This window comes from Amycolatopsis sp. NBC_00438 (assembly GCF_036026695.1).
Classification (GTDB): Bacteria; Actinomycetota; Actinomycetes; order Mycobacteriales; family Pseudonocardiaceae; genus Amycolatopsis.
On sequence record NZ_CP107923.1, the window covers coordinates 8,544,497 to 8,599,561 of the forward strand.

The following is a 55,065-nucleotide window of genomic DNA, read 5'->3' on the forward strand; positions in this document are numbered from 1 at the left end:
AGGTCAGGCGATCCGGCGGGGACGGTTACGACCGGCCCGCAGACCGGACGTGATCGTGGTTTCGGCTTCGCGGGCGGTGAAGTGCCTGGTGCCGATGTGGCGGCCGGCCGCGGTCATCAGCGCCGCGCGCACCTCGTCTTCGGTGAGCGCGTCGCCGGCCACCAGTTGCCCGAGGGCGACCGCGGCGGCGTAGAGGGTGGCGTTGCGGCTGGTGCTGGCGTCGGCGACCTTCCCGGCTTCGGCCCGCACCGCGGCATCGAGGTAGCGGGAGCGCCGGTCACCGGCGGGCCGGATCGGGACCACCGGCGCGGCCGGCAGCGGCGCCGGGGTGAGCCGGTCGACCAGCCACCCGGGCAGGTCTGCCATCTCGCCGTCCCACAGGAACGCGTACCGGCCGGTCGGGGTGGTGGTGCCGGGGCCGACGACGTAGCCACCCCACGCCCGGGTGTCGACCTTCCACCCGAGCCCCTGCCCGCGCTCCCCGCTGGTGTTGCGCAGTGTCGTGTCCCCCGGAACCCGGTAGTACAGGTGCAGCCCTCCTGAGGGTGTCCGGACGATGAGGGTGTCCCCGGGCAACTCGTGCCCGGCTTCGGCCGCGACGACGGCGAGCACGTCTTCCCCGCTCCGTGCGCCGGCCGCGGCCCACCGCTCCGGCACGGCCTCGCCGGGCTTGAGCGTGTCGAGGTCGAGCACGCACAGACCGGACGGGCCGGTGGCCACCCCGATCCCGTACGGGGCCTGCGTCCACGCGGCGCAGATCTTGTCCGGGTCGGTGGTGGCGCGCTGCTCCCAGGTGCGGTGCCCGCCGGCGCACCGGCCGGTGCCGGGGCAGCCGTCTTCGGCGTGCCCGGCCGGGCGCTTGCTACCCGGCCGGAGCGGGAAGACGTGCCACCCGCGGGCCGCCGCGGCCAGTGCCGCGGTGAGCGTGTCCATTGTGGTCATCAGGCGTCCTTTCTGGTGGTGCGGCTGTAGGCGGTGGTGCGGTGGGCGAGCCAGTCGTGGGTGACGAACCGGTCCTGGCCGAAGTCGTCGGCGATCGCGGCAAGGGCAGGCAGGTGTTCCCAGTCGGCAAAGGTCAGCGCCCCCGGCTCGCGATAGACCTGCACGGCCCTATCCGGCAGCCGGCGAGCCGAGATCAGCTCCGCCGACATCCCGGACCACACCCCAAGGTTGTGCAACACGCGCTGCTCGAACTCGGCGAAGGTGCGGACCCGGGCGCCGGGGTTGTAGCCCTCGCGCAGTCCGATCGCGACCAGCACGGCGGACCGGACCATCTGGCCTTGGCTGTGCCAGTTGCCGCCGGCGGCCAGCTGGGTAGCGGCGCGTTCGCAGTCGGCCAGGGCCGGGGTGCCGTGGGTGACGCTGGGGTCGCGCACCAGCAGCAGAGATGAGGAGAAGTCGCTGCCGCCGGTGCGGGCGTAGGCGGTCAGCGGCACCCGGTGCGGCCGGCGAGCGCCGCGATCTCGTCCACCACGTCGGCGACCGGAACGTCCGGCGCGGCGGACAGGAACTGGTGGGCCCACACGCCGGTGGCGTCGGCGGCCCAGCGGTAGGGAGCGAAAGCAGCCATGTCAGGAGTCCTTTCCGGACGGTTGCCTGGGGTGTCGAGTTCCTGCGTTGAGCAGCACGGCTACTTGGCCTGCTGGGCCTGCACGGCGGCGCAGCCGGGGCAGGTCTTGACGAACATCGGGAACCACAGCGTCCTGGCCTCGCCAGGCGGGAAGGTCAGGCCGCACAGGGTCTTGAACTCGCCGGACCACCAGGACTTTCGGCCGATATGCGCGTACTGGGTCGCCATCAGACTTCCTCTCCGTTGGTGACGGTGTGTGCCTGTTTTCGGGTAGGGGGTGCCGACGCGAGCACCCCGGAGCGGTGTCGCGTGGCGGTGAGGCCGGTGGGTTAGGTCGCGGATTTCGGGTTAGGTTTCTAACCCGGCGGGTTAGCGGGCTGGTTGGCCTGCTGGCCTGCGGAAAGTGAGGTGAGTTAGGTGGGTTAGCCCGTCGCCGGCGGCCGGGTTTCCGGCCGGATTTCGTGGTGGGCGCGGGCTGGCGGGCGAGCTAACCCGGGCTAGCTTTCGTCGTCGAGGTCGGCGGTTGCCTGCCCGGCCAGGGCTTCACGGATCGTGACCGGGTCGACCGGGTAGCGGTTCTGCGAGCTGGGCACCTTGACCCCGATCGCGGCGAGATCGGCGCACAGCTGCTTGCCGGTCAAGCCGCTGTAGTCGGTCGCGAGGGCGATCAGCAGCGGCGCGGCCTTCGCGGCCGGCACCGGCTCATCCCCGAGGACCTCGCAGAGGTCTTCGAGCAGGTTCCGCGGCGCCGCCGGCGCCTCCAACCCGTCGTTGTCCCTGGTGAACCACGGAACCCGGCCGCGCTTCGCGATCGCCGCGAGCCCACGTTCGATGATCGGGGTGACCTGGTCGTTGTCCTTCGCCACGTCGAGGAAGTAGACCTGCACGATCTCCGAGCGTTCCCCGGAGAAGCCCTTGACCACCGCGGTTCCCTTGTCGGTACCGGGAATCAGCTCCGTGGCGCGGTGCCCGGCGGAGTACGCGCCCTGCCCGAGCAACGCGTCATTGGCAACGTGGTCCCCGACGGCGAACGCGATCCCGTTGGAGCAGTTACGCGTCACGTCCCGAGGCATGGAGTCCTTGGTCGGGGCCTGGGTGGAGACGATCAGGTGGATGGCACGCTTGCGTCCCAACCGGACGATGTCGACCAGGAGCTGCCCGATGTCCTCGCCGTACTTCTTGTGCTGGATCGCGACGTGGGCCTCTTCCAGCAGGCAGAAGATGGGGTGCAGCCCGGTGTTCTTTGACGCCAGTTCCCGGGTGACTGCTGGGATTTCGTGTTTGACCAGCAGGTCACCGCGGCGTTGAACCTCCGCGTGCAGCTCACGCAGGTCCGCGAGGATCTGGGCGATGTTCTCGTCTTCGGCGCCCATGACGTAGCGGGAGCAGCGCGGCCCGAACACCTCGAAGTCATAGTTCGCGTCCGGGACCCAGATCCGCAGCTCAGCAGTGGGGTCGAGGGCGGCGCCGGCCATGATGACCCGGGCGGCGGACGACTTGCCCTGGCCGGGCATGCCACCGCAGATGGTGTTGCGCTCCAGCAGCGGCGCCATCATCGGCTCCCCGCGCAACGTCCGTCCGAACGGGACACCCTTGAACACATCCACCGCCCCGTCTTCCAGCAGCGGATACGCCCCCGCACCCTCCGAGAGAGCGCCCTTGTCGGCCACCCACAGGTCCAGAATTCCGGCTTCGCTGCCGGTGGTCGGCCACACCTCTTTGGACAGCCGGTGCAGGCCGGTGGCCAGGTCCGCGCGGCGCCGTGCGACCTTTTCCGCGGTGACCCCGGCCGGGAGCCGGACGACGGCGTGGGTGCCGCGCCCGTCCCGTCGAGCCGGGGTCAGGTACTGCATCGGCAGCCCTTCCTTCAGGTAGTTGGTGATCTGCGGAATCCGAAGTGCGGCAAGGGCTTGCGCGATCGTCGTCTCATCGATCGACACATCGGAGTCCTGTGTGGACGTGGCGAGCCAGCCGGGGACCTTGCCGCGCTGCCGGCCCTCGCGCCACGCCGCGAGGACCACGCCGACGCTGATCACGTAGGGCGCGACCAGCGCCAACGGGGTCCAGGCCCACGCGATGGCGGTGAAGATGAACCGCAGGGCGTCCATCACCCCGCCGACGACGCGGGTGAACTCGCCGGCGCCGGACAGCTGCACCAGCAGCCCGATCAGCAGCACGATCACCACCAGCGCCGCCAGGCCCACGACCCCGGCTTTGACCAGCCCGACCAGCAGTTTCGGCAGGTCCATCACCCGGCGATGCCGCGCGTCCTGCACCCGCGCCTTGCGCTCCAGCCATTCCGCGACCAGCGCCTGGTCCCCCATCGCTTCGGCGGCCTTGATCTGCCGCCGGTAGGCGCCCATCGTGCTCGCGTCCCACATCCGGCCCCGCCACGAGTCCAGGCCCTGAATCACCGTCAGGCCGTGATTCAGCGCGGTCTTCGTCGTCTCGTGCGTCGCGGCCTTCTTGGCCGCGGTGGCGGCCAGCACGACGTCCCGCCGGTACCCCTCGTACCGCGCGATGGCGCGAGCTTTCTGGGAGGTGAGGCGCTGGTACTCCTCCTCGGTGACGATCTCACCTTCGATCGCCTCGCCCTGCTCCGCCGTGATGGGCAGGTGGTGGACGGTGGCCAGCTCGCCGGCGGCCGGGTTCGTGTCGGTGCTCATGATTGTGTCCTCCCAGGTCACTTGCGGTTGGGGTTGGCGTGCTCGTCGCGTAACTGGCGGGCGTACTTCGGCGCGCAGTGCAGCGTCTTGCGGATCGACTCCGCCGACTTCGGGTTGATCGCCACGTCGGGGTTGTCGATCGCGGCGGCGAACGCGGCCCGCAGGTCCTCGATCGAGCGGGTCTTCGGGGCACGCGGGGGGCGGGGCTTGCGAGTCGATTTCGGCTGGTCGCCGGGCCGATCGAGGGTGAGGATCGGGGCGTCGACGATCGGGCCGTCGTCGACGCGGCCAGGCTGGTCCTGCCCGGCGAAGAACGCGGCGATCTCGTCGTCGATCACGTTGGCGACGTGCTGGTCCGGGTGGACTACGGCGGCGAGTCGACGGCCGTCGAGGGTGTAGCGGCCCGGGGTGAACACCAGCCGCGCCCGGCCCTCAGCGTCGATTTCGGCGACCGCCGTGCGGACCGCGGCGGCCCGGACCTTCGCGACCTTCCGCAGCGTCTTGCGCTCGATCCGGGCGGCGGCCCGCTCCGCCGCCGACCGCGGCGGGGACGCGACGGCGAGCTGGTGAGCGATGACGCCGGCGACGGACACGATGCCCATCACCACCGCCGCGTCCCACCCACGGCCCAGGCCGTGCAGCACGTTCAGCGCGAACCCGACCCCGGCGAACACCCACACCCCGACCTGCAGCGCCCACACCGGCCGCTGCGGGTGGCGGTGCCGGGTGACCTCCACCGCGAACGCGAACGCCCACATCCCCAGCTCCGACAGCGCCGGCAACGGCGCCCCCGTGGCGTTGCCGTAGACACCCACGCCGTAGCCGGCCATTGCGGGCACAGCCATGCCGGCGGACACCAGGGCGAGCAGGTAGATCGGCAGCCGGACCCGGTTCGCCGACAACCATCCGGCGAGCCGGACGAGCGTCGCGGCTCGGCGCGCCTGCCGTGCCTTCCGCTGCTGGTCGGCCAGCTTCGCCGCGGCCATCGTGTCGGTGCGGCGCTGCTCGGCTGCCATGCTCTGCGCCCGCAGCTTGCGGTCCAGGGCGGCGTTCGCGTCCTGCCGCTGGATCTCCGCTTCCGCTGCGCGGGTGGCGCGGCGCTCGTCTGCCCAGCTCATCGGGTGACCTCCCGGCCCTGGTGGTTGGTCGTCTCGTCGGTGACGGTCGGCGTCGCCGGCAGCTGCTTGCGGTCGGCGGTGCCGGCGCGCAGCCGGGCCTGTTCGCGGTGGTCGCGCACCTCGTGCACCGCCCACCCAGCCGCCACGACCGCGGACACCAGGGCAAACCACGGGGTGAACACCATGGCCAGGACCAGCGGCCCGACCGTGAACGCCAGCTCGCCGAAGTGCCACACCGCCCACTCCATCGCCCGCTCCAGCCGGGTCCGCTGCTCACGCTGCACGTTCATCGGGGCACCTCCTGCCCAGTCGGGAAACCTGCGGGGAAGAACTGATTGACCGGCCGCTGCGGGGGCCGGGACGCCTGCCGGACGGCCGCCCGGTCCAGCCGAACTAGCACCCCGGCCAAGACGCGTTCCGCGATCACCAGCGGGATCCGCAGCAGGTGCAGGACCAGGAACAGGCACACCGTGCCGGCGAACCGGATGAGGGCGAGGGTTCCGCGCTGCTGCAACACCTCGAACGTGTTCACCGCGACGCCTCCTGTGCCTCGCGACGCGCCTTCTCGATCGCTTCCTGTTCGGCCTGCACGCGGCTGTGCCAGGCGCCGGAGTCGTTCTCGCTCACGCGGCCACCTCCACCCGGTCGGCCTGCTCGCCCTCGAAGCAGGTCCAGCACTGGCGGGTGCTGGTCGGCACGCAGTAGTTCTGCACTTCGCCGCAGTCGACGCAGGTGCGGCGAGCTTCCATCGCGTGGTCCAGCTGCCCCGGCACCGGCGGGCGCTTGACCGCGGCCCGCTCCACCGAGAACAGCTCCGCCACGGTCTCCCGGGCGTAGGGGCGGTGGTGGCGGAACACCAGCAGGGCGACCGGGTCCTGTCCGTTGGGCCGCAACCCGACTTCGCGCAGCTGGGTGCGGGTGAGCAGGGTCGAGGGGGCTTCGCCCCACCCGAAGACCGGCAGCCCGTCCCGCTCCCCGCGGCACAGGCACGCGTGGTGCGTGCGGCCGTCGAACACCGTGGTCACCGCCTGCCGGCGGTTGCGCGGGTTCACCGGGCACCCCACGCGATGCCGTCCAGCTCGTCGATGGCCAGCAGCCGCAGCTGCGCGGCGACGTCGAGGTAGACGCGGGCACGGTCCCGCTTGACCGCGGCCGGCACGGTATCGTTGGCCAGCAGAAACGCGGCGTTCGACATCAGCGACATGCCGAGTTCGTGCAAGCGGCCGGAGACTTCGCGGGAGATCACGGCGTTCAGCTCAGCCGGGGTGTAGGCGAAGGTCGCGGCCTCGCGCTCCGGGGCGGTGGTGTCTACCATCTGGGTTTCCTCCGTACGGTTTCGCGACTGCTCGGTGGAACCCGGCGCGGTCGGCACGTTCTTGCCGGAAGGGGCCGCCGCGTCGGGGCTGAAAAACACGCGGGCCGCCATCAAGCGGCCTCGCCGTCGGACGACCAGGTCGCCGGCACCCGGGTCGGCAGCGCCCGCAGGGCCTCGCGGCCGGCACGGCGACGCGCCCGGCTCACCCGGCGCTGGTCGTTGAAGTCGTAGCGGTAGGCCGCCTTCGCGGCGCTCTCGTCCGCGGCCAGCTCGCCGTAGACGTCCTGCAACATCGCCTCGATCGCCGCTTCGTCCAGCCCGTCCGAGTAGACCGCCTCGCCGGCGAACTCGTCGGCGGCCGACACGGTGGCGTCGATACGGCGGCGGTAGACGTTGGTGTCCATCTGTGAAGTCCCTTCAGAGAAAGTTGCTGGTCAGGTGCGCTCAGAACGAGCGGAAGAAGGTCACGAGGCTCTGCACGACGTGCCGAACAAGCGCGGCCGCTTCCACCGGCGACGACACGACGAACGCCAGCACGACGGCCACCACGACCAGGCCAAAGAGCTTCCGGCCGAACCCCGAACCGGTCTTCAAGACCGGGAACCCCTGCTGCTTCGCCATGAGGTCTTCTCCCCTGTTCGATCGGCGGGCGATCTCTCCGCCCGGTCGGTGTGACCCCGACCACCACGAAGCTAACAGTTGAATGGAAGACAGGTCAACTGTTAGGCCTCAAGTTCCCTGAAACTCGTCTCTGACCTGCATAAACAGAACGGTCAGGCGGTACTCATCTGATAGGCGTCTGATATGATCCCGATCAGATGACCCGATCGGGCCGCGTGGCCCGGCTAGGAGTACCGATGAGTCGTCCGCGCTCGGGTGTGGCTCGGCAAGAACCGCTGCACCAGCAGGTGGCCAGGCACATTCGCAACGACATCGCAGCGGGGCGCCTACGCCACGGGCAGCGCCTGCCGTCGTCGCGCGACCTGGCGAAGGAGTGGGACGTCAGCGTCTTCACGATCAACGAAGCGATGGACTTGCTGATCAAGGAGGGACTTGTGACCAGCAAGCCGCGAGCGGCGCGGACCGTGAATGCACCCGACCAGGAAGCCCGCCACGAGCTTCGTTCGACTACCCCCCGAGTGATCATGATCGGGGGATACGCCGGCAGCGGGAAGACCGAGCTGGGCCGGATCATCGCCCGCGAAACCGGATGGCCGATGCTCGACAAGGACACGTTGACGCGGTACGTCGTCGAAGCCGCCCTTGAGCTACAGGGAATTTCGCGAAACGACCGTGAATCAGACGTTTACATGGAAAAGATTCGCCCTGGCGAATACGCCTCGCTACTAGAGGCAATGTCCGAAAACGTGCAGTGCGGGAACAGCACGGTTGTGACCGCGCCGTTCATACGCGAGTTCTCTGATGAGGCATGGCTCACCAAGATTCAGGCGACCTGCAGGAACCTGGGCGCCAATCTCACCGTCGTGTGGGTGTACTGCGATGCGGACACCATGCACTCGTACGTGCGCCATCGAGACGCGGCTCGTGACAGCGTGAAGCTGGCCAACTGGAACGAGTACATGCAGAATGTGGATGTCAATTTCCGACCTAGCGCCCCCCATGTCGTAGTCGACAACTCCGCAAGCGGTGGCTTACTGACCGAGCAGGCGAGAAGCCTGCTTGCGAGCACTACCGAAGTCGAAAGCAGCAAGTGACGGGGGATCCGCGATGCGCATTCTAGTAAGCAAAGAACAGGACGACAGGAAATCCCGGGGGTTACTAGAGACCCTGCCTGGCGTGAACGTTTCATTCTACGATCCGAACTCGGATACACTACCCGAAGAGCTACGTGCGGCCGAAATCCTGATTCCCCCGTATCGGGGAACACATCGCGGCCTACCTCTTATCCCGCAGCTTCCCAACCTCAAGATGGTTCAGCTACCGTCCGCGGGTGTCGACGAATGGATTGCCGAGGTGCCATCGGATGTCGTATTGACGAGCGCGCGGGGTGCGCACGCGCGCCCCGTCTCCGAGTGGGTTCTCTCAGCAATTCTGACGCAGCTGCGCCATTGGCCCACCTTGGTGCGCTTCCAGGATGCGCACACCTGGGCACACCGTAGGTTCAATCCAGACACTCTCTTCGGCATGCGAGCCTTAATTATCGGCGCCGGATCGATCGGCAACGCCGTTGCACGCAGACTGGAGCCTTTCGACGTCACCACGACGCTTGTGGCCGCAAACCCACGTCCGGGCGTTCATGCGGCCGACGAAATACCGAACTTAATCTCAGGCCATGAACTGGTGGTCATTACGGCGCCTATTAACGACAAGACGTTCGGACTCGTTGACAAAGATTTCCTTGCCGCGATGGATGACGGCGCCCTTCTTGTAAATGCCGGTCGCGGGCAGATTGTGGTCACAGACGCGCTTGTGGCGGAACTGCAGTCGGGCCGCCTGCGTGCCGCTCTGGATGTCACCGATCCTGAGCCCCTACCCGATGACCACCCACTATGGGACTGCACAAACGCGATCATCAGCCCGCATGCCGCACGGACGGTTCCAGGAACCAATACCTTGGTGCATCAGATCCAGGCTGATCAGATCGGCGCCTTCATTCGTGGCGAGACGCCATCGAACGCGGTTCTTGCCACAGGAATCCGCACATAGCGCGCCAGCGCCTCCCGAACAACTTTGGCTCCGCTACCGCGCGGTCGGTGCCAGTAACGGCCAACTGAGTTACGCCACGGACGTAATTGCCGTTTCCTAATTCCGACGCTTTGAGTCATGTCTGTTGGTTATATTGCGAGGCGTTGTGGCGCGTACTGTTGGGGTACGCGCTCGTTTGATGGCGTCCACAACTGCCCACACCGTCGAGCCGGGGTTATTGGTCCTCGCGCCAACTGTTGCGCTTCCCGCCCTAAGGGCGCGCGCTTTCGCATCCTCGTGAGCCCCGAACGGAAACACTGGAGGTAAGTCTTTGACGTAGTTCTTGATGTGCACGCGGATCTTCTCGACGAGCTGATCCTTCGTCGCATAAGAGTTATGATCTTGAAAGTGCCACAGGACCCAGATCTCGAAGCACATATTTGATATCGCTAGGCGGACGTTGTTTCGCTTGGCAAGCAGGATGGCGTCCTCTAGGTTTGGATGCTGATCTACATCTACGACGCACCAAACCTGACTGTAGCCTTCCCCCTTCTTCTGCGCCGCTCGATCGCGTTTATCTAGCGCATGCTTTACAACTGATACTGGATCCTGGCCAATGCCTTCGACGTCGCACGAGGTGACATCCACCGAACTGGCTTTGAAGAATGCAGCCAAGCGGTTAAAGTACTGGTCTTCGGTTACTTTGCCCTCGCAAACCACCAGAATTCTAGGCTTCTGACGGCGAAATTCGGTCCGTCGACTGAGGTCCCCACCTCGCTTCTCGGGACTTCTACGGCTCGACATGAACGCCGCCGTGGTCGTGCTCATCTTGCGCAAGATCGTAATCAGGCCAAGCGACACGGGACAGCAAGCGCTTAACTTCGTGCACGTCGATCATCGGCAGTGCACCGTATCGTCCCAGAAGATAGCCTCGTTCAACGTTCTCTCCTCGGCGTGGCTTAAATTCAGCCAGCGAATACAGTGTGGTAGCACCGTTTCGAGCTTTCTCAGTGAACCACACCTCATCGCGGCAGAGCAGGTCATCTTCAAGAAGAGAACCCAAGAAGGAGACGTCATGCGTGGTAAAAATCAACTGGGACCCGCGACGGTTAATTTCCTCATCTTTGAAAATGTGGATGAGGGTTGCACTCAATTTGGGGTGAAGACTCGCGTCAATTTCGTCCACGATTAAGGTTTCACCATAGCGTATCGCAAACAGAATGCGACCCGCCAGTGATAGCCACGAACGAGTTCCTGAGCTTTCCTGCGTTAAGGGAACAGGAAAACTCACATTGGGATCATCCGACTCATGCAACAGCATGATTTGCGAATTTGAAGTGAGTTGGATGTCGCCATTGATTCCACCTAAGAGCTTCTTAAGTGCTTCGACGGCAGACTTCGGAGGTTGAGAGATGCTGTCGCCGAAGTCGACGTCAAACACAACATTCGAAGTTTTGCCAGATCGAGAACCCGGCTTCTTAGTTGCAACTATTTCATTGTCCACTAGTTCGATACCGACCAGGCCGAGGTCTGCGAGGCGCAGCATGTCGCTGACGTCTCGCGAGAACTCTGGATCACGCATCTTGCCGCGTAGCCATCCGAGACGGCTAACCTCGTGATTATGAGAGCTATCCGCATATACCAAAGAACTAGTAAGGTATCTAAATATTTCGGTAAGCTCTTCATGGGAACTGGCAGCAGCAACTGACAAGAAAAGCGCATTAGGTCGTGTTAGCCTCGCAGTGGTGGCGTTTTCGCCGCGAAGTGATCGGCCGAAGTGAAATTCACCGTCAAGCCGATCAAATAAAACCCTTTTCTTTCCGCGCGGATAGGAATAGAGCCACTCGGCTATAACTTCGCTTACGCCCAGCTCGAAACCGTAGTTATAGCGAATGCCGGCCACGGTGAAGTCTAATTCGAATAAGCTTGCTTCTTTTCGAGAAAAATTATCTAGAAGAAAGGGTTGACGGGGGATCTCATCCGTTGGATCCCAAATTCGGTACGATTCTCGTAGGGCGACGATCAAATAGTAGATCGCACTAATGATACTAGTCTTGCCGGATGCATTTGGGCCATAGATCGCCGCGACCCGGACTGCTCGTGGTGCGCCCGCCTCCACCGGCGGCGATGCCTCACCGCGTCGTGGGGCTGCAACCAGTGACAGCTCCTGCTCTTCTCTGATCGATCGGTGGTTGGCTACCCGGAAGCGCAGCAGCATCCCGTAAACTCCCGTCACTCGGGACCTACCATGCAGTTACAGGCTAGGTTCTGGCTAAGACATGTCATAACTTGGGTCCAGATTGCATGATGACCGCTGTGAGCGCGGCTCGTCAAACGAACTTTGATCATGGTGAGGCGCGAGCATAAGGGACTCGTGCTGCTCACCAGCGAGTTTGACTGGAGCAACACAAGCGCCGTTAGCTTTCTGTAACAGTATTGTTACTCTTTGGCTATGGTTTTCTCAGTCGCTGGATCGCAGCTTGATCGCTTGCCGAACTTGGCTACACAGAATCAAGGTGCGCCCGCCGGGTCGTCTGCGCGCTGGTCGTCTTGCGTTGGTGGGCTCCGCGGCCCGGTGCGACACGGACGGTCGCGCGACCGGCTTGTCTGCGCGCTGGTCATCGCGAGAGAGCGGTCAGGGGCGGGGTGTGACAGGCGGACAGTGTCGAAGGTGTCACACCTGTCACTCTGTCCCTATATCTCTTCTGACCTGGCGGTTTAAGTGTGACAGGTGAGGGACACCGCCAGTGACAGTTTCTCTCCCACACTAACGGTATGTCTCAGTAGTCACTGAGAGACGAAAAGAGGCTGAAACAGCGGGGAGTGGAGGCTTTCTCCACCCCCCGCTGCTTCAGCCTCTTTTGGCCACAGGTGTGCAATACGTGTGCATGCCGACGTCTCGACCACCGCAGGGACGTGACAACCCGCAGGTCAGAGCCATGCACCACCCCGCTTCAGCCCATCCCTCCGGAGGCAGGGTCGGAGGTCTGATGCATGTCTCGCTCCGCCCGCGGATAGGCCCGGACGGCCGCAAGCGGCTGCGTCACCCCTGCCCGAACGCGTACATGAAGAAGCCCCGTGCCACGACATGCTTCCTGACACGGGGCTCGTTCGCGGGGTCTACACATTGAACAGGCCATCACCGTCGTCCTGGGTCTGCCCGGTGTTCCGCGTTGCGGTCTTCGCTTCTTTGCGCTTTCGCGCTTTCCGCTCGCGTTCGTACTGCGTCACACGGGCCTGAGGTCCCTCTGCCGGCCAGGCAGGTGCGGGTCCGGTCAGCTCGTATGTCACGTGTGTCACGCCGTCGTCGTCCTTGACCCGGCGTGACTGGATCGGCCATCCCAGCACGTAGCGCAGCTCGCGCAGGCGCTTGAGCGGGTCGCCCTTGTGGGTTTCGCGGGCGACGAGGAACACCAGGGAGACCGGGCATGGGCGGCTGGCCGTGTGGAACGCCTTGAGTAGTTCGCCGATGCGTGTCCAGGGGTCGGCACCTTCCATCGCCTGCCGGACGAGCGGCCCGATGTCGTCGAAGGTGGCGAAGAACGCCTGCTTGCCGTGGTTGTGCTCGGTGCACAGGGGTTCGAGGTTGTCGATGACCGTTTCGCCGCCCCATGTCCGCGGCGTGATGTGGTCGATCTGGAGCTTCACGCCTCCGTCGTCGGGGTGGGGGCCGCGCCCGCACATGGCGCAGAAACGCCCTTTCTGCACGAATACCTCCGCCTGCAGCCGCGGCGAGATGGGCGCGGTGTCCACGGGCTCGTCCTTGGCGGCGATGAGCTTGTACACCCACTCACCGGATCCAGGCTGCTTGAACCGTTCGACCTCGAAGGCGGGGTAGACCTCGCGGAGGCGCCGGCCGGTGTTGGCGTTGGTCTTGCCGAAGATCTCTTGGGACCGCTCCAGCCATCTGGACATGGGCTGCGGGTTGTCGCGGTTCTCCCACAGCCAGCGGTACGCCTCGCGCGCCTCCCTGCCCCTGATCAGGCTCTTGAGCTCATCGCTGTCTGGATGGGGCAGGACGGGAGTCGTATCGGGAGTCTCAGTGGCGGAGCTCACAGTGGACCACGTCCTTCGCGCGGGCAAGACTGCCCAAGTCGGCATGAACACTTCAAGTGTGCGGCATGGCCGCTTTGGCATGCAAGCGAGTTCTACCTGCTGTTTCTCTGAGTGTTGCCGTCGGACGGATTGCCGTCCGACGGCAACGTGCCGTCTAGCTGGCTACCTCGGGGAGCTGGAGCCGACGGCCTGCTGCAGCTGCGTAACTGCAACTTTCTGTCGGTGGGCCGCGTTAGCTTGGCCGGGCAACTGGGTCCCGACGGCGAGGAGCGGTAGCGATGGAGACGAGCGCGGATGAGGTACGTGAGACCTTCCTGGTGACACCGGAAGCCGAGGTCGCCTACTACGGCTGGGAGAACGACACGCGACGGGCTGAGGTCGTGAGAAAGATGCGCGATCACACCACGAGAGCGATCTACGACTGCAGGCTAGAGCACTTCGAGTGGATCAAAAAGAACCACACTCACCCGCTTGGGAAGATCAACAAGGAGAAGATCGAGCACATCACGCTGGCACGCGACTGGTACCCGCGGTTCGCGTTCGTCCACCTGTTCCATGTGCTGCTTGAGAAGCTTGGTCGGCTGCCGCTGTGGGACGAGGTCAATAAGTTTATTACTAACGATCCCGAGGGCATGAGAATGCTCGGGGCCGAGCGTACGGAGCTCAAGGACCGGATCTTCCCCGGGGAGCTAGAAACAGTGATCGCGAAGTATCCGGGCTGCAAGGATCCGGAGAACCGGGCGAATGCCCTCGCAGAGGCCTCGCTGAACTGGCGGATCGGCAACGCCTACTACGGGTTCATGCGGGAGATGTACACCGTCGTCGCACTCCGCGCGCTGGAGGTGCCGGTCAAGGTGCACCCGCTGGCGGATGCCAACTTCCGCACGGATGGCTGGGTGGACGAGAAGATCCTCAGCGTCTTCGTGACCAACCCTACGTACAAGGTCGCTGAAGAGGAGGAGCGCGCGATGCGGCACCATCAGGGCCGGAAGAAGAAGGTTGACAAGCTCTTCCCGAACTCCGAGTTCAGCTTTGTCGAGCTGACCATGGAAAGGGCTGACCACTTCGGCGTGTTCCACTTCCCTAAAGAGGCAGAGATCAAAAGAGTCTCCGAGCTGCTGAAGGGCGGAGGCTGCTAGACCTGCAAGGGGAGCCAGGGAAACTTCCCCCGATAGCGGCCGACGAACCGCGTGGGCGCTACCCACGGATTGCCCACGGACGGCCGCGTACAGCTGCATACCGCCGCACATAACTGCACACACGGAGAAGCCCCGCGCCCGGCATTCGCCGTGGTCACGGGGCTTCTTCGTTGGTGGCGGGTGAGTTCTCGCTTAAGTCGGGTGGGTGGTCAGGTGGGTTTGCGGACGAGGCCGGTGTAGGCGGCGATGGCGAGGGTGGCCAGGCCCCAGAGGAGGGCTTGCAGTGCCCAGAGGATGGCGGTGAAGGTTTGGCCCGCGCCGGTGGTGGTGTCGAGGTCGCAGTGGGCGCGGACGCCGGTGGTGCCGAGGGGGAGGCCGCGGTCGATGCCGAGGCCGATGAGTTCGACGGGGGAGCAGGGTATGCCGGGGTCAGTGAGTTTGGCGGCGGCGGGTGGGACGCGTTCAGCGGCGTGGTGGCCGGGGTGGGTAGTGACGTGCCCGGCGAGCAGGCTGAGCGCGGCGGCGAGGGTGAGGACGACGGTGAGTGCGGTGACGAGGCGGTGGGCGCGGTAGCCGTAGCGGCCGAGCCAACCCCACAAAGCGTGCCGCGCGCGTGCGAGCCGACTACCCAGCGCCTGAGGGGCGCGGCGGCGGAGGTCATGTTGCTGGGTGATCAGCACTTCGCGCGCGTTGTTGTCGTGACCGGCGGCACGCTCGGTCGCGGCGAGTTGCTGAAAGGGCTGGGGCCAGTAGGTGTCGGTGTGGTGGACCAGCAGATGCAGCCATTGACGCCACGAGATCTCCCGCAGAACGGGATAGGTCAATCCCTGGGCTGTGAGGGTGCGGTCGCTGTCAGTGCAGCCACGGCGGCTCATTCCCTCCCGGCCGGCCGGGCATAACAGCGTCGGCGGGAACAGCGCCCCGGTGGTCTGTGCCTCATGCAGCACCAGTAGCGGCCCTGAGCTGTTGTCCAGGCCTGACACCGTCAGGTCAGCTTGGCCGCCGATGTGGGCGCCGAGGAGGCGGATCGCGCCGAGTTTTCCGGTGCCGGTGATGGTGGCGTCTCGCATGAACAGGCTGTTGCCGGTGCGGAGGCGGTCGGCGTGCAGTGCGGCGCTGGCGGCGCTGGTTACCTCGGCTCGATCGAGTTCGAGTGTGCCGCCGATGTGGGCGCCGAGGAGGCGGATCGCGCCGAGTTCTCCGTTGCTGGTGATGGTGGCGTCTCGCATGAACAGGCTGCCGTCGGTGCGGAGACTGTCGGCGTTGAGCGCGGAGCCGGTGGTGTTCGTGACGGTGGCTCGATCGAGTTCGAGTGTGCCGCCGATGTGGGCGCCGACAAGGCGGATCGCGCCGAGTTCTCCGTTGCTGGTGATGGTGGCGTCTCCCATGAACACGCTGCCGTCGGTGCGGAGGCGGTTGGCGTGCAGTGCGGCGCTGGCGGTGCTGGTTATGTTGGCTCGATCGAGTTCGAGTGTGCCGCCGATGTGGGCGCCGAGGAGGCGGATCGCGCCGAGTTCTCCGTTGCTGGTGATGGTGGCGTCTCGCATGAACAGGCTGCCGTCGGTGCGGAGGCGGTTGGCGTTGAGCGCGGAGCCGGTGGTGTTCGTGACGGTGGCTCGCTCGAGTTCGAGTGTGCCGCCGATGTGGGCGCCGAGGAGGCGGATCGCGCCGAGTTCTCGGGAGCCGGTGATGGTGGCGTCCCGCATGCCCAGACTGCCGTCGGTGCTGAGGCCGTCGGCGTGAAGGTAGGTGAGCAGGCTGCTGTTCAGGTACAAGTATCGAAGGTGCGCGGCTCGGCAAAAGATGCCCTCCGCCAGGGCACATTGGCGTAGTTTCAGCCCAGTGACGGCGGTGACGTGATCGAGGTCGAGCTTTCCAACGACTCGCACTCCCACGATGCGGATTCCCCGGGGGTCGAGGTCACCGTGCAGGCCGCGGAGCAATTCGCGAAGAAGGTCGGCCCGTACCCGCACGTCGGAGTCGTCGGTGATCGCCAATTCCTCCACCGTCATCGTGGTGGTGGCGGGTATAGCGACCTTCCCGTGGCGGGCGGCGTCGATCACCTGTTGCTCAAGTTCGGTCAGGTCGGTCAGCACGGGTGAGGGCTTCGTCTCGTCCACGTCACCATAGTCGGCGACACGCTACGAAATGTGACGTCTGCGGGTTCGGTGTCGGTTCCATCCCTGACGGTGGCGAATCGGCGGGAAGCCCGTCCGAGCGACCGTCTCAGTTCCCGTCTCAGTCCGCCTCCGTTCAAGCCGGTCCACCCTGACCCAGCCGTCCTTTGACCTGCGCAGACGTACCCACCGGGACATGCCTGGACAGGGTGCATCGGAACTCGAAATCGTGTGACGGCTAATCCCCGTCCGTGGGTTCAAATCCCACCGCCACCGCGCATCCGGACCCCCGGTCGGCTCAGCCGACCGGGGGTTTCGGCTTTCGCGGGGAGACCGCGTCGGCTCACCACGATCCGTGGGTCGTGTGCCACCTGCCGATCTCGTAGCCGAACAGGTGCACGGAGCTGACTCCGGTGGCACGCAGCCAATCCAGGCCGGCGTCGAGCATGGTCTCGCAGTTCGGATCCGTCAGGTGCTCCGACGTCAACAGCTCCCAGACCACACGAGCGCCGCCGCGAGAAGCCTCGCCGCCGGCCGGCAGAACCGCGGACGCGAGCTTCTCGATGAAGAACGCGGGATCGGCTTGCGCGGTCGAATGCAGGCTGTAGATGAGACCGGGAGCGTCGAACGATGCGGGCGCGTTCGGTGAATGCGCCTCGGTCCGGATATAACCGACGACCCGGTCGACGATGTCTGCGGGCAACGGAGAAGCCTTCCGTTTCCGGCTGAACAAATCCATGCTGTTCCCTCCTGCGATCACCTCGGAGCGTGTGACGGCACCTTCCCGGTTCGCGAGGAAGCCGGTCCTTGTTGCAGGGCGGGTGAACAATCACTCGAATGCCTCAGGCTTGACTTGAAGGGCTCTTGAAGTGTGACCGTGGTCGGGTAACCGACCCATGAGGGAGCACACCATGACCGTCCTCGTCACCGGAGCTACCGGCCACACCGGTCGGCATGTCGTCCGCGGCTTGCTGGACGTCGGCGCCGACGTCCGCGTCTTGGTGCGAGACGTGGCCAAGGCGCCGGCCGACGTCGAGGTCGTCCGGGGCGACATCACCGATCTCACCAAAGCCGCCCAAGGTGTCGACGCCGTCTACCTTCTCTGGCCTTCCTTCGATTCAGAAGGTATCGAGAGAGCCCTAAAACCGTTGGTAGGCAAGAAGATCGTCTATCTTTCCGCGATGAGCGCGGACCAAGGCGGCGTCTGGGGAGACGTCGAAAAAGCCGTCGAGAAGGTCACTGACGACTGGACCTTCTTAAGGGTCACCGGCCTCGCCACCAACACCCTCGGCTGGATGGACCAAGTCAAGAACGGCGTCGTCCGGGGGCCCTATGGCCAGGCCAAGAGGTCGCTCGTCCACGAACGCGATGTTGCCGACATGGCCGTCAAAGCACTCCTCGAGAACCACTCCAAACAGGTCTACCTCGTCACCGGGCCCGAGGCACTTACCCAAGCAGCGCAGGTAAAAATCATCGGGGACGCCTTGGGTAAGCCGGCGGTGTGGGAAGAACAGCCGATCGCGGAGGCGAAAACGCAACTGAGTCAACAAATGGGTGCGGAATTCGCAACCAGTGCCCTGGGTTATTGGGCGTCGCTCGTGGCGGAACCGGAGCCTGTCTCGCTCGACGTCGCCCAGGTGACCGGGCATCCCGCGCGGCCCTTCGAAGAGTGGGCCGGGGAGCACTTCAGCTGAGGTCGACCGCCGGGGTGGTCAGTGGTTCCAGTTCTGCGGCAAGGGAAGTCAGCGACGCCACCTTCTCCTGGACCGTCCGGACCACCGACGCGCACGCGCGGCTGACCGTGCTCACCACCTCGGCCGACCGGTCGTCCGCCAGGACCGCGGACGCCGCCACTTCGGCCGCTTCGGCTATTGCCGTGACCTCGGCCGACGTCGACAGGGCCAAGGCGTCCAGTTCCGACGCGATCCGGAGACCCAGTGCCGCCGTCGTGGCCGCCGCGCGCGCTGCCTCCGCGTACTGACCGTCCACTGTGTCCGCCCAGGTCGCGAACGTGTCGGCGCCGCCGCCGGTTTCCGCCAGCTCGACTCCGGTGCGGAACTCCGTGGACGCCGACGTCACCACCACCGAACCCGCGTCCACCTCCGTGGCGGAGGCGCGGATCGCCGAGGGCGAGCAGTCGACGTGGCGCAGCGCCGCGACCGGGTCGGCCGCGCCGATTCGGCCCGCGGCCGCCCGGAGCGTGGCCAGCCGGGTCGCGGCTGTCGTCAGCGCCGGGTGTTCGAACAGCTCGAGCGTCACGGGGCCACCGCGATCCGCCCCCGGAAGCCCGAACTCCTCGTGGTGTCGGCCGCCATGCGGAGCCGGCCGGCCAGGTCGGACGTCGCGTCGCCGAGGACGCGCGCGTCCGCTTCGCGGGCGGCCAGCGCCGCCTGCCAGCGTGCCGCGAGTTCGCGGGCCTGGGCCGAGATGCCGAACGGCGTCGAGTCGACGCGGGCCTCGGCGAACCGGCCGGCGGCCTTGTCGTCGGCGGCCGCGGCCTGGTCCAGCTGGTCGGCCGAGGCGCGCAGCCGGTCAGGCCTCTTCGGGGGATTCCGGGTGGTCCCGAGGCGAAGCTCCGGGAAGTCCCTCTTCGGCGGCTTCCGGGTGGTGGAGCCGCCGGCCCCGGGGCGGAGCTCCGGGACACCGCTGTCGATCCGCGAGCCTCTGCCTTCCGGCATGGGGAGACCTCCGTCGTCAAGGGCGCTCACTCGATCGTGCAAGATCTTGCCTCATCGGCCCGCGCGCCCCGCATCGCGGTGACCTGCGACGTTGGGGCGTTCCACCAAGTGGACGTCTTGACCGCAGGGCGGGACTAGGTTGACCATGGGCGCATGCCCGCCACCTCGGAAAGCACGCCTATCCGGTGGCACGACCGCGCCTCCAAGCGGTCGGTTGGGGAAGGCACCGTGGAGCTGCTCCTGCGCCGCGGCCGCCTGGGCTCACCCCCTGCCTGACGCGAGCCCGGCGTCCGAATTCTCCCGAAAACCCTTGGAGCACAACCATGTCCGTAGACCTGCCTGCCCGGATTCAGCTACGCGAGGCCGTGACGCCCGCCGACGGCATCGTCGAAGGCCCGCGTGTCCTGCAGCAATCCCCGCGCGAACCCTACGAGCTGTTCACCCTCCGCCCGCTCGGCCGGGTGATCGGCGCCGAGATCGACGGCGTCGACCTGGCCGAGCCGGTCACGCCCGCGCTGCGCGCCGAGCTCAACCGCGCCCTGCTCGAGTGGAAGGTCGTTTTCTTCCGCGACCAGCGGATCACGCCGGCGCAGCAGCGCGCGTTCGCCGCGAACTGGGGCGAGCTGGAGACCAACCCGTTCATCCCACGGGGCGAGAACGACGAGGTCACCCGCTTCGAGCGCACCGCCGCCATGCCCGGTTTCGAGAACATCTGGCACACCGACGTCACCTGGCGGCCCAATCCGGCGCTCGGGTCGGTGCTGCGGCTGATCGAGGTGCCGCCGGTCGGCGGCGACACGATGTGGGCCGACATGGCCGCCGCGTACGACAACCTGCCCGACGACGTCCGCGCCCGCATCGACGGGCTGACCGCGGTGCACGACTACCTCCCCGGCTTCGACCGGTTCGCCGACCCGGCGCTGCTCGCGCAGTGGCAGGAGCGGTTCCCGCCGGTCGAGCACCCGGTGGTCCGCACGCACCCGGAGACCGGGCGGCGCACCCTGTTCGTCAACCAGGCGTTCACGACGCACATCGTCGGCCTGGACCGGGCCGAGAGCGATCGGCTGCTGCGGTACCTGTTCCTGCAGGCCCATACGCCCGAGTTCCAGGTGCGCTTCAGCTGGGAGCCGAACTCGGTGGCCTTTTGGGACAACCGCGCGACGCAGCACTACGCCGTGAACGACTACCACCCGCACGTCCGGATCGCGGAGCGCGTCGCCATCGCGGGCGACCGGCCGTTCTGAGCCTTAGCCTGAGGGCATGACCGAAGACCCCCAGGCAGTGGTGACCGGTTTCCTCAAGGCCCTCGAAGACCTCGACATCGACCGCGCGCTGACGTTCGCGGCGAGCGACATCGTGTACCAGAACGTGCCGTTGCCGCCCGCTCGCGGCGTCGCGGCGGTCGAAAAGCAGCTGCGGCTGATGGCCCGGTTCGGTTCCGGGTTCGAAGCGCGGACGCACCACATCGCCGCGGACGGCAACATCGTCCTCACCGAACGCACCGACGTCCTGCGCCGCGGCGCGTGGGAAGCGGAGTTCTGGGTGTGCGGCACGTTCGAGGTCGAAGGCGGCCGGATCGTGCTGTGGCGCGACTACTTCGACTGGACGACGGTGCTCGCGGCGAGCGCGAAGGGCGCCGGGCGGGTCGCGCTGGCCGGCGCGCGGACGCTCATCGGCCGTTATCGGGCGAGGTCCGCCGTGCGTTGACCCGGGTGCTGCCGCGGTCGTGGGCCCGAAGGTCCACGACCGCGGCGGTCCCCAGTACCAGCACGAACACGCAGCTGAGAACGATCAGCCCCCACATGATCATTCTCCCTCCCCCCGTGCCGTGCTGACTCTTGCGCCTCCGGATGGTGGTGTGCGCCACTTTTCCGGCGGCTCACGCAGACCGTACCTCTGCTTCACAGCGGTGACTCCGGTCCTTGACCTGCATTTAAGGCAGATGCGCCGGATGGGTGACAGGCGTAACGCGAGCTGTAACTCCGCGCGCGCGATCCGTTACGCCCCAACGCCCAAGCCCGCCACGGACGCGATCCCGTCCCGCACGGTCACCGCGGTGGCGCGCTGCGCGGAGACGTCCGTGACGTAGCGCAGCACCCGGTCCGCTTCCTCGCCCGAAAGCGGTTCGCACTCGTTGTCGGCGTTGCGCCGCACCGGGATGAGCTCGAGCCGGGGTTCGTCGCCGAAGATGCAGCCGGCCAGCAGTCCGTCGACGTGCCGGCCGCGCATCGCGGGCCAGTCGAACACGAGGTTGCCGAGGCTGTAGAGGATCGCGCGGCCGCGGTACACCTCGACGGCCTGGATCGTGTGCGGGCCGTGTCCGGCGACCAGGTCGGCGCCGGCGTCGATCGCCGCCCGGCCGTAGGTCACCTGGTACTCCGCGAGTTCCGCGCCGGGCAGGCCCCAGTGCATCGAGACGACGACGTGGTCGTTGGCCGCCTTCGCCCGGCGCACGTCGGCGACGAGCCGCTCCAGGTGCTCCGGTACCGGCGCCGTGCGCACGATCGGCGGCCGTCCCGGGACGTCGGCGACGCGCGGATCCGGCTGGTAGGACGTCGTCGCAAGCGCTTGCGCGACGCCCGGAGCCGTCACCTGCGCCGCCTGGCCGAACGGCCAGCAGAGCGACGTGTACGCGAGGAAGGCGACCTTCTTCCCGGCGCGTTCGAGCACGGCCGGCGCGTGCGCGGCGGCGAGGCCGGTGCCGGCGCCGCAGTGCGCGATCCCGGCTTCGTCGAGCACGGTGAGGCTCGTCATCGCGGCGGCCGGCGGGTAGGTGACGTCGTTCGCGCACGAGACGACGTCCACGCCGGCGACCGTCAACGCCTCGACCATCTCCGGCGCGGAGTGGCGCCAGTTCGGTTTGTGCGGGATGTCCGCGCCGCCGGAGTTCCCGGCGGTGCCCGACAGCGGTCCTTCGAGGTTCACGAACCGGATGTCGGCGCCCTGGAGCAGGGGATGCAAGTGTTCGAAGGCCTTCGACGGTGTCGTGCGGCCCTGAACGTTGACGTCTCCGCCAAGTACCAACGTGATCACGAAGCCTGCTCTGCCGATCGAGTGACGACGAAAGTAGTTGTTACGAATCGTTGCATCTTTGTCTTCCTGCTCCTCATCTGTTCGGGGGACTATGCCACGACTGTTCAAGCACAAAGGGGACTCAGGGTGACCAAGACCCACAGATCCAAGGCCGCGCTGACGGTGGCCGTCGCGTCGGGCCTGGTGCTCGGCGGGGTGGCCGCACCAGCCGCGCTCGCGACGCCCAGCGCCGACGCGGTCATCGCCGAGGTCTACGGCGGTGGCGGCAACTCCGGCGCCACGCTGACCAACGATTTCGTCGAACTCGCGAACCACGGTACTGCGGCCGCGAGCCTCGCCGGTTTCAGCGTCCAGTACCTGCCCGGTTCGGCGAGCGCGTCGAGCACCTGGCAGGTGACGCAGCTGGCCGGGAGCGTCGCGCCGAGCGGGCGCTACCTGGTGGCCGAGGGCAAGGGTGCCGGGGGCACCGTCGCACTGCCCGCACCGGACGCGACCGGCACGATCGCGATGTCGGCGACCGCGGGCACGATCGCCCTCGTCTCCGGGACCACCGCGCTGACCTGCAAGACCGCCGCGGACTGCGCGGCCGACACCCGGGTCAAGGACCTCGTCGGGTTCGGCGCCGCCACCGTGCGCGAGGGCAGCCCGACGGCCGCGCCGGCCAACGCGACGTCCGTCGCGCGCGGCACGACCCTGGCCGACACGGACGACAACGCCGCGGACTTCACCGTCGGCGACCCGACGCCGACCAACGCCGCGGGCGAGACGACCGGCGGCGGCACCGGGCCCGGTGAGCCGGGGACCCCGGCCAAGATCCACGACATCCAGGGCACCACGCGGATTTCCCCGCTGAAGGACCAGAAGGTCAGCGGCGTGACCGGCGTCGTCACCGCGACCCGGACCTTCGGCTCGTCCCGCGGCTTCTGGCTCACCGACCCGGCCCCGGACAACGACCCGCGCACCAGTGAGGGCCTGTTCGTGTTCACCGGCTCGGCCAGCCCGGCCGTCGCGGTCGGTGACGCCGTGACCGCGACCGGCACCGTCCGCGAGTTCTACCCGGACACGCCGTCGACGTCGGTCTACCAGTCGCTCACCGAGCTGAGCAGTGCACAGTGGACGGTCGACTCGCACGACAACGCGCTGCCCGCGCCGACCGTGCTGAGCCCCACGACGGTGCCGGAGACCTACGCACCGTCACCCGGCGGGAACATCGAAGCGCTGCCCTTGGAGCCGGCGAAGTACGCGCTGGACTTCTGGGAGGCGCACGAGAGCGAGATCGTGAGCGTCACCGACGCCCGCGTCGTCGGCCCGTCGAACTCGTTCAACGAGCTGTACGTGACGACCAAGCCGGACCAGCACCGCTCCGTCCGCGGCGGCAGCGTCTACCTGGGCTACGACAAGCTCAACAGCGGTGTCCTCAAGGTGCAGTCGCTGATCTCGTTCGACCAGCGGCCGTTCCCGAAGCTCAACGTCGGTGACGCGCTGACCGGCGTCACGTCCGGCCCGGTCGAGTACAGCACCTTCGGCGGCTACACCCTGCTCGCCAGCGTGCTGGGCGCCGACAAGGACAACGGCCTGCAGGCCGAAACCACGCGCAAGCAGCGCACCGGCGAGCTGGCCGTGGCGACCTACAACGTCGAGAACCTGGCGCCGAGCGACCCGCAGGCGAAGTACGACCGGCTCGGCGAGGCGATCGTGACCCACCTGGCCACGCCGGACATCGTGAACCTGGAAGAGATCCAGGACAACACGGGCGCGACCGACGACGGCGTCGTCGTCGCGGACCAGACGCTGCAGAAGTTCACCGACGCCATCGTCGCCAAGGGTGGCCCGCGCTACCAGTGGCGCTCGATCGACCCGGTGAACGACCAGGACGGCGGCCAGCCGGGTGGCAACATCCGCGTGGCGTTCCTGTTCAACCCGGCTCGGGTGTCCTTTGTGGACCGTCCGGGTGGCACGTCGACCACGCCGGTCAGCGTGACGAAGGACCACGGCAAGGCGCACCTGTCGGCGTCCCCGGGGCGGGTCGACCCGGCCAACGAGGCCTGGACGGCCAGCCGCAAGCCGCTGGCCGGCGAGTTCGTCTTCCAGGGCCGCACGGTGTTCGTCATCGCCAATCACTTCAACTCGAAGGGCGGCGACCAGCCGACGCACGGCCGCAACCAGCCGCCGGTGCGCAGTTCCGAGGTGCAGCGGGCCAAGCAGGCGACGGTGCTGCGCGGGTTCGTCGACTCCCTGCTGGCGGCCGACAAGAACGCCAACATCGTGGTGGCGGGCGACCTGAACGACTACCCGTTCTCGCCGGCCGTCCAGATGCTCACCGCCGGTGGCGCGCTGAAGGATCTGATCGCCACGGTGCCGGAGGCGGAGCGCTACAGCTATGTCTTCGAGGGCCAGTCGCAGGTGCTGGACCACATCCTGGCGTCGAAAGCGCCGCGCGGGGTGGACTACGACGTCGTCCACATCAACGCGGAGTTCGCGGACCAGGCCAGTGACCACGACCCGCAGGTGATCCGGTTCCGGCCGAGCACCGGCAATGCGATCCAGGACGCGCTGTACGACCTGCTCGACTACCTGGAGCAGCTGCTCGGGAAGTATTTCCCGCAGCCGTGATCTGGTTCGGAAGGCCGCCATCGGGGTTGCTCGGTGGCGGCCTTTCTCATGCCTCCTTCGGGTGACATTGGGTGACTCCGAAACCGCTCTGAGTGTTCGGTCGTCTTACTGGACGACGGGAACCACAGGGAGGGGCGGCGTGGACGGCTACGCGGTGAAGGTCGAGGAGCTGGGCAAGCTCGTCGACGACCTGGGCACGGCGGCGGACAGGATGGCCGACGCGAACAGGAAACTCGGCGGCGGCGGGGCGTTCGGTTCGCTCGGCCACGCGGACCTGGGCCGGGCGGGCGTGGAGTTCGAGGAGGCGTGGGGCTACGGCATCGGGCGCCTCGGCGACGCGGCGGCCGGGATCACGGAGCGGCTGAAGCAGGCGAAAGGCAAGTACGAGCAGATCGAGGCCGAGTTCGGCGGGAAGCTGGGGAAGTTCGGGTCCGCGGTGTTCGGCTCGGGTGATGGGCCGGTGGGTGGCGGGATCACCGGAGGGATGCCGGGTGTGGGGGAGCCGGCGGACCCGGACGAGCGCCCGGTCGGCGGGGGCTACCCGGGTGACGTCGCCGGGATCGACGGCCTGGCGGAGCCCGGCAACCGCCCGGTCGGTGGCGGTGCGACCGGTGGCATCACCGACCTCCTGAACGGCCTCGGCCGATGAGCGCCCGCGACTTCCCGGCTTTGGGCTTCGAACCGGCGCCCGGCGACCTCGACGGCGTCACCGAGCTGGCCGGCAAGTACCGCGTCGTGAGCCGTGATCTGGCGGAGGCGAACGTTTCGCTGCGCGAGATCGTCACCAATCAGGGTGTCTGGCAGGGCGAAGCGAGCGAGGCGTTCACCCGGCGCGTCGGACCGCTGCCCGGGTACCTCGACGGCGCGGCCAAGTCGATGGGGCAAGCTGCCGACGCGCTGGACGCGTGGTGCCGCGACCTCGGTGACCTGCAGAAACGCGCGGCGGACCTGGAAGCCCGCGCTCAGGCGGCGGCCCGGGCGGCCGAGCAGGCGCGGGCGAACCCGGACCTCGCGCTGGCGAACCGGACGTTCCCGGACCGGCCGTCGTTGCAGATCGCGCAGCGGCTGCTGGACAACGCGGGTCAGCAGCTCGAGAACGCGCTCGACGGCTGCCAGAACGTCCAAGACGCGGCGAAGCAGCTGCTGGCCGAACACACTGAGGCGGCGGGCCGGGTCGCGGAGCTGCTGAGGAAGGCGAAGGAGCTGGCGCCGGACGAGCCGGACCTGCTGGACAAGCTGGGCGACGCCGTGGGCGGCGCACTGACCGACCTGTCGAACACGCTGGCCGACTCGGTGGACGAGGGCTGGAACTTCGTCCAGGACCACGCCGAGGTGATCTCGAAGGTCTCCGATGTCACGGGCGACTTGGGCAACATGCTCGGCATCGTCAGCGATTTCCTGCCCGAGCCCGCCGACATCGTCATGGGTGCGATCGCCACAGGATTGGGAGTCGGGGCCCTGGAGGGCCACTTGGTGGCGAAGGCAGCCGGTGCCGATGTGGCTCCTGAGACCCTGACGTTCGATGCCCTGGGCGCGGTCACTTCGCTGGTAGGTGTGGTTCCCGGCGTATCGGAAACCGTAGCCAAAGCGGCCACTTTCGCCGGCTGGGGACTGCTCGGGGAACAGGTGGGAGGCGAGCTGGCCGCCGACGGCATGGGCAAGGAGTTCGAAGGCCCGATCGGCGACCTCAAGCAGTACTGGGTGCCGAAGAACGCCGGCCAATGGAGCGTGGTCGCGGCTTCGCCGGCCGGGGTCGCGTACTGGAACGCCGTCGATGCGGGGACAGCAGCCGACAACGCGCCTGACCGTCGTCGTGAACGGGCGGAAGACGAGGTGTGGAACTGATGCCGCTGCAGATCGACTTGCCGCCCGGGTTCGCCGGGATGCCGGTGGGCAGTGACGACAAGATGAACCGCGGGTACGCCTGGACCGTCGCGGAGAACCTGGCATCCGGAGCGGGCAAGAGCATCGAGGAGTTCGGCAGTTACCTGATGGCGCTGGTGCCCTCCATGCAGGCCAACGGGATCCGGGTGTTCGGCAAGTTCGCCGTCGGACCGCGGCAGGGGGACGTCGCGACCCTGACGCTGGGCATGGCGCAGTGGCCGGAGCACGCCGGGAACCCGGACGCCGTCGTCGCGGCGATGGTCACCGAGTACTGGGTCCGGCATCCACGCGCCGTGGCGCATCCGGTACGGCTGCCGATCGGCCCGGCCGTGGTCGCGATCAGCGGCGGTGAATACCGGTTTCCGGAGCGGGACGTGCGCACGCAGATCAAGGCGGAGTACCAGATCCCGTTGCCGGACGGGCGATCCGTGGTGATCCTCGCGGTGGTCGCGGAGTCCGAGGACGCCTGGCCCGCCGTCGCCGAGGCGACGGCGAAGGTGGCTTGGAGCCTGCGCAGCGAGCAGCAGAACGGAGGCCCGCGGTGATCGTGGCGGCCGGATCCGAAACGCTGAAGTCCGTGGCCGCGTACGTGGTCTGGGGCGGGCTCATCGGCGTCGGCATGACGTTCACCATCATCCGGTTCGCGCGATCCCGGAAACCACGGGAAGAACAGATGGCGCGACTGGCGGTGCGGCTCAACGGCGAACGGCAGGTCTACCTCCGGATGGAGGAGAACGGCCTGGACCACGCCGATCTCGTCCGGGTCGCCGGCAGCCGGGGGTACGGGCTCATCGTGCACCGGTTCGGGAAGTACTACGAATTCGTCTACGCACCACACCGCTTCACGCCGACGTTCCGGAGGCCGACTTGAGCAATCCGCAGCTGATCGAGGAACTGCGCTGGCAGCTCAAGCAGATCGAAGAGCGCAAGGCCGAGAACCAGCGCCTGCTCAGCGGAACCTCGCCGGACCGGGTCGTCACCGTGGTCGCCGGGCCCGGCGGTGTGGTCAGTGAGGTGAGGCTCGCGCCGGAGGCCATGCGGTTCGACGCCGTCACCCTCGGCCAGGCCATCACTGCGGCGATTCGGGAAGCCGCCTCGGCGTCGCAACAGCCGCGGCGTCGACAGGTTCCAGGAGGCGATGACGAGCCCTACGACACCGTCTTCGACGTCTGAGCTAGGCCTGCGGCGGTTCCACCCCGCGCTTCGCCGCCGCGCGCTTGGCTCGCCAGCCCAAGCCGAGGACCGCCTGCACCAGCTCCTGGTAGCTCGGCTTGACCTCCTCGAGGTACCGCTCGAGGTACGCCGCCCGGGCCGTCGTGACCGGGCGCGGGTTGTCGCCCGGGGGGAGCCACGTCAGGTCCTGGATGTTGTGCAGTGCCATCTTCCACCAGCGCGTCGCGCGCTCGGCCGCGCGTTCTTCGCGCTCAGCCGCGACGGCGATCGCGTTCGTCGCTTCCTCGATCTCCGCCTCGATCGACTCCGCGCGCGCGAGCTCCCAGGCGCGCAGGTTCTCCGCCGAGCCCCGGGACAGGGCGATGATTTCCTTGTACCGCATGGCCGCGGTGGCGCCGTCGTCGGTCATGACGCGTTCTCCGGACGCTGGAACGGGATGATCACTTCGGGGGCGCCGTGCGTCGTCCGGTCGAAGAACAACGCGCGGCCCGGGCGGGGTGACCAGTGCACGACCTGGCCCGCGGCGAACGGCGCGAGCTCGTTGCCCTGGACGTCCAAGGCCGCCCACGCGCCGATGTCGTCGTTGCCGTTGAAGCCGAGGGTGTCCTTGAGCCGGGCGATGCTGCGCCACCAGCCGATCGTGTGGATGCCGTGGCCGGGGCCCTGCTTCAGGATCACGCGCAGGTGGTCGAGTCCGCTCTTCAGCTGCCCGACCGCCTTCGCCTCGAGCGACGGCAGGGCCGCGTCGACGCCGTAGAGCAGCAGGATCTTCGCGCCGCCGGACATCGCGCCCGTCATCGACTCGAGCACGCCCGTCAGGTCGTCGACGAGGGTCGCCGCGTGGCCGTCGTGGCGCAGCCGCTCGGTCAGTTCCAGCGCGGCCGGGGCGCACGCCTCGATCGGGCAGCTCAGCAGGAACTCGACTTCGCCGGGGTCGTACTGCCGGGACAGCGACCGCGCCGAAGAGTCCATGATGGACAGTGCCTCGGCGGTAGCGGACCCGAGCACCGCGACGTTGCGGCCCGGCGCCCGGGGCAGTTCGACGCCGCACGCCGCTTCGGTCACGTCGATCGACTGGCCCAGCAGCGCCCGCGGCTTGGACGTCGGCTTGAGGTCGAGGAACGCCGGGAACTGTTCCAGAAAAGGCGAGTGCGCGCCGTCGAACAGGCGCGGCCGCGGGAAGCGGCCCTGGTACTCGTCCCACAGCCGGTGCTGCAGCCGGACGAACACGTTCTTGGTGCTCGCGTCCGGCACGTGGGACAGCTGGTTGCCGTGCGCGATACCGGAGTCGTGGTTGATCACCGCGTGCCACTTCGGCGCCGACACCGCCGCGTTGTTCGTCTCGGCCAGCACCCGCCGCGCCTTCGGCATCGCGATCCGCAGGGTGCACTGCTCGAACACCGCCGGCTTGCCCCAGAACGCCTCGATCCCGGCGACGTCCTGGCTCGCCAGCACCATGTGGATGCCCTGCGACCGGCCGCGGCGGGCGATGTCTTCGAGCAGCTGGGTCGCCGTCGCGGTCACCTGGTCGCGCCCGGCGAACAGGTACTGGAACTCGTCGATCACCGCGACGATCCGCGGCCAGTGCCCGCCGGGGTCGGCTTCGCGCAGGTCGGCGAGGTTGGTGACCTCGTGCTCCTTCGCCGCCGACGAACGCCTTCGCAGCTCGTCGGTGAGGAACCGCAGCAGCGCCAGGCCGAACTCGCGGTCGGTGTTGACGTTGACGCCGACCAGCCGCGCGTGCGGCAGCCAGGTCTGGTCCTTGCGCCCCGGCGCCAGGCCGGCGAACGAGACGCCTTCCTTGAAGTCCAGCAGGTACAGTGCCAGCTCGTCCGGGGCGTAGCGCGCCGAAAGGCTGCCGAGCAGCGCGTAGAGGAAGTTCGTCTTGCCGGACCCGGACGGCCCGCCGATCAGCGCGTGCGGGCTCGCGTCCCCGATCACGACCTCGACCGGTTCGCCTTCGAAGAACCCCACCGGGGCACGGAGTTCGCGCGCGGAGCTGTGGTGCCCGAGCTCCGGCGGGAGCAGGTCGTCGAACGACCGCGGCCCGCCCTGCTTGGCGATCAGCGCGTCCGCGATCTTGCCCGCCGCGCGGATGACCTGGCCGGACGGCATCGGCGGATCGAGGTCGACGAGCAGGTCGGTGCCGGTCATGCTGCTGATCGCGTGCCGGTCGTCGGTCAGGCTCAGCGTTTCGACCGACGCGCTGACCGCGGTCGGCACGTCGATCATGATCAGGCAGATCCCGGCGGCCAGCGCGCCGCTCGCGACGCGCTTGAGGTCGCGGGCGCGTTCCGGCTCGAGGGTTTCGCCGTTGCCGTAGAGCACGGCGATGCGGAACGGCTCGATCCGTTGCCCCTGCGCCTTCCGCAGCTCCCGCAACGACGTGTGGCCCGCCTGCATCCCGGTGGCGTGGATGCGGCGGATGTGCCCGGCCAGCTCGTCGAGGAGGTCCTCCAGCCGGCCCGGGTCGTACAGCGAGAGCGCACTGGTGCGGCTCAGCGGGTAGAGGTCCGGCAGGATCGCGGTCAGCTGCCCGACGTCCCACAGGTGGATGCGCACCGCGCCGGGTTCGAACGTCGAAAGCACGCGGATCAGCAGGTTCTGGACGATGCCGTCGATCGTGGGCCGGGTCTTGGGCGCCGAGGTGATCGCCAGGTGCGACTCGTCGAGCAGCGGGACGGCGACGTCGAAGGTGCGGGTGGCGTCCCCGCCGGCGGCCGTCGCGGAACCGACGCGCCACAAACCGGGCGCGGTGATGCCGGCGTTGTGGCCGACGCGGCCGAGCCACTCGCCCGCCAGTTGCCCGGCCGGGCCGGGTGCGTTCTGCGCCACCAGTTCGCGCAGGGTCGACGGGCCTTGGCTCCAGTCCGTGTAGTAGGCGCTGCGGACCGAGCCGAGCGCGCCGAAGACCTCGTGCGCGGCGGGGTGGCGGGACCAGTCGTTCTGCTGCTCGGCGCTGGCGTGGTTCATGCCGACGCGGACGATGTCGCGCTCCAGCTCGAGTTTGGCCAGGTCGGCTTCGGCGGCTTGACGGGCTCCGGCCGCCGCTCCCAGCACCAGCCCGATCTGATGGCGGACCCGGTCGAGTGCGGTTTCGACGCGGTTGCGTTGCTCGGCTGATTTGTTGGCCATCGGCGTCCCCAAGAAAAAGGTGTCCCGGAAAGGATTACAGGCGCGACCGGTATCCGCTCACCAGATCCTCGGCGGAGGCCAGCCGGCCGAGGAGCTGATCCAGCCCCTCGCCGGCCTGCGCGTACTGCGAGGGGAGCCAGGGATCGGCCTTGGCCTGGGCATCCACCAGAGCTTGCCGGGCTTCCCCGAGCAGGCTTGTGGCCCGCTCGGAATGGGCGCGCGCGTCGGCGAGCCCGGCCACGACCGCGGTGAGCAGCTGGTGAAGTTCGGCGAGTGTCATCCGGCTAGAGACGCGCCGAGTACGAGTCGGCAGACGAAATGCTGGCCTGGATGGTGCTCTGCATGCCGCTGATGTCGTGCAGTGCCTGGGCCAGCAAGCCGTGGGCCTGGCTCACTTCGTGCTGGCTGCTGCCCTGCGTCGCCTGTGAGAGCGACTGCTGGGCTTCTTCGAGAGACTGCGCTGCTTGCTGGAGGGCGGCGATGCCTGCGGACGCCTTTTCGTTGGCGAGCGCGATGCCAGCGCGGATCTCTTCGACTCCGGCCATCGGGCCTCTACTCCTCGAGTCTGGTTGGTCTTGCGGGGACGGATTTCTATTGAAACAGATCCAGCGACTCACCGTGATCATCTGATGATGCCCAGTGATCGCGAGCCCGGAATCAGCAAGGCCCCGGACGCAGGAACGTCCGGGGCCTGGCCGATCACGGTGCGTGCGGGGGTCAACCCGGCACAATTGCCGCACACTGGCGTCGGTGACCTACGTTGCCCCAGCTCAGAGCGATTTTCGTGCCACTTCGGGCCTCTCTGAACGCGGGCGGTCGAGGTTGGCCGAAGACTATCGCGGACTGATCGACGGGCTGCGCTCAGCCCTGTCCGTAACTCCCTGCCACCACGCAGAAAACTTCAGTTCGTTTTGGTGAAGACGACTCACGTTAGGCCTGGTGGCCGAATGGGTTCCGGGCCCGGAACGACGAAACGCCGAGCGGCCCGTGAAGGCTGCTCGGCGTCTCGCCTGATCAAGTGCGGAGGATACAGGATTCGAACCTGCGAGGGCGTGAACCCAACACGCTTTCCAAGCGTGCGCCTTAGGCCGCTCGGCCAATCCTCCGCAGGAGACGATACCGGATGCCCTTACGTGCCCGCGAAGGCGGGTCTGACCGGTCCGGTCAGGGTGCGACGTCGGCGACCACGCACGTGATGTTGTCGGGGCCGCCGGCTTCGTTGGCCAGGCGGATCAGCTCCGTGACCAGTTCGGCGGGGGCGGTGCCGCTCGCGAGGGTGTCGCGCAGGGTGGGTTCATTGACCGGGCCGCTGAGGCCGTCCGAGCAGAGCAGGTAGCGGTCGCCCGGCTTCGCGGTGAACGTCGAGATGTCGGCCTCGCTCGAGCCCGCCGTCTGCAGGGCGCGCATCAGCAGGGATCGCCGCGGGTGGGAGTCGGCGTCTTCGGCGGCGACGCGGCCGTCTTCGACCAGAGCTTGGACGAGCGTGTGGTCGCGGGTCAGGCGGCGCAGGTCGCCGTCGCGCAGGAGGTAGCCGCGGGAGTCGCCGATGTGGGCCGTGGCGAACGTGATGCCGTCGAACAGCAGCGTGGTGAGGGTGGTGCCCATGCCTTCGGTCGCGGGCTCCTGCGACGCGACTTCGGTCAGCCGCTCGTCGATCGACTTGACGACACCGGCCAGCGTCGGGATCAGATCGATGGTCGTGAGGTCGATCCGGCGCAGGTCGACGTCGAGTTCGCGCAGCACGTCGACGGCGGTCGCGCTGGCCACTTCGCCGTGCGGCTGACCGCCGATGCCGTCGGCGACGGCGAGCAGGCGGGAACTCGCGTACAGCGAGTCCTCGTTGATCCGGCGCCGCCTGCCGACGTCCGACCCCGCGGCGTACCGCAGGACGTACCGATCGTGTGTCATGCTCCCATGAAAGCATTGGTTGACTGAGTTCACAAGCATGTCGGCTGAATGGACCATCCTCCGATAGAGTCCTCGCCATGGACGACGACGCCACGGTCAGCGCGGCAGACATCGCGCGCCTCGGTGGGGTCGGCCGGGCCGCGGTGAGCAACTGGCGCCGCCGGTACCCCGACTTCCCGCAGCCGGTCGGTGGCACGGCGTCGAGCCCGCTGTTCGGCCTGTCCGACGTCGCCGGCTGGTTCCACGCCCGCGGCAAGAAGTTCGAGCTGTCCGCGGCCGAACGCGCCTGGCAGCGCCTGCGCGCCCTCGGCGACGACCTCGACCTCGCCGAGCGCGTGAACCGCGCGGGCGTCTTCTTCGCTTTCCAGGCCGGGATCGTCGACACCTTCGACCGCAAGCTCGCCGACGCCGAACTGCTCACGCTGCTCAGCGAGATGACCCACCGGACCGGGCCCGTCGACGCGTTCGAACTGCTGTGCCGCAGGTACTTCGAAGCGCATTCGCGTCGGTTGTCGACAACGCCGGAGCCGGTCGCCGAGCTGATGGCCCGGCTCGTCGGGCCGGTGCCGGTCATCCTCGACCCGGCCTGCGGCTTCGGCGCGCTCGCCCTCGCGAGCGGCGCGAAAACCGTGCTGGGCCAGGACAGTGACCCGATGACGGCGTCGATCGCGTCGCTGCGGCTGCGGTTGCGCGGCGTCGAAGCCGAGGTCCACGCGGTCGACGCGCTGCGCGAGGACGCGTTCGCCGGCCGGACCGCCGACGCCGTGCTGTGCGATCCGCCGTTCAACGAACGCGCTTGGGGGCACGACGAGCTGGTCGGCGACGCGCGCTGGGAGTACGGCCTGCCGCCGCGCGGCGAGCCGGAGCTCGCCTGGGTGCAGCACTGCCTGGCGCACGTCGAACCCGGTGGCACGGTGGCGATCCTGATGCCCGGCGCGGCGGCCGGGCGGCGCAGCGGGAAGCGGATCCGCGGCAACCTCCTGCGCGCGGGCGCGGTCCGCGCCGTGGTCACGCTGACGTCGGTGGGGCCCGATCTCTGGCTGCTGCGACGGCCGGTGGCCGGCGAGCGCCCGCCGTCCACGGTGCTGCTCGGCGAGGCGCGCGACGATCTGTCCACAGTGGAGGTCGACTGGCTGGAGTTCCTGGCGCGGCCGGAGTCCGGCGTCCGGATCATCGACCTGCTCGACGACGACGTCGACCTCTCGCCGGCCCGGTGGCGGGCCCGGGACGAGGACCCCGGGCAGGCGTTCCAGGCCGTGCGGGAGCGGTTCGACGAGCTGGCGCCGCTGCTGCCGCCGCTGGCGACGGCGGACGTCGAGCAGACGTTCACGACCATCGGCGAGCTGGTGAAGGCCGGCGTCGTCGAGGTCCGGCACGCCGCGCGGGCGGACGCCGAGCCGCCGGTCGCGGCGGCGGGGGACGTCGTCGCGTCGGTCACCGGCATCGCGTACGTCCACAGTGGACCGTCGCTGTCGGTGGGGGCGGGGCTCACGGTCTACCGCGTCGACCCGAACCGGCTGGACGCCGACTTCCTCGCCGGCTGCCTGCGCGCGGCCGATCTGCCGGCCGCCTCGGCGTCGACCCGGATCGACAGCAGGCGCGTGCGGATCCCGCGGTGTCCGCTCGACGTCCAGTACCGGTACGGCCTGGTCTTCCAGCAGCTCGCCGAGTTCGACGACGTTCTGCGTGAGGCGGCGGAAACGGGCCGTGAGCTGGTCCGGCTAGGCTTCGCGGGACTCGTCGAAGGACGGCTGCGTCCGGGAGGGCAATGAGCCCGAGGGGAACGGATGCTGATCGCCGACCGCTACGAGCTCGACGAACTGCCGCTCGGCCGCGGCGGGATGGGCGCGGTGCACGGCGGGCACGACCGCAGGCTGGGCCGGCGCGTCGCGATCAAGCTGCTCAGGCTCCCGGGCCGCGACGAAGAGCTCGAAGCCCGCTTCGCCCGCGAAGCACGGATTCTGGCGACGCTCGACCACCCCGGCGTCCCGGCGCTGTACGACTTCGGCACCCACGACGGCCGGTTGTTCCAGGTCATGCAGTTCGTCGAGGGCGTGACGGTCGCCGACCTGCTCGCCGAGCACGGGCCGCTGCCGGTGCCGTGGGCCGCGGCGATCGCGGCGCAGGCGTGCGCGGTGCTGACCGCCGCCCACGCGCTCGCGGTGTGCCACCGCGACCTCAAGCCGTCGAACCTGATGCTGGGCCCCGACGGCGGTGTGAAGGTGATGGACTTCGGGCTCGCGGTGCTGCGGGAAGCCGATACCGCGCAGTTCACCCGGGCCGGGCAGCTGCTGGGGACGCCGTCGTACATGGCGCCCGAGCAGATCCAGCGCGGCGGCGCCGAACCGCGCAGCGACCTCTACGCGCTCGGCTGCGTGCTGCACGAGATGCTCACCGGCCAGCGGCTCTTCGACGGCCCCACCGCGTACGCGGTCTTCGAACGGCAGGTCAAGGAGCTGCCGCTGCCGGTGCCGGGGATTCCGAAGCACCTCAACGCGTTGCTCGCCGAGATGCTCGCGAAGGATCCCGAAGACCGGCCGGCCGGCGCGGCGGTGCTGTACGACCGGCTCGGGCCGTTCGTCGCCGGGCTGCCGCCGCTGCCGGGGTTCCTGGCGCCGCCGTCGGTGGCCAGCCCGGGCCGGATGTACGCGCGGATGCTGGGGCGCGTCAGCGGCTGAGGGCCGCCGGGCTCCGCTCGGCCAGCGGCAGACCGGCCAGCCGCACGCGGCGGTAGGTCGTCGCGTTCTGCACCGCGATGCTGACGCCCAGGGTGAGCGCGATCGACGCCGACGTCAGCGGGCCCGCGACGCCGAGCGCGGTCGCCAGCGTCACCAGTCCGATCCGGACGGCGATGGTGAGCACCCAGAGGCCGAGGGTGACGGCCGAGCCTTTCTGGAACGTCGTGCCTCCGCGCGCGGTCAGCGTCGTCGTGGTGCTGCGGAGCACCCCGAGCCCGGCGAGCACGACCAGGTCGACGCCGAGGAAAGCGAGTTCGGCGGCCGAGCTGCCGGGCAGCGCCCCGATCGTCAGGTAGCCGCCCACCGCCACGAGGACCAGCGGCAGCGTCACCAGCGACTTGCGGTCGAGCAGCGTGCCGCGGAGCTGCTTGTAGACGACCGGGTAGAGCACGAGGCCGGCGACGGCGACATAGAGGAGGACGGTGGCGAAGCTGGACATCGGAGGCTCCCGGTTTCGAAGGTGCCTCCAGCTTCGGCCGACGGCCGCCTCATCGCGTCGGCGTGCGGATCGGTCCCGGGTGGAACCCGGCCTCAACCCCCGGGTTGACGCGCTACTCCTCCCAGACCGGCTCCGGCGGCAGGCCGCGCTCGGCGCGAGCCGCGTCGGACAGCTCCTGGATGAGGCCGGTCTTCGCCCGCGTGTAGGCGTCTCCGGTCATCCCGGACGCGGCCAGCTTCTGCTTCAGCTCGCCGTACCGCCGCGCGGCTTCCGGGTACTTCCGCAGGTGGGCGGCCAGGACGCGCTCCTTGTTGTACTCCCAGTTCGTCGGCGGGAAGACGTGCAGGTGGTGGGTGCGGACGTCGCCGGCGCGCCGGACGAACAGCAGCCGTCCCGGAGCGCCGAAGTCCTCGGCGCGGTAGCCGAGGCCGTCGAACAGGCCGGGCGGGACGGCGTCGAGATCGGGCGCGAGCGCGGCGATGTCGATGATCGGCTTGGCCGGCAAGCCGGGTACCGACGTGCTGCCGACGTGCTCTACCTCGGTGAACCGGTCGCCGGCGACGGCGAGAATCTCGGCGCAGGCCTCGGCGAAGCGCTCCGGCCAGGCTTGGTCGTAGGAAGAAACGATCACCATCGGGTCATCATCTACCCAATCGTGACCTTCGTGGACGAACCTCGGGCGGGTGACTCCCGTCTTTACGGGTGTCCGACAGGATCGAATCTTCTGGGGGTACCGGATCGTGAAGAGGCTTCTGGTGGGAGCGGCCGCGCTGGCCACGGCGTTCGTGCTGGCCGCGTGCTCGGGCGGGGCGGCCGGTTCCGGTGGGCCGAACGCCGGCGGCGGGGCCGTCGCGGCGGGTGCCGGCGGCGGTGCGCCGACGACGTCTGCGAGCACGTCCACCGCTCCGCCCACCACATCGGCCAGCGCGACGCCGGCGCCGGCGCCGTCGACGACCAAGGCGGCGCCGAGCAGCACCACCCCGAAACCGAAGCCCAAGCCGAAGCCGGCTCCGAAGCCCGCCGCCGACCCCGGCGTGCCGTGCGCGGCCGCCGCCGCGTCCGCGGGCACCGCCGCCTGCGTCGACCTCTCGGCGCACAAGACGTGGATCCTGCAGGGCGGCAAGGTCGTCTACGGGCCGGTTTCGATGCTGCCGGGCCGCAAGGGCTACGCGACCCCGACCGGCACCTTCCACGTGCTGTCGAAGGAGAAGGTGCACCTGTCGAAGGAGTTCGACAACGCGCCGATGCCGAACTCGGTCTTCTTCTACCCGGGTGACGCGTTCCACACCGGCAGCCTGTCGGTGTACTCGCACGGCTGCATCCACCTGTCGGCGAGCTCGTCGCTGAAGTACTTCACCACCCTCCACGTCGGCGACGTCGTGCAGGTTGTTCCGTAACGCGTCATCAACCGATACGGACAGTAGATCACGGTAGAGTAACTTCACTCGTAAGAGTGCAACTGGCCCCCCTGTTCAGGCGATAAGAAATCGCTTGGGAAGGGGGGCCAAATGGCCTTGGGAAAGCTTCGAGCACTACGTCACGCTCTCGTGGCGGTCGTGCTCACGGGGGCATTGCTGCCGGCCGTGACCACTGGGGTGGCAGCGGCGGCGGCGACACTCCCGCAGGGATTCGTCCTGCGGGACACGGACACCGGACTCGGTCAGTACCAGCTCACCGACTTCGCTTATCTGCCGGACAATTCGATCCTCGCCACCGGGAAGAGCGGCAGCGTCCGCTGGTTGCCGGTGAGCGGGACGGGCAAGACGATCGCGTCACTGCCGGTCCGCACGGACGAAGACCTCGGTCTCGTCGGTCTGGCCGTCGCACCGGACTACGCGACTTCGCACACCATCTACCTTTCGCGGTCGATCAACGTCACCGGCGGCTTCGTCATGCGGATGTCGCGGTTCACCGTGACCGTGGACACCGCGGGCGCGCCGACCGGGCTGACCGGTGAGCAGACGCTGTTCGAGGTGCCCGGCATCTTCAACGTCCACGGCATCAACGGCATCAACGCCGCGGCCGACGGCACGCTCTGGATGTCCATCGGCGACAACGGCGACTTCCGGAAGGTGGACCCGGGCTCGCTGCGCGCCCAGGACATCAACCAGCCCTACGGCAAGGTCTTCCACCTGACGGCCGACGGCAAGGGCGTGCCGGGGAACCCGTACTACGACGCGGCCAACCCGGCGTCGACCGCGAGCAAGGTGTTCGCGCGCGGCTTCCGCAACCCGTTCCGGTTCAGCATCGACCCGAACCTCGGCCTGCCGATCGTCGGCGACGTCGGCTGGAACACGTGGGAAGAGGTCGACGTCGTCCAGCGCGGCGCCAACCAGGGCTGGCCGTGCTGGGAAGGCAACCACCCGACGCCCGGCTTCAGCGGCCTCGCGGAGTGCGCCGGCGTGGCGAACCAGCCGCCGATCTTCGAGTACCAGCACGGCAACGGCACCATGCAGGGCAACAGCGTCACCAGCGGCATCGTCTACAACGGATCCAGCTACCCGGCCGCCTACCGCGGTTCGTTCTTCTTCGGCGACTACGTGACGAACAAGATCTGGACGATGCGGTACGACGCCCAGGGCAAGCTCACGCAGGCCCCGGAGAACCCGCCGGCCTTCACCGGCATCGGCGGCCCGACGAAGTTCGCGGCGGCGCCCAACGGCGACATCGTCTTCGCGGACATCCTGTCCGGCAACCTGCGCCGGCTGACGTACTCGGCCGGCAACACCGCGCCGGTGGCGAGCGCGTCGTCGACCACCGACCCGGACACGCGGACCGTCTCCTTCGACGGTTCGGCCTCGGTCGACTACGACGGCGATCTGCTGAAGTACGACTGGGACTTCGGGGACGGCACGACCGCCGCCGACGCCGGCCCGAAGGTGACCCACACCTACGCGGCGGGCACCGAGTCGTTCACCGCGAAGCTGACGGTCCGGGACCCGCTCGGGGCCACCGGCACGACCACCGTCGCGGTCGCACCCGGCAACCACACCCCGCAGCTCACCCTGACTACGCCGGGCGACACCGCGACTTTCGCGGTGGACCAGCAGGTCGCGCTCAGTGCCACCGCGACGGACGCGGAAGACGGCGCGCTGCCGATCACCTGGACCACCGCGGTGCGGCACTGCCCGAGCGAGGCGACGTGCCACTCGCACCCGGGGGTCGGCGGCACCGGGGCGGACTTCGCCCAGCCGTTCACCGAGCACCCGGACTCCCGGCAGGAGTTCACCGCCACGGTGACCGACAGCGCGGGCGTGTCGACGTCGAAGACGTACGTCGCGCAGCCGCGCCGCCACCGCCTGACCCTGCTCAGCACGCAGCCCGCGGCGCTGAGCATCCCGGTCGAGGGCGGTGTCAGCACGTCGCTGGTCACCGAGGGCGCGAACTTCGACGTCGAGGCCGCGCCGCTGGGCATCGACGGCGTCTCGAAGTTCACCGGCTGGCAGGGCGGCCCGACGGACACCACGTGGGTCATCACGGTCGGCACGGGTGACATGACGCTGACGGCGAACTACGCCACGCCGATCGACCAGCGCTACGACGCCGACCCGGCGGTGCGGACGCTGCTCGGCGCGCCGACGGCGGCCGAGGTCACCGACGGCACGGTCCACTACCGGACCTACGCGAACGGCCGGCTGTACTGGAGTGCCGCGACCGGGGCGAAGTACGTGACCGGTCCGGTGCTGGACAAGTACGTGTCCTACGGCGGCCACAGCGTCCTCGGGCCGCCGACGAGCGACACCGCGTCCACGCCGGACGGGGTCGCGCAGTTCAACCACTTCATCAACAACGGGAACGTCGGTTCGATCTACTACACGGCCGCGACCGGCGCGCACGCGATCTACGGCGAGATCCGCAAGAAGTGGGCGGCGCTCGACTACGAGCGCGGGCTCGGCTACCCGACAACCGACGAAGCCGGTACGCCGGACGGTGCCGGCCGGTACAACCACTTCATCAAGGGTGGGAACGTCGGTTCGATCTACTACACGAGCGCGAACGGCGCGCACGCGATCTTCGGTGAGATCCGGAAGAAGTGGGCGGAGCTCGGGTACGAGCGCGGCCTCGGCTACCCGACGACCGACGAAGGCGGCACGCCGGACGGCCTCGGCCGGTTCAACCACTTCAGCCTCGGCCACTCGATCTACTACACGGTGGCCACCGGAGCGCACGCCGTGAAGGGCGAGATCCGGAAGCGCTGGGCCGCGCTCGGCTGGGAGCGGTCGTACCTGCGGTACCCGACGACCGACGAGTACGTGACGAACGGGGTGTACCGCAGCGACTTCCAGGGCGGCTACATCACGTTCACCCTCGCCGGCGGGGCGGTCGACCGCCCCTGGTGATCGGGAGCTGAAGCACGACGAGGGCCGTCTCCGGGAGTTCTCCGGAGGCGGCCCTCGTCGTTTCACTCAACCTTTCCCGCCCCCCGCACGTCTTTGTCTTCAGAAGGCAGGAACACGGATTTTGGGGGAGAACATGCGGATTCGTCGTGCGGTGGCCGGTCTGTCCACTTTGGTCGCCGCGGCGGTGCTGACCGCGTGCTCGGCCGGGGGTACCGCGGATGTCCGGCTGGCGGCCGAGACACCGGCGTCCACTTCGGACATTACGACGGCGCCCGCCACGACGACGCCGGCCAAGCCCGTGATGGCGGCCGGGGTGCCGTGCACGATCACCGCGACGGCCTGCGTTTCGCTGTCCGGCAAGCAGGCCTGGCTGCTCGACGAAGGCAAGATCGTCTACGGCCCGGTGAAGATCATGCCCGGCAAGAAGGGCAGTACCACGCCGCTCGGCACGTGGCACGTGCTCTACAAGGAGAAGATGCACCTCAGCCGGGAGTTCGACAACGCGCCGATGCCCAACTCGGTGTTCTTCTACAACGGCGTCGCGTTCCACGAGGGCAGCTTGGCCAAGTACTCCAACGGTTGTGTGCACCTCTCCGCGCCGGCGTCGCTGAAGTTCTTCTCCTCGCTGAGCAAGGGTGACGAGGTCCAGGTCGTCAGGTGAGCAGGTCCGCCGGCCTCGTGCCGGCCGACGTCAACGGCAGGCCGAGGGCGACGCGCTCGGTGAGCCACGGGCTCGGCCGGTAGCGCGGGTCGCCGGTGGCGGCTTCGAGACCGCGCAGGATGCGCAGCACGACGTCGCCGCCGACCAGGTCGCCCCAGGCCAGCGGGCCGCGCGGGTAACCGAGGCCGAGGTGGACCGCCGTGTCGATGTCCGCCGGGCTTGCGAGGTGGTGGCCCGCGATGAAGCACGCCGTGTTCACAATGGACGCCAGCAGGCGCTGGGCGATCGGGGCCGGGCCGTCGCGGACGACCGTCACGGGTTTGCCGGTGGCGGCCAGGGCGCCCCAGGCCGCGCGGCCCGCCGCCGGGTCGAGACCGGGGTGCACCGACAGCGTCAGCCGTCGTTCGTAACCGCCGAGGGGGTCGACGCCGGCGACGCGCGCGAGCGGCAGGCCGTCGCGGGTGGCGGCGTCCACTGTGGACTCGCCGTAGAGCGGGACGAGCAGGACCGCGTCCGGGTAGGCGTCCGACACCACGTGCACGCCGGCCGCCGACAGCACGCGGGCGAGGTGCTCGTCGGCGGTGAACACCGGGCCCGTCGGCTTCGGCGGCGCCGCCGGTTCGTCCGGGTTCTGCTGCTTGCCCTCGACGTGCCGGTAGAAGCCTTCGCCGTTCTTGCGGCCGAACAGGCCGGCGGCGACGCGCGGGCGCGTCAGCCACGACGGCCGCAGCCGCGGGTCGCCGTGGAAGCCGCTCCAGATGCTCTCCAGCACGGCGTGCGAGACGTCGAGGCCGGTGAGGTCGAGCAGCTCGAACGGGCCGAGCTTCAGGCCGAGCACGTCCCGCGCGACGCGGTCGACGTCGGCCGGTTCGGCAAGCGCCTCGCCGAGGATCTGCAGTGCTTCGGTGCCGAGCCCGCGCCCGGCGTGGTTGACCAGGAAGCCCGGAGCGTCCCTCGCGAGCACCGGCTCGTGGCCCCAGCCGCGGACCAGTTCGAGCGCCTCGGCGGGCAGCCAGTCGTACGTCCGCGTGCCCGGGATCACCTCGACCAGGCGCATCAGCGGCACCGGGTTGAAGAAGTGCAGGCCGACGAGCCGACCGGGATCGGCCAGTTCGGCGGCGATCTCGGTGACCGACAGCGAGCTGGTGTTCGTCGCGAAGATCGTCTCCTGTGGACAGACGCGCTCCAGGCCGGCGAACAGCGCCCGCTTCGTCGCGAGATCCTCGCGCACGGCTTCGACGACCAGGTCGACGCCGTCGGCGGGCGCGTCCGGCGCGTCGAGGGGGACGAGCCGGTCCTTCACCGCCTGCGGTTCCTCGGTGAGCTTGCCCTTGGCGGCGAGCTTGTCGACCATCCCGCCGACGAATTCGATCGCCTTCGCGACCGCTTCGGGCCGGACGTCGGCCAGCTCGACGGTCACCCCCGCGGTCGCGGCGAGCTGGACGATCCCGCGGCCCATCACCCCGGTCCCGATCACCCGGATCCTGCCGACCTTCCCGGCCCACCCCGTCACGTCGTGCCCGCCTTCCGCTGTTGCCCGTCCGGGCGACGGTACCGTCTCGGCCGTGGCAGGGAAGCGCCTGACGCGGGCGGAAAGCCGCGAACGGACCAAGGAGCGGCTGCTCGACGCGGCGGCCGCGCTGTTCGCCGAGCGCGGCGTCAACGGCACGTCGGTCGAGCAGATCGCCGAACGCGCCGGTTACACGCGCGGCGCGTTCTATGGCAACTTCGAGGGCAAGCACGAGCTGGTCGTGGCGCTGCTGGAGCAGCGACGTTCGCAGGAAGCGGCCGAGGTGAGGGGCTTGTCCGGCGATGTCCTGGCCCGGCTGAAGGAGTGGCACGCCGAGCGCGCCGAGCACCTGCCGGAGTGGTTCGCCCTGCGCACCGAGCTGACGCTGTACGCGCTGCGCAACCCCGGGGCCCGGCCGGCGGTCGGGGAGAACGAACGCGCGGCGCGCGAGCTGATCGAGTCGGGGGTGCGGGCGACGTTCGCCGCGCGCGGGGTCGAGCCGCCGGCCGATCCGGCGTTCCTCGCGCTGATCATCCACGCGCTGGAGGACGGCCTGCTCCGGCAGCGCTACCTGAGCCCGGAGGGCACGAGCGACACCGTGATCGCCGACGCCGTCGAGCTGCTGCTGCGGACCTGGCTGCGTTAGAGACCGACGAACTCCGCCATCCGCTTCGCCGTGTGGGTGAAGAACTCGTCGGCCGGGTCGACGCTGCCGACGTACTGGCCGAACAGGTCGAAGTTGATCGCGCCGAACAGCTGGGTCCACGCCATGAGCAGCCGGGCGACCGTCTCGGGTCCGGCGACGATCCCGAGGACCTTCGTGAGCGTTTCGGCCTGGGCCCGCAGCTTGGGCGTGACGTCGCCGTCGACCGCCCGCAGCTCGGTGTGCGTGAGCACCTTGACCAGGGCCAGTGCGACGCGGGCGGCCGGCGCGACGGTGTCCTGCGGGGCCTGGTAGCCGGGGATCGGCGAGCCGTAGATCAGCGCGTACTCGTGCGGGTGCGCGCGGGCCCACTCGCGCGTCGCCTGCCAGATCGCGAGCCACCGGTCGCGTGGTTCGCCCTTCCCGGGGTCGGCGCCCTCGGCCGCCTCGCCGATCGCGTTGTAGGCGTCGACGATCAGGTCGGTCAGCAGCCGGTCGCGGCTGGGGAAGTAGCGGTACAGCGCGGACGAGACCATGCCCAGCTCACGCGCCACGGCGCGCAGGGAAAGCCCGTTCGCGCCGACTTCGGCGAGCTGGCGGCGGGCCTCGTCCTTGATCTCCTGGGTGAGTTCGGCGCGGGCACGTTCGCGCGCGGTCCGGGTCGCGGTCATGGCCGTCAGTGTGCCATGCGTGAGAGCGGCGCACAATATCGAGAGCACTGCTCTTGACTCGGCGCGACAAAGGGTGTTCACTGCTCTTAACCGAGAGCACTGCTCTCCCGAAACTTCGGAGGACACCATGACCGAGACCCGCTACCTGAAGCCCGCCAAGTCCACCAACGTCTTCAACGAGCTGGTCGCGAGGCTGACCAAGATGGGCGTGAGCATCCTGGGCAGCCGGGTGCTCACCGTCGTCGGCCGTAAGTCCGGCGAGCCGCGTTCGACGCCGGTCAACCTGCTGACCATCGACGGTGTCGACTACCTCGTCGCCGCCCGCGGCGAGACGCAGTGGGTGCGCAACCTGCGCGTCGCGGGGCAGGGCCAGCTGCGCGTCGGCCGGCGCGACGAGACCTTCACCTACCGCGAGCTGGCCGACGACGAGAAGCCCGCGATCCTGCGCGCCTACCTCAAGCGCTGGAAGTTCGAGGTCAGCGCGTTCTTCGAGGGCGTCGACACCAAGGCGTCGGACGAGCAGCTGCGCGAGATCGCCCCCGGCTACCCGGTCTTCGAGATCATCACGAAGTAGGTTTGCGCCGCGTCAGGTTCGCCGCGGCCAGGACGATGCCGACCAGGAACGCGACGAGCCCGATCAGGAACCACAGCTTCTGGCCGGTCATGAAACTGCCGGTGATGACGCCGAGGCCCTGCAGCACCCAGACGGCGCCGACGAGCACGAGCACGATCCCGACCGCCAAGGTGATCCACCGCTTCATCGCGTCAGTCTCCCACGGCCGGGGTCAGTCGCCGGGTACGAGTTTGTGCTTGTAGGCGTAGACGACGGCGTGCACGCGGTCGGGCAGCCCGAGCTTCGCGAGCACCCGCGACACGTGGGTCTTCACGGTCTCTTCGCCGACGTGCAGCTGCCGCGCGATCTCGGCGTTGCTGCAGGCGTCGGCGAGCAGCAGCAGCACTTCCCGCTCCCGCGAGGTCAGCCGCGCGACCTCGGGCGGTTCGACGGCGGCCGGCTCGAGCACCGACGTGAACTTCGCGACCAGCCGCCGGGTCACCGACGGGTCGATCAGCGCGTCGCCGCGGGCCGCGACGCGGATCGCCGCCACCAGCTCCTCCGGCGCCAGGCTCTTCAGCAGGAACCCGCTCGCCCCGGCCCGCAGCGCGCGGTAGACGTACTCGTCGGCGTCGTAGGTGGTGAGCACGAGGACGCGGGTGTCGTTGCCCGGCGCGGCGAGGATCGCCTCGGTCGCGGCGAGGCCGTCGAGGCGGGGCATCCGGACGTCGAGGACCGCGACGTCCGGGCGCAGCCGGGCCGTCTCGGCCACCGCCTCCCGGCCGTCGGACGCCTCGCCGACGCAGGTGAAGTCGGGCTGGGTGTCGAGCAGCGCGCGCATCCCGGAGCGGAACATCGCGTGGTCGTCGGCCAGCAGGACGCGGATCATGTGCTCTCCACCGGGAAGGTCGTGCGGAGCTGCCAGCGCGGGCCGTCTTCGCCGTAGGCGACCTGGCCGCCGAACAGGGTGACGCGCCGGCGGATCCCCGCCAGGCCGCGGTGCGCGTGCTCGCCGCGGGAGGTGCGGCCGGGTCGCAGGCCGTTGGTCACCGTGAGCACGATTTCGGTGCGGCCGTGGTTTAGTTCGACTTCGACCGGGCCCACACCGTGGCGCAGCGCGTTGGTCAGGCCCTCCTGCGCGATCCGGTACAGCGCGACGTCGAGCGAGCCGGCCAGCTCGCGCGGTTCGCCGAGCAGCGTCAGCCGGGTCGGCAGGCCGGCCGCGCGGACGGTCTCGACCAGCTCGTCGAGGTTGTCCAGACCGGGCTGGGCGGCGTCGGTTTCGGCGTGCAGGAGGTCGAGCAGGCGGCGCAGGTCGGCCATCGCCGAGCGGCTCGCGGACTCGACCGCGCCGAGCGACTTGCGCACCGGCGAGTCGCCTTCGGGCAGCCCGAGCCGGGCCGCGCCGGCGTGCACGCCGATGGCGCTGACGTGGTGGGAGATGACGTCGTGCAGATCGCGCGCGATCGTCGTGCGTTCCTCGGTGACGGCCCGTCGCACGGCCGCTTCTTCGTGCTGACGGCGTTCGTCCGCTTCGCGTTCGAGGTCGGCGATGTACGCGCGCCGCGCCGTCGTGTACCGGCCGACCAGCCACGGCAGGAGCGCGCTCACGCTGACGCTCACCGCCATCAGCCGCAGGTCGTTCGCGGTCCGGCCGCCGCCTTCGACGCAGCCCGCGGTGACGCCGGCGACCATCGCGAGGAGCGCGAGCACCGCCGGTTTCGGGCGCAGCCAGGCGCCCGCGCGGTACCCCGCGATCAGGACGCCCGCGTTGTTGCCGACGACGTACCCCGCGGTGGTGCTGATCAGCAGTGGCGAGGCCGCGAAGAGCAGGGCGTGCGCCAGTGAGACCCAGCCCGAGTAGCGGGCCGGCCCGGCGAGCGCGGCGTTGACGGCGACGCCGCCGAGCAGCACGGCCCACGGCTGCCAGTGGCCGTTGCCGAGCGGTCCGCGCACGCCGAAGAGGACCGCGTCACAGACGACGCAGACCACCGCGACGAGCAGCGACTGCCGCCGAAGTGACCCCCTGATGTCGTACACGCCCGCAACTCTGCCCTAACCCGGCCGCCGGGGTCCGCAAAAGCCGTGAAGGCCCCCTTCCCGGCTCTTATGGCCGGTAAGGAGGCCTTCACGGCTTTGGGGCGCTGGGGGCGTTAGTTGGTGGGGCGGGCCGAGTAGTCGCCGCCGCGGCGCTGGCCCGGCTGGCGCTGGCCCGGCTGCTGCATCGCCTGGCCAAGGGACGTCGCCGTCGCGGTCTGGCCGTCGACCTTCGCCACCACCGTCACGTTCGTGTCGCCCTGCTTCACGTCGCCCGTCTTCTGCGTCGAGCCGTCGAGCGTGTACGTCTGCTTGTAGCCGTCCTTGCTGGTCAGCGTCACGGACGTGGCGCTCAGCTCGGTGACGTCGCCGGTCTGCAGCCGCTCGGTCGTGTAGCCGCCGTTCGGGTTCGCGACGACGAAGTCACCGTGCAGGGCCTCCCGCAGCGCGGCCATGCCACCGCCGAAGTTCCCGCCGGCGCCCTGGCCGCGGAACTGGCCGCCGCCGGGACCGCCCGGGCCGCCGAAGCCGCCGGGGCCGCCCTGCTGCGCGGAGTTGTCGGCGCTGCTGGTGCCCGCCCAGATCGCCGCGCCGCCGCCGGCCGCGATCACCACGGCGATGCCGGCCGCGATCGCCGTCTTCTTGCCGGACCAGCCCTTCTTCGGCGCGGCCGCCGCGGGGTCGCCCCAGTTCGCCGCGGCCGGTTGGCTCGCGGGTGCCGGCCCGCCCTGCGGCGGGGTGTTCGGCGTCGGCTCGGTCGTCATCGTGTCCTCCGGTCGTACCCACACTGGTCCAGCCCAGGCTCACCGCCGTGGCTGTGTTTGAGCTGTGCGAGGCGTCAGCGGGTCCTGTGGCTCCCTTACCCATCCGAACGACCTCACAGGGAACGCACAGCGAGCCCACAGCGAACCCGGTGGCGTGGCCGGGAAGATGGCACTATGACCGCTATGAACGCCACGTCACCCGGCCCCGGCAAGGCCGACCTGCGCCGCGCCGACGGGAGCCCCGTCCGGGTCCTCGTCGTCGACGACGAGGCGACGCTGGCCGAGCTCGTCTCGATGGCCCTGCGGATGGAGGGCTGGGAGGTGCGCAGCGCGGGCGACGGCACCGAGGCCGTCCGGATCGCGCGCGACTTCCGGCCCGACGCGGTCGTCCTCGACGTCATGCTCCCCGACTTCAGCGGCCTCGAAGTGCTGCGGCGCATGCGGTCCGAGGCGCCGCACCTGCCCGTGCTGTTCCTGACGGCGAAGGACGCGGTCGAGGACCGCATCGCCGGGCTCACCGCGGGCGGCGACGACTACGTCACCAAGCCGTTCAGTCTCGAAGAAGTCGCGCTGCGCCTGCGCGCGCTGCTGCGCCGGGCGGGCGGGGTGACCGGCGCGAGCGGGTCGTCACTGGTCGTCGGCGACCTCACGCTGGACGAGGACAGCCGCGAGGTGCACCGCGGCGGCGACCTGGTGCCGTTGACGGCGACCGAGTTCGAGCTGCTGCGCTACCTCATGCGCAACCCGAAGCGGGTGCTGTCGAAGGCGCAGATCCTGGACCGCGTGTGGAGCTACGACTTCGGCGGCCAGGCCAACATCGTCGAGCTCTACATCTCCTACCTGCGCAAGAAGATCGACGCCGACCGCGAGCCGATGATCCACACCATGCGGGGCGCCGGGTATGTCCTCAAGCCAGCGGGCTGAGCGGCGGCGGTTCGGGACGCAGCGGCCGTGGTCGTTGCGCCGTCGGCTGATCTTCCAGCTCGCCGCGCTGCTCGCGCTCGTATGCCTGGTCGTCGGTGTGGTGACGGAGTTCGCGCTCAGCGAGTTCCTGGTGCGCCAGCAGGACGACCGGCTCGCCGCGGCCACCGACCGCGCCAAGCACGGCGGTGAACGGCCGCCCTGGACCTACGGCGACGCGCCGCCGCCGGACCCGCTGCGGGCGCTGGGCCAGGGCGAGGGCACGCTCGCCGCCGTCCAGGTCGGTTCGCGGGGCACCGGGGCCGTGCTCGACTCCAGCGTGGGCTCGCCGACCAAGCGGCGGGCGCCGTACCGGCAGCTCGACGAGGGCCAGGTGCGGACGCTGCTGGCGTTGCCGTCCGACGGGAAGCCGCACAGCGTCGTCCTCAGCGGCAGCCTCGGGGCCTACCGCGTCGTCTCGACGGCGTCTCCCAGCGGCGACAAGACCGTCATCGGCCTGCCGCTGAAGGACGTCAACGAGACGCTCTGGCGGCTGGGCTTCATCCTCGGCGGCGTCGCGCTCGCCGGGATCCTGGTCGCGGGCGCGGTCGGCGCGGCGACGATCCGCCGCACGATGCAGCCGCTCGACCGGCTGGCGGCGACCGCCACGCGCGTCTCGGAACTGCCGCTGGACCGCGGTGAGGTCGCGCTGTCCGAGCGGGTTCCGGAGGCCGACACCAACCCGAACACCGAGGTCGGCAAGGTCGGCTCGGCGCTGAACCGGATGCTGCAGCACATCGCGAACGCGCTGACCGCGCGGCAGGCGAGCGAAAGCCGCGTGCGCCAGTTCGTCGCGGACGCGAGCCACGAGCTGCGGACGCCGCTGGCCGCGATCCGCGGGTACGCGGAGCTGACCCGGCGCAGCGGCGAGCAGGTGCCGCCGGACGTCGCGTTCGCGATGAGCCGCGTCGAGTCGGAGTCGCGGCGGATGACGACGCTGGTGGAGGACCTGCTGCTGCTCGCCCGGCTGGACTCGGGCCGCGCGGTGGTGCCGGAGTGGGTCGACCTGTGCCGGCTGGTGGCCGACGCGGTCGCGGACGCGCACGTCGCGGGCCCGGACCACAAGTGGCTGATGGACGTCCCGGGTGAGCCGATCGGCGTGCTCGGCGACGCGGGTCAGCTGCACCAGGTGGTGATCAACGTGCTGGCCAACGCCCGTACGCACACCCCGGCGGGCACGACCGTGACGACCACACTGTCCACTTCGGACGGTTTTGTGCGGTTGCGGGTGGCCGACGACGGCCCGGGCATCCCGCCGGAAATCCTCCCGGACGTCTTCGAGCGCTTCGCCCGCGGCGACAATTCGCGTTCCCGCGCGGCGGGCAGCACGGGCCTGGGGCTGGCGATCGTGGCGGCGGTGGTGAGCGCGCACCGCGGCCGGGTCGGAGTGCAAAGCCGTCCAGGCCGCACGGAGTTCGAGATCGTCTTCGCGGAGGCCCCCGCCCCGGAGTGACACCGCCGACGCGCCGCCCGCGCCGCCCACTCCGCCCAGTTGTCCACATCCCCCGAATTCCCTCCACAACCCCGCATCTTTCGTAGTGAAAGTGGCGTCTTGGGGGTGCCTCGCGCGATGGTGGGGGATGCACAGCGGGGGCACAGGCTCGGCACAAGTTCACCACAAGTGGCGCCGAGACGGTGGGGATCATGACGACCACCCTGTCGGCGCCCGAACACGCCCAGCCCGCGCCCCAGGCCGCCTCCGAACCGCGGTGGATCAAGCCTTCCGTGGGCGCGCTGCTGCTCGGGACCGGGCTGCTGTACCTGTGGGACCTGGCGAAAACGGGCTGGGCCAACGACTTCTACGCGATGGCCGCACAGGCCGGGACCTGGAGCTGGAAGGCCCTGTTCTTCGGCTCGCTCGACCCGGGCAACGTCGTCACGGTCGACAAACCGCCGTTCTCCCTGTGGGTCATGGGGTTGTCGGGACGGCTCTTCGGGTTCTCCAGCTGGAGCCTGCTGGTGCCGAACGCGCTGGCCGGCGTCGCGTCGGTCGGCCTGCTGTACCTCGCCGTGCGCCGGCTCTCCGGGCCGGGTGCCGGGCTGCTGGCCGGGGCCGCGCTCGCGCTGACGCCGGTCGCGGCGCTGATGTTCCGCTACGACAACCCGGACGCCTTCCTCGTGCTGCTGCTCGTCGCCGGCGCGTACTGCGTCGTGCGCGCCCTCGACAAGGCGAGCACCTGGTGGCTGGTGCTCGCCGGCGTCGCGATCGGGTTCGGGTTCCTCGACAAGATGCTGCAGGCGTTCCTCGTCCTGCCCGCGTTCGTGCTGGCGTACGCCGTCGCGGCGCCGACGTCGCTCGGGCGCCGGATCGGCCAGCTCTTCGCGGCGGCCGGCGCGGTGCTCGTCTCCGCCGGCTGGTGGGTCGCGGCCGTCGCGCTGTGGCCCGTCGCGGACCGGCCCTACATCAGCGGGTCGACCGACAACACCGTGCTGGAGCTGGCTTTCGGCTACAACGGGCTCGGCCGGATCTTCGGTGAGGGCCGCGGCGGCGGAAGCGGCGGCTCCACCCCGCCGGCAGGCGGCGGCTTCGGCGGCGGTGCTTTCGGCGGCCAGACCGGGCTGACGCGGTTGTTCGGCGGCGAGTTCGGCGCCGAGGCGTCGTGGCTGCTGCCCGCCGCGCTGCTCGGCCTGGTCGCGGGGCTGTGGTTCACCCGCCGCGCGCCGCGCACCGACGGGACCCGCGCGGCCCTGCTGCTGTGGGGCGGCTGGACGGCCGTCACCGTGCTGGTGTTCAGCTACATGAGCGGCATCATCCACCCGTACTACACGGTCGCGCTGGCGCCCGGGATCGCCGGCACGCTGGGGATCTCCGCGCGTGAGCTGTGGCGGGGCCGGGCCAACTTCGCGGCCCGCGCGGTGCTGGCCGTCATGCTCGCGGTGTCCGCGGTCTGGGGCTTCGTGCTGCTCGCCCGGACGCCGGACTGGCAGCCGTGGCTGCGGTACGCGCTGCTCGTGCTGAGCGCGCTCGCCGCGTTCGCGCTGCTGTTCGGCGCGGACCGGTTCCGGCGGCTCGGCCCGGTCGTCGCCGTGGCCGGCCTGTGCGGCGCGCTGCTCGGGACGGCGTCCTTCACCTTCGCGACGGCGGCGACGGCGCACTCGGGCGGCACGCCGTCGTCCGGTCCGGCGGTCGCGAGTGGACGCGGCTTCGGCGGCGGACGCGGTGGGTTCGGTGGGTTCGGCGGCGGACAGACCGACACCGCCGTGATCGACCTGCTGGAGGCCACGACGACGAAGTGGGCCGCGGCGCAGAGCGGCGCGATGCAGGCCGCCGGGCTGGCCCTCGACAGCGGCCGGCCGGTGCTCGCGATCGGCGGCTTCAGCGGCAGCGACCCGGCGCCGTCGGTGCAGCAGTTCGAGCAGTACGTCGCCGCCGGCGACATCCACTACTACGTCGCGGGCGGACGTGGCGGCTTCGGCGGTGGTCGCGGCACCTCGGGCGAAATCCAGACCTGGGTGGAGCAGAACTTCCCGGCCACGACCGTCGGGAGCACGACGGTTTACGACCTCACGAAATCGATCGGCTGATAGAAATAGCAATTGTTTCGGCCGCGTTAACAGTTGCGGAACCCTTCGACGAGTTCGCTGTCCGTGCGGTATTCGCGGATGCGGACACCTGTTCGAACGGGACGCCACTGGACGGCACATTCCGAACGATTGTTCGCTCGTCAGCGGGGGCCTCGATGATGATCGCGACACCCCGTGCCGACGTGTAACAACGCGGCCCTGCCGCCCGCGCGCCTGCACGGGCGGATCTCTTCGGGAGTGCGCGGATCTTGGCCGGACGGCCGACAGAAACTCTCGCGTACTTGATCTTGCGGACCCGTGAAGGCGCTGGTTGGCCCGGCTGAGTGTCACCCTTTCGGAGGCACTGGGAGGGCGTTGTGGGGATCTTGTACTTCTCGCTAGAGTCTCCGCCGGGAGAGGGACAAGGGGTGACTGATCCGGTGCGTGCGGTGCCGGGTTTTCACTGGGTGTAGGTACGCCCTGTCCGACTTCTCTCGCCTTGACCCGATCAGGTGCGTCTGGAAGAGAGCAGCGATGACCGTGCGCGGTGGCGCAGCTTTGCCCGAACCACCTCCTCATCGTCGCGGTAGGTAGACCTCCGTTCCCCCTTTGGTGTCGCTCCGCTCCACTTCCCCCGCCATCTGGAGTTTCGCTGTGACTTCCCGCTCTCGTCGTCTGCTGACGGCGCTCCTGACACTGCTGACCCTTCTCGGGGTCACCGCCCTGTCCGGCTGCAGTGACAGTTCCGCCTCCGGCGACGGCGGCAAGATCACGCTCGGGTTCAGCGCTTGGCCGGGGTGGTTTCCCTGGCAGGTGGCGCAGGAGCAGGGGCTGTTCGCCAAGAACGGCGTGAACGTCGACCTCAAGTGGTTCGACAACTACACCGACAGCATCAACGCGCTTTCCAGCGGCGCGATCGACGCCAACAGCCAGACCCTCAACGACACGCTTTCGTCGGCTTCGGGCGGCGCGAAGCTTTCCATCGTGCTGGTGAACGACAACTCGACCGGCAACGACAAGATCATCGCGCGGGACGGCATCACCGCCGTCGCCGACCTCAAGGGCAAGAAGGTCGCCGTCGAGCAGGGCACCGTCGACCACTACCTGCTGCTGCTCGCGCTGCAGGAAGCGAAGCTGACCGAAAAGGACATCCAGCTGGTCAACCTGCCGACCGACGCCGCGGCCGCCGCGTTCGTCGGCGGTCAGGTCGACGCCGTGGGCGCGTTCGCGCCGTTCACCACCAAGGCCCTCGAGCTCCCGGGCAGCCGCGCGATCTCGTCGTCGACGGAGTTCCCCGGCGCCATCCCGGACCACCTGGTCACTTCGCAGAAGCTCGTCAAGGAGCACCCGAAGGACGTCCAGGCGCTGGTCAACACCTGGTTCGAGACGCTGACCTGGATCAAGAACAACAAGGACGCGGCGGTCAAGATCATGGCCGAGCGCGGCGGGGTGTCCGACGCGGACTACAAGACCTACGACGCCGGCACCACGATCTTCACCCGCCAGCAGAACCTCGACGCGTTCACCCCGGGGGTCACCGCGCAGCACCTCGACTTCCAGGCGAACAAGATCGTCGACTTCATCGTGAACACCGGCCTCGCCCAGCAGCGGCCGTCGCTCGACGGCCTGTTCGACGACCAGTTCGTGAAGGCCGCGCCGCAGTGACCGGTCCCACCCAGCGCACCACCTCCGATGCCTCGGCCGACGCACGCGCGGCCTCGGAGGCCGAGGCGCTGGAGGCCGAGCAGGGGCTCGCCGAGCGTGTCCAGGCGGGCCGGGGCCGGGCGGACTGGACGCCGTTGCCGCGCCGGGCCGCGCCGAAGCCCGCGTCCCCGCTCTTCTCCCCGCGCACGCCGATTTCGGCGTCCACGCGGTGGACGCTGGCGGTGCTGTCGTTCGCGATCCCATTCCTCGCCTGGGTTGTGCTCAGTGTGAGCGGCGCCGTCGACTCGACGTTCCTGCCGTCCCCGGTCGCGGTGTTCCGCGCCGGGTTCGACATGGCGAGCACCGGCGAGCTGTTCGACGACCTGTGGGCGACCACGCAGCGGGTGCTCGAAGGCTTCGGCCTCGCGGTGCTCGTGTCGGTGCCGCTCGGCATCCTCATGGGCGGTTTCACCGCGGGGCAGGCGTTCTTCGAGCCGCTGATCGGGCTGCTGCGCTACCTCCCGGCGAGCGCGTTCATCCCGCTGCTGATCATCTGGCTCGGCATCGGCGAGCCGTCGAAGATCGCCATGCTCTTCATCGGGACGGTCTTCTTCAACACCCTGATGACCGCGGACGTCGTGCGCGCGGTGCCGAACGCGCTCCTCGACGTCTCCTACACCCTCGGCGCGCGCCGGGGCGAGGTGCTGCGCAAGATCGTCGTGCCGCACTCGCTGCCGGGCATGATCGACGCGATCCGGATCAACGCCGCCGCGGCGTGGAACTTCGTGGTCGTGGCCGAACTGATCAACTCCCAGGCCGGCCTGGGTTTCCGGATCGTGCGTGCGCAACGGTTCCTGCAGACGGACACGATCTTCGCGGTGCTCATCGTGATCGGCGTCGCCGGGCTGACCATCGACGTCGTGCTGCGCCTGGTGCGCACCCAGGTCGGGAAGTGGGCGGCATGACGCTCGAACTGCGGAACGTCGCCAAGGACTACACCGTGCGCGGCCGGGTGACGCGCGCCCTCGACGGCGTCGACCTCGAAGTGCTGCGCGGCGAGTTCGTCTGCGTCGTCGGCGCGAGCGGCTCGGGCAAGTCGACGCTGTTGTCGCTGGTGGCCGGGCTCATCGGGCCGACCGAGGGCGAGATCGTGCTCGACGGCGTCCCGGTGACGGGCCCCGGCCCCGACCGCGGGCTGGTGTTCCAGTCGGGCGCCCTGTACCCGTGGCGCAGCGTCGAGAAGAACGTCGCGTTCGGCCTCGAACTGCTCCCGATCGACGCGGCCGAGCGTGCCGAGCGGGTCGACTGGTACCTCGCCGAAACCGGGCTCGACGCGGTGCGCCGCTCGCTGCCGAAGCAGCTTTCCGGCGGCCAGAAGCAGCGCGTCGCGATCGCGCGGGCCCTGGCGTGCGAGCCGGAAGTGCTGCTGCTGGACGAACCCTTCGGGGCCTTGGACGTCCAGACCAAAGAGGACATGCAGGTGCTGATCCGCCGGATCTGGGCCGACACCGGCACCACGGTGCTGATGGTCACCCACGACGTCGAGGAAG

58 protein-coding genes and 1 tRNA gene (1 of these 59 running past the window's edge) are annotated in these 55,065 nt (G+C 69.1%); 25 read left to right on the top strand and 34 right to left on the bottom strand.

Features of this window, described 5'->3' with window-relative positions; translation table 11 throughout:
* Window positions 1-3 precede the first annotated feature (3 nt).
* The 12 genes from OG494_RS39140 to OG494_RS39195 form a co-directional block, all read right to left on the bottom strand.
* Complete coding sequence (locus OG494_RS39140; RefSeq protein WP_328447427.1) at window positions 4-942, bottom strand: bifunctional DNA primase/polymerase; 939 nt, start codon at window positions 940-942, stop codon at window positions 4-6.
* Window positions 942-1,436, bottom strand: a complete 495-nt coding sequence (locus OG494_RS39145; RefSeq protein ID WP_328447429.1) for a hypothetical protein — start codon at window positions 1,434-1,436, stop codon at window positions 942-944. The genes OG494_RS39140 and OG494_RS39145 overlap by 1 nt, the downstream gene beginning before the upstream one ends.
* Window positions 1,427-1,570 carry a hypothetical protein gene (locus OG494_RS39150; protein WP_328447431.1) on the bottom strand — a complete coding sequence of 48 codons (144 nt, stop codon included), beginning with the start codon at window positions 1,568-1,570 and terminating at the stop codon, window positions 1,427-1,429. Before OG494_RS39150 ends, OG494_RS39145 begins: the two co-directional genes overlap by 10 nt.
* A 60-nt stretch (window positions 1,571-1,630) precedes the next feature.
* On the bottom strand, window positions 1,631-1,798 hold the full coding sequence (locus OG494_RS39155; RefSeq protein WP_328447433.1) for a hypothetical protein: 168 nt from the start codon (window positions 1,796-1,798) through the stop codon (window positions 1,631-1,633).
* A gap of 269 nt (window positions 1,799-2,067) precedes the next feature.
* Entirely contained in the window at window positions 2,068-4,236 is a 2,169-nt protein-coding gene (locus OG494_RS39160) for a cell division protein FtsK (protein ID WP_328447435.1), read from the bottom strand.
* Between the two features lie 17 nt (window positions 4,237-4,253).
* A complete protein-coding gene (locus OG494_RS39165) occupies window positions 4,254-5,354 on the bottom strand; it encodes a hypothetical protein (protein ID WP_328447437.1) in 1,101 nt (366 codons plus the stop codon).
* Window positions 5,351-5,644 (bottom strand): hypothetical protein, encoded by a 294-nt coding sequence (locus OG494_RS39170; RefSeq protein ID WP_328447439.1) that lies wholly within the window; start codon window positions 5,642-5,644, stop codon window positions 5,351-5,353. Before OG494_RS39170 ends, OG494_RS39165 begins: the two co-directional genes overlap by 4 nt.
* Complete coding sequence (locus tag OG494_RS39175) at window positions 5,641-5,886, bottom strand: hypothetical protein (protein ID WP_328447441.1); 246 nt, start codon at window positions 5,884-5,886, stop codon at window positions 5,641-5,643. The genes OG494_RS39170 and OG494_RS39175 overlap by 4 nt, the downstream gene beginning before the upstream one ends.
* 91 nt (window positions 5,887-5,977) lie before the next feature.
* Window positions 5,978-6,406 (bottom strand): RRQRL motif-containing zinc-binding protein, encoded by a 429-nt coding sequence (locus OG494_RS39180; protein WP_328447443.1) that lies wholly within the window; start codon window positions 6,404-6,406, stop codon window positions 5,978-5,980.
* Complete coding sequence (locus tag OG494_RS39185) at window positions 6,403-6,669, bottom strand: hypothetical protein (RefSeq protein ID WP_328447445.1); 267 nt, start codon at window positions 6,667-6,669, stop codon at window positions 6,403-6,405. Before OG494_RS39185 ends, OG494_RS39180 begins: the two co-directional genes overlap by 4 nt.
* A gap of 110 nt (window positions 6,670-6,779) precedes the next feature.
* On the bottom strand, window positions 6,780-7,073 hold the full coding sequence (locus OG494_RS39190) for a hypothetical protein (RefSeq protein ID WP_328447447.1): 294 nt from the start codon (window positions 7,071-7,073) through the stop codon (window positions 6,780-6,782).
* Window positions 7,074-7,113: 40 nt separating this feature from the next.
* Window positions 7,114-7,290 carry a hypothetical protein gene (locus tag OG494_RS39195; protein WP_328447449.1) on the bottom strand — a complete coding sequence of 59 codons (177 nt, stop codon included), beginning with the start codon at window positions 7,288-7,290 and terminating at the stop codon, window positions 7,114-7,116.
* Between the two features lie 236 nt (window positions 7,291-7,526).
* On the opposite strand from OG494_RS39195, the gene OG494_RS39200 reads away from it, so the two are divergent.
* Both OG494_RS39200 and OG494_RS39205 read left to right on the top strand, forming a co-directional pair.
* Window positions 7,527-8,384, top strand: coding sequence for an AAA family ATPase (locus tag OG494_RS39200; protein ID WP_328447451.1), 858 nt, complete (start codon window positions 7,527-7,529; stop codon window positions 8,382-8,384).
* 82 nt (window positions 8,385-8,466) lie between these two features.
* Window positions 8,467-9,336 (top strand): NAD(P)-dependent oxidoreductase, encoded by an 870-nt coding sequence (locus OG494_RS39205; RefSeq protein WP_328447453.1) that lies wholly within the window; start codon window positions 8,467-8,469, stop codon window positions 9,334-9,336.
* Between the two features lie 96 nt (window positions 9,337-9,432).
* Here OG494_RS39205 and OG494_RS39210 read toward each other — a convergent pair whose 3' ends face one another.
* From OG494_RS39210 to OG494_RS39220, 3 genes are all read right to left on the bottom strand, one after another.
* On the bottom strand, window positions 9,433-10,143 hold the full coding sequence (locus tag OG494_RS39210; RefSeq protein WP_328447455.1) for an RloB family protein: 711 nt from the start codon (window positions 10,141-10,143) through the stop codon (window positions 9,433-9,435).
* On the bottom strand, window positions 10,106-11,533 hold the full coding sequence (locus OG494_RS39215) for an AAA family ATPase (RefSeq protein WP_328447456.1): 1,428 nt from the start codon (window positions 11,531-11,533) through the stop codon (window positions 10,106-10,108). The genes OG494_RS39210 and OG494_RS39215 overlap by 38 nt, the downstream gene beginning before the upstream one ends.
* Window positions 11,534-12,435: 902 nt before the next feature.
* A complete protein-coding gene (locus OG494_RS39220) occupies window positions 12,436-13,371 on the bottom strand; it encodes an HNH endonuclease (protein WP_328447458.1) in 936 nt (311 codons plus the stop codon).
* Window positions 13,372-13,649: 278 nt separating this feature from the next.
* Here OG494_RS39220 and OG494_RS39225 point away from each other — a divergent pair, with 278 nt between their 5' ends.
* Window positions 13,650-14,510 (top strand): hypothetical protein, encoded by an 861-nt coding sequence (locus tag OG494_RS39225; RefSeq protein ID WP_328447460.1) that lies wholly within the window; start codon window positions 13,650-13,652, stop codon window positions 14,508-14,510.
* A gap of 209 nt (window positions 14,511-14,719) precedes the next feature.
* Here OG494_RS39225 and OG494_RS39230 read toward each other — a convergent pair whose 3' ends face one another.
* The gene (locus OG494_RS39230) at window positions 14,720-16,630 is read right to left on the bottom strand and encodes a hypothetical protein (protein WP_328447462.1); all 1,911 of its coding nucleotides are present in this window, start codon (window positions 16,628-16,630) and stop codon (window positions 14,720-14,722) included.
* A 340-nt stretch (window positions 16,631-16,970) separates the two neighbouring features.
* Entirely contained in the window at window positions 16,971-17,387 is a 417-nt protein-coding gene (locus tag OG494_RS39235) for a hypothetical protein (protein ID WP_328447464.1), read from the bottom strand.
* Window positions 17,388-17,538: 151 nt separating this feature from the next.
* On the opposite strand from OG494_RS39235, the gene OG494_RS39240 reads away from it, so the two are divergent.
* On the top strand, window positions 17,539-18,321 hold the full coding sequence (locus OG494_RS39240) for an SDR family oxidoreductase (RefSeq protein WP_328447466.1): 783 nt from the start codon (window positions 17,539-17,541) through the stop codon (window positions 18,319-18,321).
* Here OG494_RS39240 and OG494_RS39245 read toward each other — a convergent pair.
* Together OG494_RS39245 and OG494_RS39250 are read right to left on the bottom strand one after the other, a co-directional pair.
* Window positions 18,314-18,886, bottom strand: a complete 573-nt coding sequence (locus OG494_RS39245) for a hypothetical protein (protein WP_328447467.1) — start codon at window positions 18,884-18,886, stop codon at window positions 18,314-18,316. The genes OG494_RS39240 and OG494_RS39245 overlap by 8 nt on opposite strands.
* The gene (locus tag OG494_RS39250; RefSeq protein ID WP_328447469.1) at window positions 18,883-19,305 is read right to left on the bottom strand and encodes a hypothetical protein; all 423 of its coding nucleotides are present in this window, start codon (window positions 19,303-19,305) and stop codon (window positions 18,883-18,885) included. The genes OG494_RS39245 and OG494_RS39250 overlap by 4 nt, the downstream gene beginning before the upstream one ends.
* Before the next feature lie 323 nt (window positions 19,306-19,628).
* Here OG494_RS39250 and OG494_RS39255 point away from each other — a divergent pair, with 323 nt between their 5' ends.
* Complete coding sequence (locus OG494_RS39255; protein ID WP_328447471.1) at window positions 19,629-20,549, top strand: TauD/TfdA dioxygenase family protein; 921 nt, start codon at window positions 19,629-19,631, stop codon at window positions 20,547-20,549.
* Window positions 20,550-20,565: 16 nt separating this feature from the next.
* Complete coding sequence (locus tag OG494_RS39260; RefSeq protein WP_247058999.1) at window positions 20,566-21,012, top strand: limonene-1,2-epoxide hydrolase family protein; 447 nt, start codon at window positions 20,566-20,568, stop codon at window positions 21,010-21,012.
* 291 nt (window positions 21,013-21,303) lie between these two features.
* Here OG494_RS39260 and OG494_RS39265 read toward each other — a convergent pair whose 3' ends face one another.
* Window positions 21,304-22,338 (bottom strand): CapA family protein, encoded by a 1,035-nt coding sequence (locus OG494_RS39265; protein WP_328447475.1) that lies wholly within the window; start codon window positions 22,336-22,338, stop codon window positions 21,304-21,306.
* Between the two features lie 126 nt (window positions 22,339-22,464).
* Here OG494_RS39265 and OG494_RS39270 point away from each other — a divergent pair, with 126 nt between their 5' ends.
* The 6 genes from OG494_RS39270 (at window position 22,465) to OG494_RS39295 (ending at window position 28,008) form a co-directional block, all read left to right on the top strand.
* Window positions 22,465-24,951 carry an endonuclease/exonuclease/phosphatase family protein gene (locus OG494_RS39270; protein WP_328447477.1) on the top strand — a complete coding sequence of 829 codons (2,487 nt, stop codon included), beginning with the start codon at window positions 22,465-22,467 and terminating at the stop codon, window positions 24,949-24,951.
* A 139-nt stretch (window positions 24,952-25,090) separates the two neighbouring features.
* Window positions 25,091-25,600: a hypothetical protein gene (locus OG494_RS39275; protein ID WP_328447479.1), complete on the top strand. Its 510-nt coding sequence runs from the start codon at window positions 25,091-25,093 to the stop codon at window positions 25,598-25,600.
* Window positions 25,597-26,796, top strand: a complete 1,200-nt coding sequence (locus tag OG494_RS39280) for a putative T7SS-secreted protein (RefSeq protein WP_328447481.1) — start codon at window positions 25,597-25,599, stop codon at window positions 26,794-26,796. Before OG494_RS39275 ends, OG494_RS39280 begins: the two co-directional genes overlap by 4 nt.
* Window positions 26,796-27,380, top strand: a complete 585-nt coding sequence (locus OG494_RS39285) for a hypothetical protein (RefSeq protein WP_328447483.1) — start codon at window positions 26,796-26,798, stop codon at window positions 27,378-27,380. The genes OG494_RS39280 and OG494_RS39285 overlap by 1 nt, the downstream gene beginning before the upstream one ends.
* Window positions 27,377-27,706: a hypothetical protein gene (locus OG494_RS39290; protein ID WP_328447485.1), complete on the top strand. Its 330-nt coding sequence runs from the start codon at window positions 27,377-27,379 to the stop codon at window positions 27,704-27,706. Before OG494_RS39285 ends, OG494_RS39290 begins: the two co-directional genes overlap by 4 nt.
* A complete protein-coding gene (locus OG494_RS39295) occupies window positions 27,703-28,008 on the top strand; it encodes a YbaB/EbfC family nucleoid-associated protein (protein ID WP_328447487.1) in 306 nt (101 codons plus the stop codon). The genes OG494_RS39290 and OG494_RS39295 overlap by 4 nt, the downstream gene beginning before the upstream one ends.
* A 1-nt stretch (window position 28,009) precedes the next feature.
* Here the strand turns inward: OG494_RS39295 and OG494_RS39300 are convergent, their stop codons facing one another.
* The 6 genes from OG494_RS39300 to OG494_RS39325 form a co-directional block, all read right to left on the bottom strand.
* Window positions 28,010-28,417 (bottom strand): hypothetical protein, encoded by a 408-nt coding sequence (locus tag OG494_RS39300; protein WP_328447489.1) that lies wholly within the window; start codon window positions 28,415-28,417, stop codon window positions 28,010-28,012.
* Complete coding sequence (locus tag OG494_RS39305) at window positions 28,414-31,143, bottom strand: FtsK/SpoIIIE domain-containing protein (protein ID WP_328447491.1); 2,730 nt, start codon at window positions 31,141-31,143, stop codon at window positions 28,414-28,416. The genes OG494_RS39300 and OG494_RS39305 overlap by 4 nt, the downstream gene beginning before the upstream one ends.
* 34 nt (window positions 31,144-31,177) lie before the next feature.
* Complete coding sequence (locus tag OG494_RS39310; protein WP_323324606.1) at window positions 31,178-31,423, bottom strand: hypothetical protein; 246 nt, start codon at window positions 31,421-31,423, stop codon at window positions 31,178-31,180.
* Window positions 31,424-31,427: 4 nt separating this feature from the next.
* Entirely contained in the window at window positions 31,428-31,688 is a 261-nt protein-coding gene (locus OG494_RS39315) for a hypothetical protein (protein WP_247058976.1), read from the bottom strand.
* Between the two features lie 476 nt (window positions 31,689-32,164).
* Window positions 32,165-32,249 (bottom strand) — tRNA-Ser (locus OG494_RS39320).
* Between the two features lie 58 nt (window positions 32,250-32,307).
* Window positions 32,308-33,051 carry a PP2C family protein-serine/threonine phosphatase gene (locus tag OG494_RS39325; protein WP_328447494.1) on the bottom strand — a complete coding sequence of 248 codons (744 nt, stop codon included), beginning with the start codon at window positions 33,049-33,051 and terminating at the stop codon, window positions 32,308-32,310.
* A 77-nt stretch (window positions 33,052-33,128) separates the two neighbouring features.
* On the opposite strand from OG494_RS39325, the gene OG494_RS39330 reads away from it, so the two are divergent.
* Together OG494_RS39330 and OG494_RS39335 are read left to right on the top strand one after the other, a co-directional pair.
* The gene (locus OG494_RS39330; RefSeq protein ID WP_328447495.1) at window positions 33,129-34,823 is read left to right on the top strand and encodes an HsdM family class I SAM-dependent methyltransferase; all 1,695 of its coding nucleotides are present in this window, start codon (window positions 33,129-33,131) and stop codon (window positions 34,821-34,823) included.
* Between the two features lie 15 nt (window positions 34,824-34,838).
* Entirely contained in the window at window positions 34,839-35,729 is an 891-nt protein-coding gene (locus OG494_RS39335) for a serine/threonine-protein kinase (protein WP_328447497.1), read from the top strand.
* Here the strand turns inward: OG494_RS39335 and OG494_RS39340 are convergent.
* Both OG494_RS39340 and OG494_RS39345 read right to left on the bottom strand, forming a co-directional pair.
* On the bottom strand, window positions 35,719-36,228 hold the full coding sequence (locus tag OG494_RS39340) for a hypothetical protein (protein ID WP_328447499.1): 510 nt from the start codon (window positions 36,226-36,228) through the stop codon (window positions 35,719-35,721). The genes OG494_RS39335 and OG494_RS39340 overlap by 11 nt on opposite strands.
* A gap of 112 nt (window positions 36,229-36,340) precedes the next feature.
* The gene (locus tag OG494_RS39345) at window positions 36,341-36,862 is read right to left on the bottom strand and encodes a GrpB family protein (protein ID WP_328447501.1); all 522 of its coding nucleotides are present in this window, start codon (window positions 36,860-36,862) and stop codon (window positions 36,341-36,343) included.
* A gap of 106 nt (window positions 36,863-36,968) precedes the next feature.
* On the opposite strand from OG494_RS39345, the gene OG494_RS39350 reads away from it, so the two are divergent.
* From OG494_RS39350 to OG494_RS39360, 3 genes are all read left to right on the top strand, one after another.
* Window positions 36,969-37,625 carry a L,D-transpeptidase gene (locus OG494_RS39350; protein WP_328447503.1) on the top strand — a complete coding sequence of 219 codons (657 nt, stop codon included), beginning with the start codon at window positions 36,969-36,971 and terminating at the stop codon, window positions 37,623-37,625.
* A gap of 111 nt (window positions 37,626-37,736) precedes the next feature.
* Window positions 37,737-40,568 (top strand): PQQ-dependent sugar dehydrogenase, encoded by a 2,832-nt coding sequence (locus OG494_RS39355; RefSeq protein ID WP_328447505.1) that lies wholly within the window; start codon window positions 37,737-37,739, stop codon window positions 40,566-40,568.
* A gap of 133 nt (window positions 40,569-40,701) precedes the next feature.
* Entirely contained in the window at window positions 40,702-41,229 is a 528-nt protein-coding gene (locus tag OG494_RS39360) for a L,D-transpeptidase (RefSeq protein WP_328447507.1), read from the top strand.
* On the opposite strand, the gene OG494_RS39365 is transcribed toward OG494_RS39360, so the two are convergent.
* Window positions 41,222-42,742 (bottom strand): 3-hydroxyacyl-CoA dehydrogenase, encoded by a 1,521-nt coding sequence (locus OG494_RS39365; RefSeq protein ID WP_328447509.1) that lies wholly within the window; start codon window positions 42,740-42,742, stop codon window positions 41,222-41,224. The two genes, OG494_RS39360 and OG494_RS39365, sit on opposite strands and share 8 nt — an antisense overlap.
* A 52-nt stretch (window positions 42,743-42,794) precedes the next feature.
* On the opposite strand from OG494_RS39365, the gene OG494_RS39370 reads away from it, so the two are divergent.
* Complete coding sequence (locus OG494_RS39370; RefSeq protein WP_328447511.1) at window positions 42,795-43,385, top strand: TetR/AcrR family transcriptional regulator; 591 nt, start codon at window positions 42,795-42,797, stop codon at window positions 43,383-43,385.
* Here OG494_RS39370 and OG494_RS39375 read toward each other — a convergent pair.
* Entirely contained in the window at window positions 43,382-44,053 is a 672-nt protein-coding gene (locus tag OG494_RS39375; protein WP_328447513.1) for a TetR/AcrR family transcriptional regulator, read from the bottom strand. The genes OG494_RS39370 and OG494_RS39375 overlap by 4 nt on opposite strands.
* 127 nt (window positions 44,054-44,180) lie before the next feature.
* Between OG494_RS39375 and OG494_RS39380 the strand changes: the two genes are divergently transcribed.
* On the top strand, window positions 44,181-44,627 hold the full coding sequence (locus OG494_RS39380) for a nitroreductase family deazaflavin-dependent oxidoreductase (RefSeq protein WP_328447515.1): 447 nt from the start codon (window positions 44,181-44,183) through the stop codon (window positions 44,625-44,627).
* On the opposite strand, the gene OG494_RS39385 is transcribed toward OG494_RS39380, so the two are convergent.
* The 4 genes from OG494_RS39385 to OG494_RS39400 form a co-directional block, all read right to left on the bottom strand.
* Window positions 44,617-44,814 (bottom strand): hypothetical protein, encoded by a 198-nt coding sequence (locus OG494_RS39385; RefSeq protein ID WP_328447517.1) that lies wholly within the window; start codon window positions 44,812-44,814, stop codon window positions 44,617-44,619. The genes OG494_RS39380 and OG494_RS39385 overlap by 11 nt on opposite strands.
* A 24-nt stretch (window positions 44,815-44,838) precedes the next feature.
* Window positions 44,839-45,495, bottom strand: a complete 657-nt coding sequence (locus OG494_RS39390; protein ID WP_328447519.1) for a response regulator transcription factor — start codon at window positions 45,493-45,495, stop codon at window positions 44,839-44,841.
* Entirely contained in the window at window positions 45,492-46,646 is a 1,155-nt protein-coding gene (locus OG494_RS39395; RefSeq protein WP_328447521.1) for a sensor histidine kinase, read from the bottom strand. The genes OG494_RS39390 and OG494_RS39395 overlap by 4 nt, the downstream gene beginning before the upstream one ends.
* 113 nt (window positions 46,647-46,759) lie before the next feature.
* Entirely contained in the window at window positions 46,760-47,407 is a 648-nt protein-coding gene (locus tag OG494_RS39400) for a hypothetical protein (RefSeq protein WP_328447523.1), read from the bottom strand.
* Window positions 47,408-47,581: 174 nt separating this feature from the next.
* Here OG494_RS39400 and OG494_RS39405 point away from each other — a divergent pair, with 174 nt between their 5' ends.
* From OG494_RS39405 to OG494_RS39430, 6 genes are all read left to right on the top strand, one after another.
* Window positions 47,582-48,331 (top strand): response regulator transcription factor, encoded by a 750-nt coding sequence (locus tag OG494_RS39405; protein WP_328447525.1) that lies wholly within the window; start codon window positions 47,582-47,584, stop codon window positions 48,329-48,331.
* The gene (locus OG494_RS39410) at window positions 48,309-49,820 is read left to right on the top strand and encodes a sensor histidine kinase (protein WP_328447526.1); all 1,512 of its coding nucleotides are present in this window, start codon (window positions 48,309-48,311) and stop codon (window positions 49,818-49,820) included. Before OG494_RS39405 ends, OG494_RS39410 begins: the two co-directional genes overlap by 23 nt.
* Before the next feature lie 191 nt (window positions 49,821-50,011).
* Window positions 50,012-51,892: a glycosyltransferase family 39 protein gene (locus OG494_RS39415; RefSeq protein ID WP_328447528.1), complete on the top strand. Its 1,881-nt coding sequence runs from the start codon at window positions 50,012-50,014 to the stop codon at window positions 51,890-51,892.
* Between the two features lie 633 nt (window positions 51,893-52,525).
* Window positions 52,526-53,536, top strand: coding sequence for an ABC transporter substrate-binding protein (locus OG494_RS39420; protein WP_328447530.1), 1,011 nt, complete (start codon window positions 52,526-52,528; stop codon window positions 53,534-53,536).
* Entirely contained in the window at window positions 53,533-54,480 is a 948-nt protein-coding gene (locus OG494_RS39425) for an ABC transporter permease (RefSeq protein WP_328447532.1), read from the top strand. The genes OG494_RS39420 and OG494_RS39425 overlap by 4 nt, the downstream gene beginning before the upstream one ends.
* Window positions 54,477-55,065, top strand: partial view of an ABC transporter ATP-binding protein gene (locus OG494_RS39430; protein WP_328447534.1) — the 5' portion only. The gene runs 200 nt beyond the window's last position; 589 of the gene's 789 nt are visible here — the first part of the coding sequence; the start codon lies at window positions 54,477-54,479; its stop codon lies beyond the right edge, outside the window. Before OG494_RS39425 ends, OG494_RS39430 begins: the two co-directional genes overlap by 4 nt.

What these genes read in the sequence shown, in the direction of transcription:
- OG494_RS39390 (WP_328447519.1), bottom strand. Translation starts at nt 45,495, where the DNA reads ATGATCCGCGTCCTGCTGGCCGACGACCACGCGATGTTCCGCTCCGGG.
- OG494_RS39385 (WP_328447517.1), bottom strand. Translation starts at nt 44,814, where the DNA reads ATGAAGCGGTGGATCACCTTGGCGGTCGGGATCGTGCTCGTGCTCGTC.
- OG494_RS39140 (WP_328447427.1), bottom strand. Translation starts at nt 942, where the DNA reads ATGACCACAATGGACACGCTCACCGCGGCACTGGCCGCGGCGGCCCGC.
- OG494_RS39345 (WP_328447501.1), bottom strand. Translation starts at nt 36,862, where the DNA reads ATGGTGATCGTTTCTTCCTACGACCAAGCCTGGCCGGAGCGCTTCGCC.
- OG494_RS39360 (WP_328447507.1), top strand. Translation starts at nt 40,702, where the DNA reads ATGCGGATTCGTCGTGCGGTGGCCGGTCTGTCCACTTTGGTCGCCGCG.
- OG494_RS39355 (WP_328447505.1), top strand. Translation starts at nt 37,737, where the DNA reads ATGGCCTTGGGAAAGCTTCGAGCACTACGTCACGCTCTCGTGGCGGTC.
- OG494_RS39170 (WP_328447439.1), bottom strand. Translation starts at nt 5,644, where the DNA reads ATGAACGTGCAGCGTGAGCAGCGGACCCGGCTGGAGCGGGCGATGGAG.
- OG494_RS39375 (WP_328447513.1), bottom strand. Translation starts at nt 44,053, where the DNA reads ATGACCGCGACCCGGACCGCGCGCGAACGTGCCCGCGCCGAACTCACC.
- OG494_RS39250 (WP_328447469.1), bottom strand. Translation starts at nt 19,305, where the DNA reads ATGCCGGAAGGCAGAGGCTCGCGGATCGACAGCGGTGTCCCGGAGCTC.
- OG494_RS39150 (WP_328447431.1), bottom strand. Translation starts at nt 1,570, where the DNA reads ATGGCTGCTTTCGCTCCCTACCGCTGGGCCGCCGACGCCACCGGCGTG.
- OG494_RS39310 (WP_323324606.1), bottom strand. Translation starts at nt 31,423, where the DNA reads ATGACACTCGCCGAACTTCACCAGCTGCTCACCGCGGTCGTGGCCGGG.
- OG494_RS39155 (WP_328447433.1), bottom strand. Translation starts at nt 1,798, where the DNA reads ATGGCGACCCAGTACGCGCATATCGGCCGAAAGTCCTGGTGGTCCGGC.
- OG494_RS39400 (WP_328447523.1), bottom strand. Translation starts at nt 47,407, where the DNA reads ATGACGACCGAGCCGACGCCGAACACCCCGCCGCAGGGCGGGCCGGCA.
- OG494_RS39200 (WP_328447451.1), top strand. Translation starts at nt 7,527, where the DNA reads ATGAGTCGTCCGCGCTCGGGTGTGGCTCGGCAAGAACCGCTGCACCAG.
- OG494_RS39165 (WP_328447437.1), bottom strand. Translation starts at nt 5,354, where the DNA reads ATGAGCTGGGCAGACGAGCGCCGCGCCACCCGCGCAGCGGAAGCGGAG.
- OG494_RS39300 (WP_328447489.1), bottom strand. Translation starts at nt 28,417, where the DNA reads ATGACCGACGACGGCGCCACCGCGGCCATGCGGTACAAGGAAATCATC.
- OG494_RS39415 (WP_328447528.1), top strand. Translation starts at nt 50,012, where the DNA reads ATGACGACCACCCTGTCGGCGCCCGAACACGCCCAGCCCGCGCCCCAG.
- OG494_RS39305 (WP_328447491.1), bottom strand. Translation starts at nt 31,143, where the DNA reads ATGGCCAACAAATCAGCCGAGCAACGCAACCGCGTCGAAACCGCACTC.
- OG494_RS39255 (WP_328447471.1), top strand. Translation starts at nt 19,629, where the DNA reads ATGTCCGTAGACCTGCCTGCCCGGATTCAGCTACGCGAGGCCGTGACG.
- OG494_RS39380 (WP_328447515.1), top strand. Translation starts at nt 44,181, where the DNA reads ATGACCGAGACCCGCTACCTGAAGCCCGCCAAGTCCACCAACGTCTTC.
- OG494_RS39325 (WP_328447494.1), bottom strand. Translation starts at nt 33,051, where the DNA reads ATGACACACGATCGGTACGTCCTGCGGTACGCCGCGGGGTCGGACGTC.
- OG494_RS39315 (WP_247058976.1), bottom strand. Translation starts at nt 31,688, where the DNA reads ATGGCCGGAGTCGAAGAGATCCGCGCTGGCATCGCGCTCGCCAACGAA.
- OG494_RS39330 (WP_328447495.1), top strand. Translation starts at nt 33,129, where the DNA reads ATGGACGACGACGCCACGGTCAGCGCGGCAGACATCGCGCGCCTCGGT.
- OG494_RS39160 (WP_328447435.1), bottom strand. Translation starts at nt 4,236, where the DNA reads ATGAGCACCGACACGAACCCGGCCGCCGGCGAGCTGGCCACCGTCCAC.
- OG494_RS39280 (WP_328447481.1), top strand. Translation starts at nt 25,597, where the DNA reads ATGAGCGCCCGCGACTTCCCGGCTTTGGGCTTCGAACCGGCGCCCGGC.
- OG494_RS39225 (WP_328447460.1), top strand. Translation starts at nt 13,650, where the DNA reads ATGGAGACGAGCGCGGATGAGGTACGTGAGACCTTCCTGGTGACACCG.
- OG494_RS39285 (WP_328447483.1), top strand. Translation starts at nt 26,796, where the DNA reads ATGCCGCTGCAGATCGACTTGCCGCCCGGGTTCGCCGGGATGCCGGTG.
- OG494_RS39260 (WP_247058999.1), top strand. Translation starts at nt 20,566, where the DNA reads ATGACCGAAGACCCCCAGGCAGTGGTGACCGGTTTCCTCAAGGCCCTC.
- OG494_RS39240 (WP_328447466.1), top strand. Translation starts at nt 17,539, where the DNA reads ATGACCGTCCTCGTCACCGGAGCTACCGGCCACACCGGTCGGCATGTC.
- OG494_RS39185 (WP_328447445.1), bottom strand. Translation starts at nt 6,669, where the DNA reads ATGGTAGACACCACCGCCCCGGAGCGCGAGGCCGCGACCTTCGCCTAC.
- OG494_RS39405 (WP_328447525.1), top strand. Translation starts at nt 47,582, where the DNA reads ATGACCGCTATGAACGCCACGTCACCCGGCCCCGGCAAGGCCGACCTG.
- OG494_RS39190 (WP_328447447.1), bottom strand. Translation starts at nt 7,073, where the DNA reads ATGGACACCAACGTCTACCGCCGCCGTATCGACGCCACCGTGTCGGCC.
- OG494_RS39410 (WP_328447526.1), top strand. Translation starts at nt 48,309, where the DNA reads ATGTCCTCAAGCCAGCGGGCTGAGCGGCGGCGGTTCGGGACGCAGCGG.
- OG494_RS39210 (WP_328447455.1), bottom strand. Translation starts at nt 10,143, where the DNA reads ATGAGCACGACCACGGCGGCGTTCATGTCGAGCCGTAGAAGTCCCGAG.
- OG494_RS39340 (WP_328447499.1), bottom strand. Translation starts at nt 36,228, where the DNA reads ATGTCCAGCTTCGCCACCGTCCTCCTCTATGTCGCCGTCGCCGGCCTC.
- OG494_RS39215 (WP_328447456.1), bottom strand. Translation starts at nt 11,533, where the DNA reads ATGCTGCTGCGCTTCCGGGTAGCCAACCACCGATCGATCAGAGAAGAG.
- OG494_RS39195 (WP_328447449.1), bottom strand. Translation starts at nt 7,290, where the DNA reads ATGGCGAAGCAGCAGGGGTTCCCGGTCTTGAAGACCGGTTCGGGGTTC.
- OG494_RS39335 (WP_328447497.1), top strand. Translation starts at nt 34,839, where the DNA reads ATGCTGATCGCCGACCGCTACGAGCTCGACGAACTGCCGCTCGGCCGC.